Raw genomic sequence first — 54,249 nt, forward strand, 5'->3', positions numbered from 1 at the left:
CATCCGCTGCCTCAAGCGCTACATCATCCGCGAGGTCCACACCGCCCTCCTCGCCGACTACACCGCCCTCACCACCCCTTGACATCCATAGGAGCATCCTCATCCCCGCACCGGGCCGGCCGACGCCGACGGACTGCCCACCCGCGCCTCGTCGACGCCGCCAAGCGAGCAACGCAACCGGCGAGACGGCCGGCCGCGAGACGGCAGCCGCGCAAGGCAGGCCGCGCGAGGACGGCTGCGCGAGGCGGCTGCGCGAGGCGGCAGTGCGCCGGACGCGGCAGGCCGGGTAAGGCGGGTGTGACAGGCCGAGCAGGGCGAGCGGGCGCACAAGCGCGAAATGACGGAGCGGTAGGACAAGTGCCGCTCAGGGCAGCCCACCCAGCGAGATTCACGTCCCGCCACCCGAGAGACGCGTAGATCTTGGTACGAGTTGGCCCCTGGAGGGGCCGTTCGGTACCAAGATCTCTGGTCAGCCCCACCGTCACCAGCGCCGGTCCCACCCCTACGGCCGAGGGCGTCCACGCCTCCCGGCGCCGCGTGCCCGCAACCGCGCCACCCCACCCCACCCCACCGCGCCACCCCACCGCGCCACGCCCCCCGACCGCCCGCCAGGCCAATGACCAAGGAGTTCGCGTCGGAGCCAGCGGGCCTGGCAGACACAAACCCCTTGATCAAGCGATCGGTGTCCGGCAGAGACGAGCGCAGGGCACACCTGCCGGCGGTCGGTGCCGTCGATCATGAGGTTGATGGCATCGATTGTCCGAATTGTCGCGGCCAACTTCATGATCGACGAGGTGGGCGGCCCGGGGTGGGCGGCCCCAGGGGGAGAGGGAGAGAGACACGGCGGCAGGCCCGCGGCCCCGGAGGGGGCGTGGGCCTGCGGCGAACGTGCGGGTCAGTGCTCGGCGGTGCGGCGGGTGCCGGAGTAGTACTCGAACAGGAGCCCGCACGCGGCGAAGACCACCGCCACCAGGCCCAGCCCCAGCAGCCAGAACTGCCAGAACACGAGCCCCAGGCCGGCGATCGCGGCGGCCAGGGCCAGGCCGAACGGCCAGTAGCTGCCCGGGCTGAAGAACCCGATCTCGCCGGCGCCGTCGGCGATCTCGCCGTCCGCCCGGTCTTCCGGACGCAGGTCGATCCGGCGGGAGACGAACCAGAAGAAGCCGCCGCACATCGCGCAGAGCAGGAAGGACAGCAGCAGGGCCACGGTGCCGACCCATTCGATCTTGCCGCCGCTGTCGCCGTGCGTCCACGCGCCGTAGAGGATGGTCGCGCCGAGAAGGAACGCGGCGATGGTCAGAAAGATCTTCCACTCGGTCTTCATGCCGGACCCCTCAGCTTCCCGCGCCGGCCGTCGCGTCGGACGGGTTGAAGTTGGCGGTGTTGCGCCGCGTGTCGAAGGGCTTCGTGGTGGTGGCGTACTCGTCCACGCCGATCGCCTTGAGCGCGTCCTGGGTCGAGCTGCCGCCCTTCTTGGCGGCCAGGAACTGCTCGTACTTCTCCGGCGAGACGACCCGAAGCTCGAAATTCATGAACGCGTGGTAGCTGCCGCACAGCTCGGCGCAGCGGCCGACGAACGCGCCCTCCTGGTCGATGCTGGAGACCTCGAAGGTGTTCCGGATGTTGCCCGGCATGACGTCGCGCTTGAACAGCAGCTCCGGCACCCAGAACGAGTGGATCACGTCGCGGCTCTGCTCCTCGAACCGGATCGACCGGCCGCTCGGCAGCACCAGCACCGGGATGACCTCGCTGGTGCCCAGCACCGAGGCGACGGTGTTGGCGTCGCGGCCCTGGCCGTCGCGGTAGTTGAACTGCCAGTTCCACTTGAAGGCGACGACCTCGACGGTGACGTCGGGGTTCTTCGTCTCCTTGACCACGTCGGTCTGCACGACCGCCGTGTAGTAGAAGAGCACGGAGACCACGAGGATCGGCGCGATGGTGTAGAGGAACTCCATCGGCAGGTTGTAGCGGGTCTGCACCGGCAGCTCGTTGCCGCGCTTGCGGTAACGGATCACGCACCAGAAGATCAGGCCCCAGACGAAGAAGCCGACCGCCAGCGCGGCGATGCAGGACGCGATCCACAGATCGTACATGCGGTGGGACTCGGGCGTGATGCCGCCCTGCGGCCAGCCGAAGCCGGCGAACGTCTTGCCGACGTCACAGCCGGTGAGCGCGACAAGCAGCGCCGCTCCGCCGAGACCGAGCCCGGCGATCCGCCCAGCACCACGCCGACGCCCGCCGGCCCCCGGGGAAGCGCTGTGCCGTACGGCCGACGGCCGTACCTCCGAACTCCTTGCGACCACCTGGTCCTGCCTCCCTAGCGCGCCGCGGCGGTTGTTCCCTGACACCGACGGCAAAGGCGTCACCGACGGTCGCAGATTACTCGACCATGACCGGCCTGACCGTGTTGGGGTCACTGTCCGCCCCCATCGGGGGGATCTTGGGCATACCCGGGCGATAGCGTGGAGCGTCATGAGCGACTCGCCGGTCTACCTGGACGCCGCCACCGCCGTCCCGCTCCATCCGGTCGCGCGGCAGGCGATGCTTGCCGCCCTGGACGACGGCTGGGCGGACCCGGCCCGGCTCTACGCGCCGGCCCGCCGGGCCCGCCAACTCCTCGACGCCGCCCGGGAGGCCGCCGCGCAGACGCTCGGCGTCCGCGCCGACGAGCTGTCCTTCACCCCCAGCGGTACGGCCGCCGCGCACGCCGCCGTGCTGGGTGGCCTGGCCGGGCGACGTCGGGCCGGTACGACGCTCGCGCACTCGGCGATCGAGCACTCGGCGGTGCTGCACGCCGCGCAGCGGCACGTCGCCGGCGGCGGCGCGGCGGTCTCCGTACCCGTGGACCGGTCCGGCCGGCTGGAGCTGGACGCCTGGGCGGCGGCGGTGGCCGCGCCCGGGGTGGCGCTCGCCGCGCTGATCGGGGCCAGTCACGAGGTGGGCACGGTGCAACCGGTGCCGGCCGCGGCGGAGATGTGCGCCGAGGCGGGAGTGCCGCTGTACGTGGACGCGGCGCAGCTCGTCGGCCGGGCTCCGCTGCCGTCGGGCTGGTCGGTGCTCACCGCCAGCGCGCACAAGTGGGGCGGTCCGCCCGGCGTCGGCCTGCTCGTGGTGCGTAAGGGCACCCGGTGGGAGTCGCCGTACCCGGCCGACGAGCGGGAGTCGGGGCGTACCCCGGGGGTGGTGAACCTGCCGGCGGTGGTGGCCGCGGCGGCGAGCCTGCGCGCGGCGGCGGCCGACGCGGCGGCGGAGGCGGCCCGGCTGGCGCCGCTCGTGGACCGGATCCGGGTCCGGGTGGCGGCGGAGGTGCCGGACGTGGAGGTGGTCGGCGACCCGGTGGACCGGCTCCCGCACCTGGTGACGTTCTCCTGCCTGTACGTGGATGGCGAGGCGCTGCTGCACGCGCTGGACCGGCGCGGCTTCGCGGTCTCCTCCGGCTCGTCCTGCACCTCGTCGACGCTGCGCCCGTCGCACGTGCTGGAGGCGATGGGGGTGCTGTCGCACGGCAACGTGCGGGTATCGCTGCACCGGGAGACGACCGAGGCGGACGTGGAGCGGTTCCTGGCCGAGCTGCCCGGGATCGTCGCGGACCTGCGGGCGCAGGCGGGGGTGACGGACCTGTGAGCGCGCGGAGCGAGCCGGACGAGGTGCTCGACTGCCGTGGCCAGCGCTGCCCGCTCCCGGTGATCAATCTCGCCCGCCGGGTGCCGGGGTTGCCGGCCGGCGCGGTGGTCCGGGTGCTCGCCGACGACCCGGCGGCGGCGGTGGACATCCCGGCCTGGTGCCGGCTACGCGGCCACGAGTTTCTCAAGTCCCACCCAACCGCCGGCCCCGCCTACGACGTGCGGGTGCAAGGAGGGGCCCCCACTTAACGCCTCCGGTAGAGGAGGGGGCCCCGGTTAACACGGCGTCGGCGGTCAGCTCAGGTAGGCGAGGATGCCGGGGAGGGGGTCGCTTGCCACGGCGGTGTCCACCACCAGGCGCGGTCCGATCAGCGGCTCGTATTCGGCCCGGCGCACAAGCGTCTGTTCCCAGGTCACGGTCGCGTGCTCGGCGGGCGTGCGGGCCTCGATCCGGCGCCGGTGCTCGGCCTCGTCCCCGCAGTGCACCTCGATCAACCGCAGCGGCACGCCGGCCCGCTCGGCCAGGTCGTGCCAGAGGCCGCGGGCGCTGGCCACCGGGTTCACCGCGTCGACCACCACGCTCAACCCCAGGTCGAGCTGCACCTCGGCGAGCCCGGCGACCGCGCCGTACGCGGCCATCCCGGGCACGTCACCGACCAGGCCGTACCGGGCCAGGGCCCGCTCGACCGGGTCGACCGGCAGGACCGGGGCGCGCAGCGCGGCGCCGACCTGGGCGGCAAGCGTGCTCTTGCCCACACCGGGCAGCCCGGCGAAGGCGACGAGCAGCGGCCCGCCCGCCTCGCTCACGACAGGTGCGGCCGGACGTCCTCAGCGGCCGCGTCCCCGTACGACTCGGCGAGCCGCTTCACGAACAGGTCCCGGCGGACCTCGTACTCCTGGCCGCCGAAGTTCTCCAGCACCAGGGTGGCCAGCAGGCAGCCGACCTGGGCCGCGCGCTCCAGCCCGACCCCCCAGTCGAGCGCGGCGAAGAAACCGGCCCGGAAGCCGTCGCCCACGCCGGTCGGGTCGACCGCCTGGATCTCCCGCGCGATCGGCACCCGGATGACGCCGATCTCCCGGCCGGCGATCTCGACCCCCTGCTTGCCGAGCGTGGTGACCCGCACCTTCACCAGGTCCAGCAGTTGCTCGTCGGTCAGGCCGGCCTTGCTCAGCAGCAGCGACTTCTCGTACTCGTTGGTCATCAGGTATTCCGCGCCGTCGACAAGGCCGAGCACGTCCGCGCCGTCCATCCGGGCGAGCTGCTGCGACGGGTCGGCGACGAACGGGTAGCCCCGGTCCCGGCACTCGCCGGAGTGCCGGATCATCGCGGCCGGGTCGTTGGCGCTCACAAGCACCAGGTCGAGGCCGCCGAGACGCTGCGCCACCGGGCCCAGCTCGATGTTGCGGGCCTCGCTCATCGCCCCGGCGTAGAAGGAGGCGATCTGGCACATGTCGGTGTCGGTGGTGCAGACGAAGCGGGCCGTGTGCGCCACGTCGCTGACGTGCACCGAGTCGCAGTCGACGCCGTGCCGTTCCAGCCAGGAGCGGTAGTCGGCGAAGTCCGCTCCGACGGCGCCGAGCAGCACCGGCCGCAGCCCGAGCTGGGCCATGCCGAACGCGATGTTCGCCGCGGTGCCACCGCGCCGCAGCACCAGCTCGTCGACGAGGAAGGACAGCGACACCTTGTCGAGCTGGTCGGCGATGAGCTGGTCGGCGAAGCGGCCGGGGAAGCTCATGAGGTGGTCGGTCGCGATCGAGCCGGTTACGGCGATCTTCATGTCAACCCTCGTGGTCGGGAGCACGGCGCGGTCAGCCTACCGGTCGTCCCGGCCGGTCGAACGGCGGTCGGTCGCCGGGCGCACAACCGGGCGACACCGCCCGGACACCGACCGGCCATGACAAAACGGCGGGGCCATCCCCGGGAGGATGGCCCCGCCGTCAGGTCGGGCGCCGGCGGTGTCGACTCAGCTGAACGAGTCGCCGCAGGCGCAGGAGCTGCCGGCGTTCGGGTTGTCGATGGTGAAGCCCTGTGCGTCGATCCGGTCGGCGAAGTCGATGGTGGCGCCGGTCAGGTAGGGGGCGCTCATCCGGTCGACGACGACCTCGACACCGCCGAAGTCGGTGACGACGTCACCGTCGAGCGACCGCTCGTCGAAGAAGAGCTGGTACCGCAGGCCGGAGCAGCCACCCGGCTGCACGGCGACCCGGAGCCGCAGGTCGTCGCGGCCCTCCTGCTCGATCAGGGCCTTGACCTTCTGCGCCGCGACGTCGGTGAGGACGACGGTGCTGGGGGCCGGCGTGGCCTCGGTCGACTCGGTCTGCGCTGGCGTGGTCACGTGGAAGTCTCCCTGCGCGGTATGAGGTCCGGACGTACTGGCCAACGCCGCACGTCCGCCAGTATTCCCGGTGGTCCGTCTCCGATCGTACGCCGCTGCCGGCGTGCCCACCCGGCGGCGTGACCAGCGGAACCGGTCAGCGGCTCCACTGGCCGGCCAGGCGGGCGCCGAGCGCCCGCAGCCCCTCGGCGGGCCGCTCCATCGCCGCCGACACTCCCCCGCGCTCCTCGCCGCCGAAGTGCTCGACCAGGCTGTACGCCTCGGTGACGCCGGCCGCGGCGGCCTCCCGCCGGCCGGTGCTCACCCGTCCCGCCAGCACCACGCAGGGCACGCCACGGTCCCGGGCGGACCCGGCCACCCCGGCGACCACCTTGCCGCGCAGCGACTGGTGGTCGAACGAGCCCTCCCCGGTGATCACCAGGTCGGCGGCGTCGAGCGCGGCGTCCAGGCCAACCGCCCGGGTGACAAGCCCGATGCCCGAGGAGCACCGGCCACCGAGCGCCAGCACCGCCGCGCCGAGCCCACCGGCCGCGCCACCGCCGGGCAGCGCGCCGAGCCCCGGTGGGCAGCCCGGCAGCCCGGCCAGGACGGCCGCCCAGCGCTCCAGCGCGGCGTCCAGCAGCAGCACGTCCGCCCGGTCGGCGCCCTTCTGCGGGCCGAAGACGTTGCTCGCGCCGTGCAGGCCGAGCAGCGGGTTGTCCACGTCGGTGGCGGCGACGAGCGCCGCACCGCGCAACCGGGGTACGCCGTCGAGCGCGGCCACCCCGGCCAGCGCCGCCCCGCCGTACGGCAGCGCCCGGCCGGCGGCGTCGAGACCTGTGACGCCGAGCGGGACGAGCATCCCGGCGCCGCCGTCGTTCGTGGCGGAGCCGCCCAGCCCGATCACCACGGTCCGCGCGCCCGCCTCGACCGCGGCGGTGACAAGCAACCCCAGCCCGTACGAGGTGGTCGCCTTCGGGTCGCGTTCCGCGGCGGACAGCAGGTGCAGGCCGCACGCCTGCGCGCTCTCCAGGTAGGCCACGCCGTCGTCGGTGAGGAGGATCTCACCGGCGGCGGGCCGGCCGAGCGGGTCGACCGTGGGCACCGGCAGGCGTCGCCCGCCGAGCGCCCCGGCGAGCACCGCGACGAAGCCGGGACCGCCGTCGGCGAGTGGCCTCAGCAGCAGTTCGTCACCGGGGGCGACGCTGTGCCAGCCCTCGGCGACCGCCGCGGCCACCTCGGGGGCCGGCAGCGTGCCGGCGAACTTGTCCGGGCAGAGCAGCACGCGCATGCCGAGCAGTGTGGCAGGCCACATCGCGGGCGGCTGCGCGGCGGCCGGGCTGTGGGACCATGGGGGCGTGACGTCGACCTGGGTTGAGCCCTCCAACACCGCCACCGCGCTGCTGCTCCTGGGCCGCGGCAGCGACCCCGCCACCGAGCGTGGCGTGGAGTGTCCGGGTGACCTTCCCGCGCCGAGCGACCCCGATCTGGTGGCCCGCGCGGCGGCGGCGAAGGCCGCGCTCGGCACGAGGGTGTTCGTGCTGGGCCACCACTACCAGCGCGACGAGGTGATCCAGTTCGCCGACGTGACAGGCGACTCGTTCAAGCTGGCCCGGGAGGCGGCGGCCCGGCCGGACGCGGAATACATCGTCTTCTGCGGCGTGCACTTCATGGCCGAGAGCGCGGACATCCTCACCACGGACGCGCAGAAGGTGATCCTGCCCGACCTCGCCGCCGGCTGTTCGATGGCCGACATGGCGGTCCTGTCGCAGGTCGAGTCCGCCTGGGACACGTTTACCGACCTGGGGGTCGCGGCGGACACCGTCCCGGTGACCTACATGAACTCCTCCGCCGACATCAAGGGCTTCGTCGGCCGGCACGGCGGGGTGGTCTGCACCTCGTCGAACGCGAAGCGAGCCCTGGACTGGGCGTTCGAGCAGGGCCGCAAGGTGCTGTTCCTGCCCGACCAGCACCTGGGTCGTAACACGGCGGTGCTGGAGATGGGCTTCTCACTCGACGACTGCGTGCTCTACGACCCGCACAAGCCGGGCGGCGGGCTCACCCCGGAGCAGGTGCGCGACGCGAAGATGATCCTGTGGCGTGGGCACTGTTCGGTGCACGGCCGCTTCACGCTCGACAGCGTGCACGACGTGCGGGCGCGGGTGCCAGGCGTCAACGTCCTGGTGCACCCGGAGTGCCGGCACGAGGTCGTCACCGCCGCCGACCTGGTGGGCTCGACCGAGTTCATCATCAAGACCATCGAGGCGGCCCCGGCCGGCTCGGCGTGGGCCGTGGGCACCGAGTTGAACCTGGTCCGCCGGCTCGCGCTGGCCCACCCGGACAAGCAGGTCATGTTCCTCGACCGGGCGGTCTGCTACTGCTCGACCATGAACCGGATCGACCTGCCGCACCTGGTCTGGGCGCTTGAGGAACTGGTCGCCGGCCGGGTGGCCAACCGGATCACGGTGGACCCCGAGACCGCCGGGCACGCCCGGACGGCGCTGGACCAGATGCTCGCCCTGCCGGGTGCTTGATCACCGTTGGTGACCTACCTGGCACGGAAACGCACCGGAAGCCCCGGTTCGTGCCCCCACTGGTGATGTGACCGATTCCATTTTCGTCACGGAGGGCTATGCTGCCGGGGCGACGACACCCGCGGGCCGGGTTTTCGGACGGCCGCGATCCGGGTAGCGAGACCCACTGCAGACCCTCACCTACACGGCAGTACCCAACGCGCTGGAGGTTGCGTTGACCGACGACGTCCTGGTCGTACACGGAGGCACTCCGCTCGAAGGGCGGATCCGCGTGCGCGGCGCGAAGAACCTCGTGTCCAAGGCGATGGTCGCCGCCCTGCTCGGCGACACACCCAGCCGGCTGTTCGACGTGCCGCGGATCCGCGACGTCGAGGTGGTCCGCGGGCTGCTCGGCCTGCACGGGGTGAAGGTGACAGACGGCACGGAGGACGGCGAACTGGTCTTCGACCCGTCGAACGTCGAGAGCGCCAGCACCGACCAGATCAACGTGCACGCCGGGTCCAGCCGGATCCCGATCCTGTTCTGCGGCCCGCTGCTGCACCGCCTCGGCCACGCGTTCATCCCCGACCTGGGCGGCTGCCACATCGGCCCCCGCCCGATCGACTTTCACCTCCAGGCGCTGCGCGAGTTCGGCGCGACTGTCGACAAGACCCCCGAGGGCCTGCACCTGTCCGCGCCGAACGGCCTGCACGGCACCAAGTTCGCGCTGCCGTACCCGAGCGTGGGCGCCACCGAGCAGGTGCTGCTCACCGCCGTGATGGCCGAGGGCGTCACCGAGCTGCGCAACGCGGCGGTCGAGCCGGAGATCATCGACCTGATCTGCATCCTGCAGAAGATGGGCGCGATCATCAAGGTCCACACCGACCGGGTGATCGAGATCCAGGGCGTCAAGAAGCTGCACGGCTACACCCACCGGCCGATCCCGGACCGGATCGAGGCGGCGAGCTGGGCGGCGGCGGCGCTGGCGACCCGCGGCCACGTCGAGGTGCTCGGCGCGCAGCAGGCCGACATGATGACCTTCCTGAACATCTTCCGGTCGGTCGGCGGCGAGTACGAGGTCACCGACGCCCGGCCGCCGAAGCTCGGCGACCCGGGCCAGGAGGGCGGCATCCGGTTCTGGCACCCGGGCGGCGAGCTGAACGCGGTGGCCCTGGAGACCGACGTGCACCCCGGCTTCATGACCGACTGGCAGCAGCCGCTCGTGGTCGCGCTCACCCAGGCCCGGGGCCTGTCGATCGTCCACGAGACGGTCTACGAGCAGCGGCTCGGCTACACCGAGGCGTTGAACACGATGGGCGCCAACATCCAGGTCTACCGGGACTGCCTCGGCGGCACCCCGTGCCGCTTCGGCCGGCGCAACTTCAAGCACTCCGCGGTGATCGCCGGCCCGAGCAAGCTGCACGCGGCCGACCTGATCATCCCGGACCTGCGGGCCGGGTTCAGCCACCTCATCGCGGCCCTGGCCGCCGAGGGCACCTCCCGGGTGTACGGCGTGGACCTGATCAACCGGGGCTACGAGGACTTCGAGGCCAAGCTGGCCGACCTCGGCGCGCACGTCGAGCGCCCCTGACCCGGCGTTTTCCGAGCCCGGCGCACCGCGATGTGCGCCGGGCTCGACCGTTTGGCTACCCTTGCCGACGTGCCGTCGCTGTTTCGCCGCAAGCCCGCCGACCTCGTCGAGGAGTCCGTCACCACGGTGACCACCGACGAGGAGTCCGCCGCCGCCCACCCTCGGGGCTACACGCCCAGCAAGAAGGAGCTCGGGGTGACCACCCCGAAGCGCCCGGCCGCCGGTCGCCGGCCGACCGCCCCGGCCCGCCCGCTGACCAAGGAGGAGGCCCGGGAGCAGCGTCGCACGGCGCGCGCCGAGTCCGCCGCCGAGTTCCGGCGCGAGGGCGGCCCGCGTGACCGGGGCCCGGAGCGCCTGCTGGCCCGCAACGTGGTCGACTCCCGGCGTACGGTCGGCACCTGGTTCTTCGGCGGCGCGCTGATCGTGCTGATCGGGTCCAACCAGGCCATGCCGCCGATCGTGCGGCTGCTGTCCAACGTGCTGTGGGGCGCGCTGGCGCTCGGCGTGCTCGTCGACTCGGTGCTGATCACCCGAAAGATCAAGAAGCTGGTCCGCGAGCGCTTCCCCCGGAGCACCGAGAAGCTGGGCTCGCTCTACTTCTACGCGATCATGCGGTCGATCACGTTCCGCAAGATGCGCGCCCCCGCTCCCCGGGTGAACGTCGGCGACAAGGTCTGAGCGTTGTTAAGCGGGGCCCCTTCCTATACGCCAGGCGTTAACAGGGGCCCCCTCCTTTCACTGCGGTAGAGGCGGGCGACGACCTCCTCGATGTCCGGCTCGACGATCGAGATGTCGCGCAACGTGGTCAGGCCGGCCAGGCCGGCCACCACCTCGGCGACGCTCGCCTGTTCCAGCGCGAAGACCAGCCGCCGCCCGTCCGCCTCCGTCCGCAGCACCGGCGCGCCGGGCAGCACCGGTGGCTCGGGCAACGCGGACTCCAGCTCGGCGACGACCATCCGACGCGAGCCGTACCTGTGGTGCAACTCGGCGATCGAGCCGTCGTGCACCACCCGCCCGTGGTCGATGACCACCAGCCGCCGGCAGAGCCGCTCGATGTCGGCCAGGTCGTGCGTGGTGAGCACGAGCGTGGTGTCACCGGCCCGGCCCAGCTCGGCCAGGAAACCACGCACCGCCTGCTTGCTGACCACGTCCAGCCCGATCGTCGGCTCGTCCAGGAAGAGCACCTCCGGGCCGTGCAGCAGCGCGGCGGTCAGCTCGCCGCGCATCCGCTGGCCGAGGGAGAGCTGCCGGACCGGGATGTCCAGGAACTCGTCCAGGTCGAGCAGGCCCCGGCAGCGGGTGAGCCGGGCGGCGTGCTCGCCGGCCGGCACCCGGTAGACGTGCCGCAGCAGGTCGAACGAGTCCCGCAGCGGCAGGTCCCACCAGAGCTGGGACCGCTGCCCGAAGACCACCCCGATGCGCAGCGCCAGCCGGGTCCGGTCGGCCACCGGCCGCAGCCCGCAGACCTGCGCCCGCCCGGCCGACGGCGTCAGCACGCCGGTGAGCATCTTCAGCGTGGTCGACTTCCCGGCGCCGTTCGGGCCGATGTAGCCGAGCATCTCGCCGCGCTCCACCCGCAGGTCGACCCCGTCGACCGCGGTCACGGTCCGCTTCTCGCGGCGCAGCCGCCCGGCCCGCACCCGGACCGTGAACTCCTTGCGCAGCCCGTCCATCTCGATGACGCTCATGACCCCGTACTCCGGTAGTGACGGATCCCGACCCACCAGGCCAGGGCGGCGACCGCCGCCGCGACCAACGCGACGCCCGGCGAGGCCCAACCCACCCAGGGCGGCAGGCCGAGCGGGTCGGCGCGGCCCAGCAGCGCCAGCGCCGGGTGGTAGCTGACGAACGCGAACCCCATCCCGTACGCGAACAGCGCGCGGAACCAGCCGCCGTAGACGGTGATGGGGTACGAGGTGAAGTCACGCCCGCCGTAGGTCACCGAGTTCGCCAGCTCGCCGGAGTCGACCCAGTAGAACGACACCGTGGCGGTGGTGACGAAGACCGAGGCGAAGAAGACCACCGCGGCCGACGGAGCCAGGACGGCCAACGCGACCCGGCCCGGCGTCCAGTCGATCCCCGCCGACGCGAACGCGACCAGCAGCACGGCCAGCCCGAACACGGCCCGGGACGCCTTCCGCAGCGGCAGGTCCATCAGCAGCAACTGCGGCAGCGCGGCGAGCGGGCGGACAAGCACCGCGTCGAAGAGGCCGGTGCGGACGTAGCGGGGCAGCCGTTCGATGTTGCCGACAAGCAGGTCGGCGGCGGCGAACCCGCACGACGACAGCCCGACCACGACGAGCGTCTCGCGCAGCGTGAAGCCGCCCAGCTCACGGGTCACCCCGAAGAGGACGAGGACGGTGACCACGTCGAACACGGTCGCGCCCACGTTACCGACCAGGTCGACCACGAACGACGTCCGGTACGCCGCCTGCGAACGCGCCTGCGCGGCGAGCAACGCCCGGTACGCCCGCAGCACCCCCACGTGCTCAGCCGCTCCGGCGTACTCAGCCACCCTGGACCACCAGGCGGCGCTCGGCGCGGCGCTGGACCAGCCGGCAGAGCGCCAGCAGCAGCACCGCCCAGCCGAGCTGCAACCCGACCAGGCCGAGGCCAGTCGACAGCGGCTCCCGCTCGACGAGCACGTCCAGCGGGACCTGGAGGAGGCTGGGGAACGGGGTGGCGTACCGCAGCGTCGCCTCCAGCCAGCCGGGCAGGAAACCGAGCGGGAAGTAGAGGCCGGCCAGCGCGCCCGAAGCCAGCGTCCAGAGGATCATCGGACCCCGGACGTCCTGCAACCAGTAGGCGGTGGCGTTGACCAGGTAACGGCAGCCGAAGCAGACCACCACCGCGAGCAGGGCGGAGAGCAGGAACAGCGGCACCGTCGCCAGGTGCCGGGGCACGTGGACCGCGAAGAAGAGCGGCCCGATCACCAGCGGGGGCACCAGCCGGGCGAGCGAGGCGAACCCGGCCCGGCCCAGGTCGATGGCGAGGTAGCTGGTGACCGGGTGCACCGGCCGCAACAGGTCGGCGGCCACCTCGCCGGAGCGGATCCGGTCGGCCAGCTCGGTCCAGCCCCAGATGGCGATGACCGCCAGCAGCCCCTGACCGGCCCAGACAAACGTGCCGAGCTGGGCCCGGTCGTAGCCGGCCACGGTGCCGGCCGCGCCGGTGGCGGCGAGGAAGATGTAGCAGCGCAGGAAGCCGAACACGGTGTTGGTCACGAGGCCGGCCAAGGCCACCTGACGGTAGGTGGCGTGCCGGCGGAAACCAGCCGCCACTATCGCGCCGAATGTCCGAAACCATGGGGTAACGTGTGCGTCCGGAGGAGCTGTCACAGTGGCGGTGACCGAGCCCACGCCGTTACCCTCCTTCCGCAGCCAGGACATGCCGGACCGGGCGACTCTACCGGCACGTCCGCCGCCCGAGCGCGACAATTTCCAACGAGGTGACACCGCCGTGAGCGAGCGACGCGAGCCGGTTCCGGGGCCGCGCCGCGCGAGCCGCGGGAGGGGCTGCCGATGAGTGGCTGGGGCAGCTGGCGCGAGCCGGCGGAACCGGCCTGGGCGCTCGAGCCCACCCACGAGTGGGAGCCGCAGTTTCCCGGGCAGCGCTACCCGGGCGACATCGGCCTCGAACACCTGACGCCCCCACCGCGCCGCCGGGCCGTGGTCGGACGTGCCGAGGTACGCCCGGTCAGCCCCGCTCCCGACGACGCGTACCCGGTCAGCCCGGCGGGCCCGCACCCGGTCAGCCCGGCGTCGGACGCCGGCGTGTACCCGGTCAGCCCCGCGGGCCCGTACGGCACGTACCCGGTCAGCCCGGCGAGCCCACGCGGCACGTACCCGGTCAGCCCGGCCGGTCCGGAGACGTACCCGATCAGCCCCGCCGGCCCGGACGGACCGCGCGGGCAGCGGCCGGGCGAGTGGCGCGGACATCCGGACGTCGCGGACGGCCGGCGCCCCCGGTCCGAGGACCGGCAGCGGCCGGCCGCCGAGGGGCGGCCCGAACGTCACGACCAGCGCTGGACCCGCCCCGGGGCGGCGTCGCGCCGGCCGGTTCCGACCGAGCCGGGCTGGGCGCCGGAACCGAACGAGACCCCGCACGGCGCACCGGGTTGGTCCGAGCGCCGGTCGGCGGACGGGCGGCGCACGCCGGTGGACGGACGCGATGCCTCCTCCACCGTCAGGTGGAGCCCGGCGCCCGACACCCGGCGGCCCGCCTCCCCCGACGGACGGCCCGGGTCCTCGCCGGACGGGCGACGTGAGCTGTCGCCGGAGTGGCGGCGTGAGCCGTCCCCCGACGGACGGCGTGCGCCGTCGCACGGCGGATGGCGGGACGCGGACCCCGACCACCGCCCGACGCGGCGTTCCGACCGGCGCGACCAGGCCGGATCTTCGCCGGAGCAGGGCGCGGCCGGGCGCGGTGAGTCGACCCGTGACGGTTGGCGTGATCCGGTTCCGCGTCCCCCGGCCGACCGGCGCGAGCCGGCCGGTGACCGGTGGCAGGACAGGGCGCCGCGCCGGGACGCCGCCGCCCACACCGAGACCCACCGTCCGCCGCCCGAACACGGCCGCGCCCCGCAGCGCCCCGCCGACACCGACCGGCGCGGTGCCCCACGTCCCGCTGAGACCGACCGGCCGGGCACCCCGCGTCCCGGCGCCGACCAGCGGTGGAACGGTCAGCGCCCACCCGGCGACCGGACCTACGCTCCGCAGGGCGAGTGGCCGGTCGTCGAGCGGCGGCCACGCACCGAGCCGACCGCCTACCGGCCCGACGAGCGACGCCGCCCGGACGGATACCCGGTCCACCCGACCGACGGCCGCCGCCCGGACCGGGACGGCGCCGGCAGGTTCGCCCTGGATCCCCGGGACAGCGGGCCGCCCGCCACCCGCCCCGACCACGCCGGGCGGCCTCCGGAGCCGAAGGACACCCGGCCGCCCACGACCGGGGGCCGTCCCGAATCCGGCCGGGTCCAACCCGAACAGGTCGGGCGACGGCCGGACTCCGCCACGCCCCCCGAGTACCGGCCCCGGCCGGAGCAGTGGCCCGCCCGACCCGACGAGCACCCACCGGCGCGCGGCGAGGCCCCACCCCGGTCCGTACCGCCGGCCCGCCCGGACGAGCCGCGACGGTCCGCGCCCCCGGGACCGGGCCCGGCCGCTCCGGCTCGCCCGGCGCCGCCGCCCGCCTACCCCGGCCCCGCGCCGACACGCACACCCGGCGGCGGACCGACCCAGCCCGGCCGGACCGGTCCCACGGAGGGCCGGCCGCGCCACGCCACTCCGGCCGAGACCGGCCGCCCGGAAACGCGGGACCCGGCCGCGACCCGATCGGCACCGGCACCGGCACCGGCACCGGAGGAACGTGGGCCCACCTTCCCGCGCCCGGCCCCGACCGACCGACCGGAGCGCGCCGTGGACGGCCGGTCGGCGGAGGAGGCCCCGACGCCACGGGCGACGGCCTCCGGCCCGGAGCCCTGGTTCCGACCGGGCCAGGCGGAGGCGGCCCACGAGCCGGACACCGCTGGACCGGCTGCTGGTGGCGGCGCGGCCGACGTCGGGCACCCGCCGGCGCGGCCTGCGCCCTCGGCCGGCACGGACCGCCTCGACGCCCGCCCGCCGATCGCGGTCGACGCCACACCAAGCGACGCGGACCGCCCCGCGAAGCCGACCGGTCCGGGGGCGTCCCCCACCTCGACCACGTCCATCGATCCGACCGCCGCGGCCGGCCCGGCGACCGCCGCCGACCCGGTCGCCCCGACCGGCCCGGTCGCCCCGACAGCCTCCGTCGCCCCGACAGCCTCCGTCGCCCCAACAGCCTCCGTCGCCCCGGCGGGCCCCGTCTCCCCGGTCGCTCCCGCCGAGCGCGTCGGTCCCCCGGCACCGGCCGCACCCGACGACCAGGTCGGTGCGCCCGCCGGCCCGACGACTGCCGGCGGCAGCCGCGACGAACTTGACGGCGGCGGTCGCGACGAAGCTGACGGCGCGGACCGGTCCGCCGGCGCAACCGCCGGCCGCGCCATCCGGACGAATCCGGCCGGCGCTCCCGGCCTGCCCGATCCCGCCCGCCGACCGGACGGCGACGCGGCGGGTCCAGGTGCCGGCGACCGGGGCCCCGCGACGCCCGTCGCCGCCGCGCCCACGGCCACGGGGCGGACCGGCAACAGCACGGATGCGCTTCCATCCCGCCGGGACGTCGACTCGCCGGCCTCCGCCGCCGCGACCGCAACGGCGTCGGCCGGAGCCTCGATCCCGAACGCGCGCCCGCCGGCCGAGCCGCGCCCGCCCGCCGAGCCGCGCCCGCCGGCCGCTCCACCCGAGGTTCCGCCCCGGGAGGTGTCGTCCACAAGCACGCCGGGGGCGCCGGCGCCCACCGGCGGCACGTCACGGCCGGTCGAAACCGGGCGGAGCGCCGGCCCGGGCGGAGCGCCGACGGGGACCACTCGTCTGGGGGCTGCCCCGCCGCGCCCCACGCCAACCGACGACGGCCCGACCGGTCCGACCGGCACGACCGGCACGACGACGACCGGCACGGCACTCACCGAACCGGCTCCGGCCGGCACCGCGCCCACCGCACCGGATCCGGCCGACGCGAACAGGAGCGCGCCCGGCCCGGCCGGCACGAACCCGCCCGACGCGAACCCGGCCGGCAGGCACCCGGCCGAACCGGATCCGGCCGGCGCCGCCCCGACCGAAGCAGCTCCGAACAGCGCCGCCCCGACGGAACCAGACCCGGTCAGCGCGATGGCGGTCGAACTGGATCCGGCCGACGCGACACGAACCGAATCAGGTCCGGCCAGCGGCCCGGCGGACGAAGAAGATTCGGTCGATGCGGTTCGGGTGGACCGGGAGGCGCACGAGGCGGTCGATGAGGCGCCGGGGGCGAGCGCCGAGGCGTCGGGCGGTGCGGACCCGACCGGCGGGACCGAGGGGGCGGCGAGCCCGCCTGCCTCCGATTCGGGGACGGCGGCCGGAGACACCACCGCGGCTGGCGAACCGGACGGACCAGACGAATCAGCCGCACCGAACGGGTCGGAAGGACCAGACAGCTCGGGCGACCCGGCTGCCGAACGGATACCGGCGCGTCCGGTGGATCCGGAGCAGGCACTGGCCGCCGTCGACTGGCGGCTGCATCCGGAGACGCTGCGCGAGGAGGCGCCCGATCCGGCGGCGCTGAGCCAGATCCGGGACGGCCTCACCGGCAAGCTCGGCACCGCGCTCGACAACCGCAGCCGGGCCCGGCTGCTGAGCCTGCGCTCGGTGGCGTCCCGGATCCTCGGCGACCACGACGACGCGGTCGCCGACGCGCGGCTGGCACTGACGTACGCGGAGGCCACCGGCGAGTTGCGGCGGACCTCGCTGGCCCGCGCGCGCCTCGCCGAGGTGCTGCGCTGGCGGGGCGAGCACGCGGAGGCCGACCGGCTCTTCGCCGAGGCGAACTCGCCGGAACTGCCCGACCGGTTGCGCGCGTTGCTGCACGAGCACGCCGGGCGTTCCTGCTGTGACCAGGGCCGGCTGACCGAGGCGTGCCTGCACTTCGAACGGGCGCTGGACCTGCGCCAGGGTGAGGACACGGCGTTGAACGCGCGGACCGAGGTGGCGCTTGACGCGGTCGCGGCGCGGGCCGCCCGCGACGGCTTCGGTCCGGCGCCGCGGGACCGGGCGGAGGTGCTCGGCACGCCGCGGTACCCGGTGGCGACGTTCGACGACTCCGAACAGCTCTGGGGGTACGCGGACGCCGACGGCGAGATGGTGATCCGGCACCGGTACGCCGAGGTGCAGCCGTTCCACGATGGGCTGGCCTGGGTGCGTCGCCCCGAGGCGTCCCGCTGGGCGTTGATCGACACCACCGGGGCGGCGCTGATCGAGGCGAACAACGGCTACCGGGCGGTGGGCGGCTTCACCGAGGGGCTGTCGTGGGTGTCCATGGACGGCAAGGGCCGGTGGATGGCCGTCGACCAGATGAACATCGTCAAGATCCCGCCCGGGTACGAGGAGGTCCGGCCGTTCCGCAACGGCCTGGCCGCGGTGCGGCGCAACGGCGGCTGGGGCGCGGTCAACCGGGACGGCGAGCTCGTGGTGCCGACCCGCTACCACGGCCTCGGCACGCCGCTTGCCGACGGCCGGCACCTGGACGGCTTCACCGCCGACGGACTGGCCGTGGTCGAGCTGTCCGGCCGCCGGGGCGTGGTGGACCGCGCCGGCCGGATGCTTGTGGCGCCCGCGTACCCGACGCTTGTGGTGCACCCGGTGGCGTTCCTGGTCACCGCCGACTCGGGCCGCTGGGGCGCGCTGGACCGGCGTGGCGAGCCGCTGATCGACCCGGTGCACCCGGGCCGCGCCGCGGTGGCCGCGGAGATCGACCGACTGCTCGCCGACACCAGCCCGGTGCTCTGAGCCGGTTTCGACCCCGACGGCGGCGGCGCCCGGCTGCCCGGCTGCCCGGCTGCCCGGCTGCCCGGCTGCCCGGCTGAGCGCCGCACGGCACCGGCGTCGGCGCGGGGCTAGGGTCGAGTAATGGAATTCCGACACCTTGGTCGCTCCGGCCTGATGGTCAGCGAGATCTCGTACGGCAACTGGATCACCCACGGCTCGCAGGTCGAGGAGGAGGCGGCGGTCGCCTGCGTGCGGGCCGCCCTCGACAGCGGCATCACCACCTTCGACACCGCGGACGTCTACGCCGGCACCCGGGCCGAGTCGGTGCTCGGCCGCGCGCTTGCCGGCGAGCGCCGCGAGGGGCTGGAGATCTTCACCAAGGTCTACTGGCCGACCGGCCCGGGCCGCAACGACCGCGGCCTGTCCCGCAAGCACATCATGGAGTCGATCGACGGCTCGCTGCGCCGCCTCCAGACCGATCACGTCGACCTCTACCAGGCCCACCGCTACGACTTCAGCACCCCGCTCGAGGAGACGATGGAGGCGTTCGCCGACGTCGTGCGCGCCGGCAAGGCGCACTACATCGGCGTCTCCGAGTGGACCGCGTCGCAGCTGCGCGAGGCGCACGCGCTCGCCCGCGAGCTGCGCATCCCGCTGATCTCCAACCAGCCCCAGTATTCGATGCTGTGGCGGGTCATCGAGACCGAGGTCGTCCCGGCCAGCGAGGAACTGGGCGTCGGCCAGATCGTCTGGTCGCCGATGGCCCAGGGCGTGCTCTCCGGAAAGTACCTGCCCGGGCAGCCGCCGCCGGCCGGCTCCCGCGCCACCGACGAGAAGTCCGGCGCGGACTTCATCGCCAGGTGGCTCTCCGACGAGGTGCTCACCCGGGTGCAGCAGCTCAAGCCGATCGCCGAGCAGGCCGGGCTGACCATGCCGCAGCTCGCCGTCGCCTGGGTGCTCCAGAACCCGAACGTCGCCTCGGCGATCATCGGCGCGTCCCGGCCCGAGCAGGTGCACGACAACGTGAAGGCGGCGGGCGTGAAGCTCGACGCCGGCCTGCTCAAGGCGATCGACGAGATCGTCGAGCCGGTCACCGAGCGGGACCCGGCGAAGACCGAGAGCCCGGCGCGGCGTCCGTGACGCAGGCGTCCCCGGGCCGGCGCGACGCCGGCCCGGGGACGGCCACGGTCAGCCCTGCCAGAAGCGGATCAGGTAGAACCCGATCTGATAGAAGTCACGCGGCAGGCCGAGCGCGTCGCCGACCGCGAAGACCCCGCTGAAGAACGCGCCGCCGATCCGCGGACTCCAGAGCAGCGCGAAGAGCAGGATGAATCCGTACGGGGCGAACAGGTCGTACATCCGCCGGTAGGCGGGACTGAGCCAGGGCTGGATCATGTTGCCGCCGTCCAGGCCCGGCACCGGCAGCAGGTTGAGCACGCTCGCCATGAGCTGGAGGAACGCGAGCAGCCCGACGCCGGCCCAGAACTCCAGCGGCCCGCCCAGCGACGACGCCCAGTTCACGGTCGAGATCAACAGCAGCGCGAACAGCACGTTCGTGGCCGGCCCGGCCAGGCTGACCAGGGTGTGCCGCAGCCGGCCGGGAATGGCGTGCCGGTCCACCCAGACCGCGCCGCCGGGCAGGCCGATGCCGCCGAGCAGCAGCACCACCACCGGCAGCACGATCGACAGCAGCGGGCTTGTGTATTTCAGCGGGTTGAGCGTCAGGTAGCCCCGGTGGGCGATGTCCCGGTCGCCGAACCGGTACGCGATCACGGCGTGCGCGTACTCGTGCAGGCAGAGCGAGACCAGCCAGCCGGAGACCACGAAGAGGAAGATGTCGAACCGGACGTTGCCGTACCGGTTCCAGGTCATCACCGCGCCCGCGACGAAGAGCGCGACCAGGGCCAGGAAGATCGGGCTCGGCCGGAACGCCGCCCGGGGCACGCCGAGGACCAACGGGTCGCCCGGGCGGTCGTAGCCGGTCATTCGGCCGGGGGCTGCAGGCTCATCCGGTATTCCACCCGGTCGTCCTCGACCAGGGCGACGGAGGTGACGCCGGACGTCGCGAGCTCCCGCCAGGTCTGACCGATCCACGACTCGGCGTCCGCCTGACTCGTGAACGACTCACCCGGCCCGTCGACCGTGTCGCCGTTCGTGCCCTCGTACCGCCAGCTCCACGCCATGCCGCGTCTCCCCTCGCCGCCGTCGTCCCGTGGGACGCCAAACCCCCGCAAGCCTAGTCGGCCGCCCGCGCGACGGCCCGCCGCCCATATCGACAGGGCCGGTACGGTGGCGCGGTGCTGACTTCAGGAGTGGTGCTCAGCGACCGCTACCGACTGGACGAACGCATCGCCACCGGCGGCATGGGGACCGTGTGGAAGTGCACGGACACGCTGCTGGGCCGCGACGTCGCGGTGAAGGTGATGCTGCCGTCGCTGCTCGCCGACCCGGAGTTCAGCACCCGTTTCCACGCCGAGGCCCGGATGCTCGCCGCGCTGCACCACCCCGGCATCGTGCAGGTGCACGACTTCGGCTCCGCCACGCTCGCCGACGACAACCGGGTCAGCTACCTGGTGATGGAGTACGTGGACGGGCGCCCGCTGACGAGCTGGGTGCGGCAGGCCGGCCGGCTCGACCCGGCGTCCACCATGTCGGTGGTCGAACAGGCCGCGCAGGCGCTGCACGCCGCCCATCTCGCCGGCATCGTGCACCGCGACGTGAAGCCGGGGAACCTGCTGGTCAAGCGGGACGGCACGGTGGTGCTCGTCGACTTCGGCCTGGCCCGGGCCCACACCATGGCCGGCCTCACCGCCGCCCACATGGTGCTCGGCACCGCCTCGTACATGTCCCCGGAGCAGGCGTCCGGCCAACCCGTCTCGCCGGCCACCGACGTCTACGCGCTCGGCGCGGTGGCGTACTTCTGCCTGGCCGGCCGGCCACCCTTCGACGGTGACCACCCGATCCAGGTGGCGATGCGGCACGTGCAGGACGAGCCGGCGCCGCTGCCACCGGCCACGCCCCCGGCGGTGGTCGAGGTGATCGCGCGGGCGTTGGCGAAGAGCCCGCGGGACCGCTTCCCGACCACGGCGGCCCTGGCCGAGGACGCGCGGGACGCCCGGGACGCCACGCTGGCGAGCGTGCCGGTCCCGCCGCGCCCACCGTGGGCGGTGAGCGGCCCGGCCACGCCGGGACCGTCGGCGTCCGCGCCGCCCGGCGGCCCGTCAGCGGGTACGGATCCCCCGGGCGGCCCGCCCGCGACGCCGAGCCCGCCGACACCCGGCTCCCCCACCGGCGGCCCGCCGCTCCCACCGCCCGGGCCGACGGCCGAAACGGATGGTGGGCCGGACGCGCGGGAGGCGCCGGCGCGACGCGGGCGGCGGCCGATGGCGATGGCCGGAGCGGCCGGCCTGGTGCTGGTCGCGGTATCGACGGCCGTGGTCGTGGCGGTGCTCCGCTCCCCCGACGACACGTCCCCCGGGGCGGAGCCGACCGCGCTCGCGGGTGAGTCCGCGATCCCCTCCTCCGTGGCGCCGGTGTCCCCGAACGGCACCGGAACGGCGACGCCTGGGGCGAGCCGCACCGGGCGGCCCAGCCGGTCGCCGTCGGCCACCCCGAACCGTTCCGCGCCGCCGGCCGGCGAACCGGACGGAGGCGAGCCGAGCACCGGCGCGCCCACGCCGACCGAGGGTTCGACGGCGGCGCCGCAGCCGAACCCGTACACCGCCGTCCAGGTGTGCGGCGACGGCTACCGGGTGATCGACTCGGCCACGCTGACCGCGGGCCGGGTCCGGCAGGGCCGGGTCTACCTGCTCTACAGCACCGCGGCCGGGGCCAACTGCGTGGTGACGCTGAAGGACGCCGACGTCGGGCAGGTCACCACAGTCACCACGTTCCTACAGGTCAAGGGCGAGGGCCGGCAGAGCGAGAGCGGCGGCTACCGCTACTACGCCGGCCCGGTCCGCGCGACCGCCGCAGGCGTCTGCGTGAAGTGGGGCGGCTCGGCCGGCGGCGCGTCCTACGGCAGCGGCTTCGAACACTGCGCCTGACCGCCCGCCGAACGATCGCGGTCGCATGGCCCTCGGACGCACCAGTCGCGAGCCCCCGGGGCGAGGTGCCCGGACCCGGAGCGGGAGAACTAAGGTACGGGCATGTCCGTTGACGGGTGGCACACCCTCCTGGTGCTCGGCGGTATCCGCTCCGGCAAGTCCGGGTTCGCCGAATCCCTGGTCGCCGACGCGCCCATGGTCCGCTACGTGGCCACCGCCCCCGCCGGGGAGCCGGAGGACACCGAGTGGGCGGCCCGCCTCGCGGCGCACCGGGCCCGACGGCCGGGGAGCTGGACCACCGAGGAGACCGCGGCGGACCCGGGCCGGCTGGTCGAGGTGATCGCCGCCGCCGGCCCGAACGACACGCTGCTCGTGGACGACCTGGGCGGCTGGGTGACAGTGCTGCTCGACCCGGCGCACCAGCCGGCCGACGACACCGCCACCATCGCCGAGCTGGCCGCCGCGGTGCGGGCGAGCGAGGCGCGGCTGGTGCTGGTCAGCCCCGAGGTGGGCCTGTCCCTGGTGCCCACCACCCCGCTGGGCCGGGCGTTCACCGACGCGCTCGGCGCGACCAACCGCGCGGTGGCCGACGCCTGCGACGCGGTCGCGCTCGTGGTGGCCGGGCAGACCGCCTGGCTCAAGCCCGCCGCCGCCCCGGCGCAGGCCACCCCGCCGACCCAGACCACCCCGGCGGACCAGCCAGCCGGCCCGGCTCCGGTCGGGGCGCACGCCGCCTCGACCGCCACGCAACCGACGGCCGCCGCGACGCCGGCCCGTCACCGCGTCGACGACGCGGCGCTGCCGGAGGTCCTCACCCCGGCGGCGACGCCGCTGCCGGCCGCGTCGAGCGCCGGCACGGTGGGCTCCGGCGACTGGGCGGCGCCCACCATGGCGCTGCCGATGATCGCCACCGGCCTGGTCATCCAGCCCGGCATGGAACTGCCGATGCCCGACGACTACACCGGCCCGCAGGCGGTCGACCGGCTGGCCACCCTGGACCTGCCCGGCGCCGGTCTCGGCGTGCTGGAGCAGGTGGTCGGCTTCGCCGCCGCCACCCAGGGCACCTCGACCCCGCGCCCCTGGGACACCGTGCGGGTGCTGCTGCTGCACGGCGACCACTCCGGTGGGGCGTCGGCCGGCACGGTGGCCGGCGAGTCGGCCCGCCGCGCCCGGCAGGCCCGCTCCGGCCGGGGCGCGCTGGCCCGGCTGGCCGCCGAGAACGGCGCCAGTCTCCAGGTCGTCGAGGCGCCCACGTCGGCGCCGTTCGAGGACGGGCCGGCGCTTCCCGAGGACCAGGTCGAGGCGGCGCTGCGCTACGGCTGGCGGCTGGCCGAGCAGGCCGCCGACGCGGGCGTACAACTGTTGGTGCTGGCGGCCTGCGGGGCCGGCGCCGAGGCAGCCGCCGCGGCGGTGCTGGCGGCCACCGCCGGCGCGGAGCCGCCTGCGGTGCTCGGCCGCGTGGTGACCGAGCAGGGCGAGATCGACGACAACGCCTGGATGGTCCGCTGCGCGGCCGTCCGGGACGCGCTGCACCGCACCCGGCGCTCCCCCCGGGAGGCCAAGGACGTCCTGGCCGAGCTGGGCGGCGGCGACATCGCGATGGCCACCGGCGTGCTGCTCGGCGCGACCGCCCGGCGGGTTCCGGTGCTGGTGGACGGTCCGGTCGGCACCGCCGCCGGCATGGTCAGCCGCGACCTGGCCGGGCAGGCGCGGCACTGGTGCCTGCTGCCCGACCACGGCGGCCGTCCCGGCGTGCGGCTCGCCGCCGACGTGCTCGGCCTGACGCCGCTGCTGGACCTGCGCCTCGACCTGGGCGAGGGGGCGAGCGCGCTGGCCGCCCTGCCGCTGCTGCGCTCGGCGCTCACGCTCGCCGCCACCCTGCCGGTGCACCCATCGCTCGGTGGCGTGGAGGACGAGAGCGCCGCCGAGCCCGAGCCGGCCGCCCTGGCAGACGAGCCGGAGTTCGTCGAGCCGGAGTTCGTCGACCCGGCGTCCGGCGAGCCCGAGTTCGCCGAGCCGGAGCCCGCCGAGCCGGCGTTTGGCGAGCCGGCGCCGGCCGGGCCGGGTCCGACCACGGTCGGGTCCGACGAGCCGGTCACGCCCCCCCGACGTGCCGACTGAGCCCCGGCTCGCCGACGGCATCCGGTTGGCGCTCACCACGTTCACCACCGCGCCGGTCCGCGCCGGCCGGGTCGACCGGAACACGGCCGGCACCGCGATGGCGCTGGCCCCGGCCGTCGGCGCGCTGCTCGGCGCGGCGCTCGGCGGGGCACTGCTGCTGGCCGGGGCGCTGGCCCCGCCCCTGGTCGCCGCCGGGGTCACCGTCGGGTTGGGCGCGCTGCTCACCCGGGGCCTGCACCTGGACGGGCTGGCCGACACCGTGGACGCGCTCGGGTCCTACCGGCGGGGGCCGGCCGCGCTGGCGATCATGAAGCAGCCGGACGTCGGGCCGTTCGGGGTGGTCGCGCTCGTCGTCGTACTCCTGCTCCAGACAGCCGTGCTGGCGGAGCTGGTCGGACGGGACGCCCCGGCGGCGCTCGCCGGGGTGGTCGCGGCCACGTCGGCCGGGCGGCTGGCCGCCGGCCTGGCCTGCCGCCGTGGGGTGCCGGCGGCCCGACCGGACGGGCTGGGCGCGCTTGTGGCCGGCACGGTCGGGTGGGGCGCCCTGGCGGTCGGCGCGCTCGCCGTGACGCTGCTGGCCGCGCCCGCGGTGCCGGGCCGCCCGTGGCAGGGCCCGCTCGCCGTGCTCGGCGCGCTCGCCGTCGCGGCCGGGCTCCTGCGGCACCTGGTACGCCGCTTCGGCGGCATCACCGGCGACGTCCTCGGCGCCCTGGTGGAGGTCGTCACCACGCTGTCCTACCTGGGACTGGTGCTGACCGCCTGAATCGTGCCCGGTCGGGCGGGTAGCGTTCGGGTGAGTGCACCGGCGTGGTCGAGGGAGACGGCATGCTCATCACGGACGACTTCCTGCCCGTACCGGTGCCGGAGTCGCTCGACGCGACCTACCTGGTGCCGATCGACGGGCTGCCCCGGGTGAGCCCGAAAACCGCGGTGGAGGGGCTGGCCGGCCGGCTCGCCGCCCCGGTGTTCGGGCTGGCCCGGCAGATGCTCGACAGCCCCCTGATGAGCGTGGACACGCGCACGGTCGACGAGTTCCCCGAGCTGCCACCGGACCTGCTCGCCGCGTTCGGGGCCACCGAGGAGCAGCTCGCCCGGCTGGCCGCCGCCACCCACCTGGTGGTGGTGCAGGCCGAATACCGGCCGGGCTGGCCGCCGGCGCACGAGTGGGCGGCCCGGGCGGTCGCCGCGGCGGTCGCCGAGACGGTCGGCGGGGACGTGGTGGACGTGTTCGGGCTCCAGTTCCTCGACCCGGCGACCGCGCTGCGCTCGCTCCCGGACGAGCACGGCCGGATCCGGCTCGTCGACTGGGTGCTGGTGCCCTACTCCTCCGACGCCGACGGGCTCTGGTTCACCACCAAGGGGCTGCGCCGATTCGGGCTGCTGGAGTTGCAGGCCCAGGGCGTGCCGGACCACCTCACCCGGGCCTGGGGCGCGGTGATGACCGGGGCGGCCCGACGGCTGCTGCGGGACTGGACCGACGGGCTGTCCGGCGAGGAGGTGCCGGCGTTCGTGCAGCTCCCGGTGCTGGCCACGGTGACCGGGCACGACATCGCGGTCGCGTACGGCAATCCGGAGCAGCACGGCGCGACGGCGCCGGTGCTGCTGCGCCTGGAGCTGGACCCGGCCACCGACCCGGACGCCGACTCGTTCCTCAGCCTCAACCCGCCGCCCGGGCATCCCGGGCCGCCGGGCCGCTACTTCGCCGCCGCCTGCGCGACGCTGTTCGACGGCATCCAGCCCGACGTCAGGTACGCCCGCACGGGTGACGCGATGAGCCGGGCGGTCGCGACCGCCCAGGCCGCGCTCGGTGACATCCGGGCCCGTTTCCTCGCCGGCGGGCTGCCGCAGGAGAGTCAGCTCGTGGTCAAGTACGGCCTGCCCGGCGACGACGGCCCGGAGTACGTCTGGGCCGGCGTCACCTCGTGGGACGCCCCGGAACGGATCGTCGGCGCGAGCGCCACCGACGCCAACAGCGACCCGAGCGTGCGGATCGGCTCGCCGGTCGTGGTCGAGGCGACCGACGTTGTCGACTGGGCCGTGCTGGACGGCACCGGCGTGCTGGAGGGTGGCTGGACCCAGGCCGTCCTGGACGCCGGCGAACGCCTGCGCGAGGACTGACCCAGGCGCCTCAGCGGACCGAGGGCTTGACGAACGGCGGCCTGGTCAGGCGCATCCGGGCGCGGCGACCGCGGATGTCCACCGCCAGCTCCTCGCCGTCGGGCAGCTTCGGGTCGGTGTCGACCAGGGCGAGCGCGATGCCGTGCTTCAGCGTCGGGCTGAACGTGCCGCTGGTGACCACGCCGACCTTCCGGTCACCGGCGTACACGGCCATGCCGGGGCGCGGGATGGCCCGGTCCACCGCGGCGAGGCCACGCAGCGTACGTGCCGGACCGGCGGCCTTCGCAGCGCGCAGCACGTCCCGGCCCCAGAAGGCAGGCTTGTCCCAGCCCACCGCCCAGCCGGAGCGGCCCTGCACCGGGGTGATCTCCGGGGAGAGGTCCTGCCCGTGCAGCGGGTATCCCATCTCGGTGCGCAGCGTGTCCCGCGCGGCCAGGCCGCAGGCGCGCACGTCGGGCCCGGCGGCGAAGAGCGCGTCCCAGACCGCGACCGCGTGTTCGGCGGGCACGACCAGCTCGTAGCCCAGCTCGCCGGTGTAGCCGGTGCGGCAGACAGTCAGCTCGACGCCGGCGAGCGTGGCGGTGGAGAAGCTCATGTAGTCGTGCCCGGTGGGCAGGCCGAGCGCGGTGAGCAGGTCCGCCGAGGCCGGTCCCTGGACGGCGAGCACCGCGTACGCCTCGTGCTCGTCGGTGACGGTCACGCCGGCCGGCGCGGCGGCGCGCAACCGGCGGGCCACCTCGGCGGTGTTCGCCGCGTTCGGCACCAGGAAGACGTGGTCGTCGGCGTGCAGGTAGGCGATGATGTCGTCCACCACGCCGCCGGTGGCCTCGTCGCAGCAGAGCGTGTACTGCGCCTGGCCGGGCGCGATCCGGCCGAGGTCGTTGGTCAGGCAGGCGTTGACGAAGTCCGCCGCGCCGGGCCCGGCGATCCGGATCTTGCCCAGGTGCGAGACGTCGAAGACGCCCACCCCGGTACGCACGGCCGTGTGCTCCTTGAGCACGCCGCCACCGGCGTACTCGAGGGGCATCTGCCAGCCGCCGAAGGGGGCGAGTTTCGCGCCGAGCGCGGTGTGTCGCTCGTGCAGCGGGGAGCGGCGCAGCCGGGTCTCGGCAGCGGCGGAGGTCACCTCGGTCATGGGTGGCAACTTACCGGCCGGGCCGCTGGTGGTTAGCATCGGCGGGATCCCGTCGGAGCGCATCGGCGGGACAGCCACGCCTCCGGCGGGTAGGTTGCCGCCGGAGAGACCTTCATCGCCGGTACGCGACGACGCGGCCGGCCCGGCCCGCCCGGAGTAGCTTTCGTGACATCGCCCCGCACCACCCTCAGCCTGGTCGACACCGACCCCGCCGAACTCGCCGTCGACGCGATCGTGATCGGCGTGCACAGCCAGATCACCGAACCGGGCGCCGGCGCACCCGCCGCCGCCCTGCTGCTGGCCAGCGGCGCGGAGAGCATCGCCGCCGCGTTCGACGGAAAGCTGACCGAGACGCTGGCCCTGCTCGGCGCGACAGGTGGCCCGGGCGAGGTGATCAAGCTGGCCACGCTCGGCACGGTGACCGCCCCGGTGGTCGTCGCCGTCGGGCTCGGCCCGGAGCCCTCCGGCGCCGCGCCCGCCCCCGAGTCCCTGCGCCGGGCCGCCGGCGGGGCGGTGCGGGCGCTGGCCGGCGCGCCGCGGGTCGCCCTCGCCCTGCCGCTGCCCGACGACGCCGACGCCCCGGCCGCGTTGCGCGCGGTCGCGGAGGGCGCGCTGCTCGGCGGCTACCGGTTCGCCGGTTACAAGACCAAGCCGCAGCCGACCCGCCGGGAGCCGGTGGCCGAGGTGCTGATCGCGGTGCCGGACGCCGCCGACGCGACCGCCCACGCCGAGGTGGCCCGGGCACAGGCGGTGTCCGGCGCGGTGCGGACCAGCCGGGACTGGGTCAACACCGCCCCGAACGAGTTGCGCCCGCCGGCGTTCGCCGACGCGGTGGCGACCGCCGCCCGGGAGGCCGGGCTCGAGGTCGAGGTGCTCGACGAGGCGGCGCTGGCCGCCGGTGGCTACGGCGGCATCATCGCCGTCGGCCAGGGCTCGGAGGCACCGCCGCGGTTGGTGAAGCTCACGTACACGCCGGCCGGTGGTGGCAACGGCAAGCGGGTCGCGCTCGTCGGCAAGGGCATCACGTTCGACACCGGCGGCATCTCGATCAAGCCGGCGCAGGGCATGTGGGAGATGAAGTCGGACATGGCCGGCGCGGCGGCGGTCGGCGCGGCCATGCTTGCGGTGGCGGCGCTCAAGCCGTCCGTGACGGTCACCGGCTACCTCCCGATGGCGGAGAACATGCCGTCGGGCACCAGCTACCGGCCGGGCGATGTGATCACCATGTACAACGGCAAGAAGGTCGAGGTGCTCAACACCGACGCCGAGGGCCGGATGATCCTCGCCGACGCGATGGCCCGGGCCTGCTCCGACGGCGCCGACTACCTGTTCGAGACGTCGACGCTCACCGGCGGCCAGGTGATCTCGCTGGGTAAGCGGATCGCCGGCGTGATGGGCAGCCCGGAGCTGTGCGAGCGGGTGCGGGTGGCCGGCGACGCGACGGGCGAGCCGGCCTGGCCGATGCCGCTGCCGGACGACGTGCGCAAGGGCATGGAGTCCGACGTGGCCGACATCTCCCAGGTCAACGCCGGCATGGACCGGGCCGGGCACATGCTCCAGGGCGGGGTCTTCCTGCGCGAGTTCGTGACCGACGAGGTGGCCTGGGCGCACATCGACATCGCCGGCCCGGGTTACCACTCGGGCGAGCCCACCGGCTACCTGACGAAGGGCGGCACCGGCGTGCCGGTGCGCACCCTGCTCGCGCTGGTGGACGACGTGGCCGCCAACGGCTGAGGGGTAAGGAGGGGCCCCCGCTTAACGCATTCTGCATAGGCGGGGGCCCCTTTTAACACCTGGCGCCGTGCGGCGCTCAGAACAGCTCGGGGCGGCGCTTGCGGCGCTCGTTGTAGTCGCGCATCCGCTGGGGGTAGCCCATCAGGCGGACGTCGTAGATCGGGATGGCGGTCTTGTGCGCCCAGCGACGGGCGTCCTCGGGGCTGCCGACCCGCCGCCGGGTCCACTCGCCGTCGTCGGCGATCAATATGACAGTGGTCTCGGTGACAGTGGTCCGCGGCTCCAGGAAGGCTTCGACGCCCCGCCGGGTGCGGACAAAGTTCTCAAGGTGGTCCAGATCGGCGCGTTCGGCAGCGCGGTCACGGCTCACCGCGGCCACCCGCTTGCGTCGTCGGAACAGCGCCACCGGACCCACTCCTCCCCCGGACGTCATCGAAGACGGTGCCAAGCGTACGTGTCGCCGACGTGTCGTTGGGCACCTCGGTACGCGCTCGGCCGCCGGTGGTGACAAGATGACCGAGGTGGGGTGTGCCTGTTACCCCGCCGTAACCCCCGATGCAGCGACGCGACCTGGGAGTTGGATGTGAGCGAGCCGAACGACACGACCTTCGACATCGTCATCCTCGGAGGTGGTAGCGGCGGCTACGCGGCGGCGCTGCGTGCCGCCCAACTGGATCTCTCCGTCGCGCTCATCGAGAAGGGCAAGCTCGGCGGCACCTGCCTGCACAACGGCTGCATCCCCACCAAGGCGCTGCTGCACGCCGCCGAGATCGCCGACCAGACCCGCGAGTCCGAGCAGTTCGGCGTGAAGGCCGAGCTGGTGGGCATCGACATGGCGGCGGTCAACTCGTACAAGGACGGCGTGGTCTCCCGCCTCTACAAGGGCCTCCAGGGGATGCTCAAGAGCAACAAGGCGATCACCATTGTCGAGGGCGCCGGCAAGCTGGTCGGCAAGAACGTCGTCGAGGTCGACGGCAAGCGCTACACCGGCCGCAACATCGTGCTGGCCTCCGGCTCGTACGCGAAGAGCCTGCCCGGCCTGGAGGTCGACGGCGAGCGGATCATCACGAGCGACCACGCGCTGACCCTGGACCGGGTCCCGTCGTCGGCGATCGTGCTCGGCGGTGGCGTGATCGGCGTCGAGTTCGCGAGCGTATGGAAGTCCTTCGGTGTCGACGTGACGATCGTCGAGGCGCTGCCCCGCCTGGTCGCGGCCGAGGACGAGGAGTCGTCGAAGGCGCTGGAGCGGGCGTTCCGCAAGCGGAAGATCAACTTCAAGGTCGGCAAGCCGTTCGAGAAGGTCGAGAAGACCGACAAGGGCGTCAAACTGACCATCTCCGGTGGCGACGCGGTCGAGGCCGAACTGCTGCTGGTCGCCGTCGGGCGCGGCCCGAACACCGCCGACCTCGGCTACGAGGAGCAGGGCGTCAAGATGGACCGCGGCTATGTGCTCACCGACGAGCGGCTGCGCACAAGCGTGCCGAACGTCTACGCGGTAGGCGACATCGTGCCCGGCCTCCAGCTCGCGCACCGCGGTTTCCAGCAGGGCATCTTCGTCGCCGAGGAGATCGCCGGGAAGACCCCCGCCGTGATCGACGAGGCAGGCATCCCGCGCGTCACCTACTGCGACCCGGAGCTGGCGTCGGTCGGCCTGACCGAGGCGAAGGCCAAGGAGCAGTACGGCGCCGACAAGGTCAAGACCTACAACTACAACCTGGGCGGCAACGGCAAGAGCCAGATCCTCAAGACCGCCGGCCACGTGAAGCTGGTCCGGGTGGACGACGGCCCGGTGGTCGGTGTGCACATGGTCGGCGCCCGGGTCGGTGAGCTGATCGGCGAGGCCCAGCTCATCTACAACTGGGAGGCGTACCCGGCTGAGGTGGCGCAGCTCGTGCACGCCCACCCGACCCAGAACGAGGCCCTGGGCGAGGCGCACCTGGCCCTGGCCGGCAAGCCGCTGCACGCGCACGCCTGACACGACAACCGCGGCGTCCGGCGACGGGCGATGATCCCACCAGGGGAATGAAGGAGTCTGGAGAACATGCCGGTATCGGTCACCATGCCCCGGCTCGGCGAGAGCGTCACCGAGGGCACCGTCACGCGCTGGCTCAAGCAGGAGGGCGACACCGTCGAGGTCGACGAGCCCCTGCTGGAGGTGTCGACCGACAAGGTCGACACCGAGATCCCGTCCCCCGCGGCGGGCGTGCTGAGCCGGATCGTGGTCGGCGAGGACGAGACCGCCGAGGTCGGCAGCGAACTGGCGGTCATCGCCGGCGAGGGCGAGGACGCGGGCAGCGCCCCGACGGAGGAGGCCGAGCCGGCCACCGAGCCGACGGCCGCCGCCGAGGGCACCGGCCCCGAGCCGGAGCAGTCCGCGCAGGCCGCCGCGGAGCCCGGGGCCGAGGCGGAGCAGCCGGCCGTCGAGGAGCCGGCCCAGCCCGCCGCGTCGTCGGGTGAGGGCACGCCGGTGACCATGCCGGCGCTTGGCGAGAGCGTCACCGAGGGTACGGTCACCCGCTGGCTCAAGCAGGTCGGCGAGACCGTCGAGGTGGACGAGCCGCTGCTGGAGGTCTCCACCGACAAGGTGGACACCGAGATCCCGTCGCCGGTCGCCGGCACCGTGCTGGAGATCAAGGTCGCCGAGGACGAGACCGCCGAGGTCGGCGGCGTGCTGGCGATCGTCGGTGCGGCAGGCGCCGCGCCCGCCGAGGCGAAGCCCGAGCCGAAGCCCGAGCCCAAGGCCGAGGCGAAGCCCGAGCCGAAGGTCGAGGAGCCGACCCCGGGCATGTCCTACAACGAGCCGTCCGCCGAGGCGGAGCAGGCCGCCGAGCCGGCCAAGGCCGAGCAGGCGGCCCAGCCGTCCGCACCGGCCGCCACGCCGCAGCGTCCGACCGCCCCGGCCCAGGGTGGCGGCGAGGAGGCCGCCGGTTACGTGACCCCGCTGGTCCGCAAGCTCGCCGCCGAGCACGGCGTGAACCTGGGCTCGGTAAACGGCACCGGCGTGGGTGGGCGGATCCGCAAGCAGGACGTGCTGGAGGCGGCCGAGAAGGCGAAGGCCGCCAAGGCCGAGCCGGCCGCCCCCGCGCCCGCCGCCCCGGCCCAGGCACCCGCCCAGCCGGCCGCCAAGCCGCAGCCGAGCAGCAAGCGGGGCACCACGGAGAAGCTGCCGCGGATCCGGGCGACCATCGCCAAGCGGATGCAGCAGTCGCTGCACGAGACCGCGCAGCTGACCACTGTCGTCGAGGTGGACGTCACCAAGGTCGCCAAGCTGCGCGCCCGGGCCAAGGACTCGTTCCAGGCCAAGCACGGCGTGAAGCTGTCCTTCCTGCCGTTCTTCGCGCTCGCCGCCATCGAGGCGCTCCAGACCCACCCGATCATCCAGGCGAGCATGGACCTGGACGGCGGAACGATCACCTACCCGGCCGCCGAGCACCTCGGCATCGCGGTGGACACCGAGCGCGGGCTGCTCGTGCCGGTCATCCACAACGCCGGTGACCTCAACATGGGCGGCATCGCCAAGCGGATCGCCGACCTGGCCGAACGCACCCGGTCCAACAAGATCACCCCGGACGAGATGGCCGGCGCGACCTTCACGCTCACCAACACCGGCAGCCGGGGCGCGCTCTTCGACACCCCGATCGTGCCGTCGCCGCAGTCGGCGATGCTCGGCACGGGCGCCGTGGTGAAGCGGCCGGTCGTGGTCAACGACCCGGATCTGGGCGAGGTCATCGCGGTCCGGTCGATGGTCTACCTGGCCATGTCGTACGACCACCGGCTGATCGACGGCGCCGACGCCGCCCGCTTCCTGACCGCGGTCAAGGAGCGGCTGGAGGGCGGCAACTTCGAGGCCGAACTCGGCCTCTGACGCACGAGACGCAACGGGGGTACGCGGCCGACGCCGCGTACCCCCTTTGTTGTTTCCGGCCCGCCGCCGGCCGCACGCTGACAGACTCGGCCGGTGGGCGGGTACGGGTGGCGGGGGCGCCTCGGGCCGGCGGTGCCGGTCGCCCCGGGCGCCCGGGTGGACCGGTTCGAGATCTTCTTCGACCTGGTCTTCGTCTTCTCGTTCTTCATCATCACCCGGGCCACCGCGCTCCAGGTGAGCGGCGGCGCCCTCCTGCACGCCCTGCTGGTCCTCGCCGTGCTCTGGTGGTCGTGGGTGGTGCACAGCGTGGTCGCCACCCGGATCCGGCTCGGCGAGGGTTTCGTCCCGGTGCTCATGACGGTCGGCATGGCGGCGTTGTTCACGTTCGCGCTGTCGCTGCCGAACGCGTTCCGCGACCCGCGCGGCAACGCCGCCGGACCGGTCGTCGCGGCGATCAGCTACACCGTGCTGCGACTGGTGCACCTGCTGCTCTACCGGCACGCGGTGCGGGACAACCCGGACGAGCGCCGGCAGTTGATCCGGTTCGCCCCGGAGGTGGCCGGCAGCACCCTGCTGCTGCTGGTCGCCGCGCTGATACCGCCGAGGATCGACGGTCTCGCGTCGGCGGCCGTGGTCCGCGACGGGTTGTGGGTGACTGTCGTCCTGCTCCAGTACGGCACCGGCATGCTCGCCGGCACCTTGGGCTGGGGCGTCGCCTCGGCCGAACACTGGACGGAGCGGTACGACCTCATCCTGATCATCGCGCTGGGTGAGTCGGTCATCTCGGTGGGTGTCGGCAGCAACCTGCTCGGGCAGCCACCCACCTGGCCGGCCGTGGTGGCGGCGGTGCTCGGCATCTTCTTCACCGCCGCGCTCTGGTGGGCGCACTACGACATGATCGGGCCGGCCGCCCGGATCGCGTTGCACGCCGCCCGCGACGGGCCACGGGTGGCGATGGCCCGGGACGCGTACGCGTACCTGTATCTGCCGATGATCGCGGGCATCATCCTGTTCGCGCTCGGCGCCGAGATGATCGTGCACGACATCGCCAGTCCCGGCGTGCCACCGGGCGAGTCCGCGCACGGGCCGGCCGTACCGCTGCTCTTCGGTGGGGTGGCCTGCTACATCTGCGGCAACATGCTGTTCCAGGCCCGGACCCTGCGCACGCTGAGCTGGACCCGGGTGGTGGCGGTGCTGCTGCTCGGCGCGACGGTCCCCGTCGCGCAGCGGGTGCCGGGCCTGGTCGCGATGGGGCTGCTGACAGTCATCACGGTGGGTATGGTGGCGGCCGAGGTGATCGTCTTCGATGAGGGCCGACGTGCGCTGCGCGAGCTGGTCTTCGAGGAGCGGTCCAGCCACGAGGCACACGAGGCGGCCTGGCGGGCCCGCTGGCACGAGCAGCCCGACGACCGCGATGAAGGCGAGTGACCGCCGCGGCGTTGAACCGGCTGCCCGGGTGCCGCGTGTCACCTCCCGGCCCCACCGTGGGGCCGTCGAGAGAAACGGGGACCCACCACATGACCACCGACACCGTTTTCGCCGGCACGGCCGGCACCTGGCAGCTCGGCGACCGGACCGTCAACCGGATGGGCCTCGGCGCGATGCGGCTGACCGCGAACGCCGACGGCAGCCCGAGCGACCGGGACCGGGCCGTCGCGGTGCTACGCCGCGCGGTTGAGCTGGGCGTCAACCACATCGACACGGCCGCGTTCTACTTCTCGTCGCTGCGCTCGGCAAACGAGCTGATCAACCGGGCGCTTTCGCCGTACCCGGAGGATCTGGTCATCGTCACCAAGGTCGGGCCGGGCAAGGACCCGTCCGGCGAGTGGCTGCCGATGGCGCGGCCGGAGCAGCTACGCGGCCAGGTCGAGGAGAACCTGCGCCAGCTCGGCCGGGACCATCTCGACGTGGTGAACCTCCGGGTGTACGGGCCGGAGCCGCTGGCCGAGCACTTCGGCGCGCTCGCCGAGCTGGTCGACGCCGGGCTGATCCGGCACCTCGGCGTCTCGGCGGTACGCGCGCACCAGGTCGCCGAGGCGCGGACCATCGCCCCGGTGGTGTGCGTGCAGAACTCGTACGGTCTCGGCTACCGCCGGAGCCACGACGAGCTGATCCGGGACTGCGCCGCGCACGGCACCGCGTTCGTGCCGTTCTTCTCCATCGTCACCAGCGGACGGGAGGCCGGTGCGGCGGGCGAGGAGCACCCGGAGGTGCTCGCAGTGGCGCGGGAGCACGGCGTCAGCGCGGCCCAGGTCCGGCTGGCCTGGGTGCTGAGCCGCGGCCCGAACGTGCTTGCCATCCCCGGCACCGGCGACCCGGCGCACCTGGAGCAGAACATCGCGGCCGGCGCGCTCCGCCTCTCCCCTGAGGCCCTGGCGCGCCTCGACGCGGTCTGACGTTGTTAAGCGGGGGCCCCGCCTATGCAGAATGCGTTAAGCGGGGGCCCCGCCTTACCCTTCGGCCCTCGGCAGAAGGGGTGGGTGGTGAGCGGCGGCGGGCCGGAGACTGGGCCAATGGCGATCTTCTCCGTGCAGGCCCGGCCCACCGACGCGACGAGCTGGGCCGGGCTGGCCCGCACCGTCGAGGCGGCCGGCTTCGACGCGCTGCTGGCCGCCGACCATCCCGGTTTCGGCCCGTCCCCGTTCGTCGCGCTGGCCGCCGCCGCGTCCGTGACCGGCACGCTGGGCCTCGGCTCGTACGTGTCGAACGCCGGCGTTCGGGAGCCGATCCTCCTCGCCGCCGACGTGGCCACGCTTGACGTGGTCTCCGGCGGTCGGGCGCGGCTCGGCCTCGGCGCCGGCCACACCCCCGGCGAGTGGCGGGCCGTCGGGCGGGAACGCCCGGACGTCGCCGGCCGGGTCCGCCGCTGCGTGGCGGTGGCCGAGGCGGTACGGGCGCTGCTGGCCGGCGACGAGGTCACAGTGGACACCGGTGAGCTGGCCGCGCACGCCGCCCGCCTCGACGGGCCCCGGCCGGTCCAGGACCGGATCCCGCTCACCGTGGGCACGGCCAACTCGACGCTGCTGCGCTGGGCCGGCGCGCACGCCGACGTGGTCGGCCTGACCGGCTTCGGGCGCACCATGGCCGACGGGCACCGGCACGAGGTCCGGTGGCGGGCGGACCAGCTCGACGCGCAGCTCGCCCAGGTGGCGGCCGGCGCGGCCGGCAGGTCCGCGCCGCCGGCCCTGGAGGCGCTGGTCCAGCACGTCGCCGTCACCGACGACGCCGAGGCGGTCGCCGCCCGGACGGCCGCCGAGACCGGACTCACCCCGGCGGAGGTGCTGGCCACCCCGTTCGTGCTGATCGGCACCGCCGACGAGATCGCCGCGGCGGTGGCCGGGCACCGGCGCCGCTGGGGCGTCACCCGCTTCGTGGTACGCGTCGACGCCGTCGACGCGCTCGCGCCGCTGCTGTCCCGGCTGGCCGGAAACGACTGGACTTAGAGCGCACTCGAGATAGGACAATGGGATCATGACGACGACACGACGGTTGGGCCGCAGCGGCATCGAGGTCAGCGCCATCGGCATGGGCTGCTGGGCGATCGGCGGCCCGCTCTGGGCCGGCGAGCAGCCGCTCGGCTGGGGCGAGGTGGACGACGACGAGTCGGTCCGCACCGTTCACCGGGCGCTCGACCTGGGCGCGACTCTCTTCGACACCTCAAGCAACTACGGCGCGGGGCACAGCGAGCGGGTGCTCGGCCGCGCGCTCGCCGGTCGCCGGGAGCAGGCGGTGATCGCCACCAAGTTCGGCTACCCCACGGATGAGGCGACCCGGCAGGCCGCCGGCGAGGACGGCACTCCCGACTACGCGCGTCGCAGCCTGGAAGGTTCGCTGCGCCGGCTCGGCACCGACCACGTCGACCTCTACCAGTTGCACCTGGGCGGCCTGCCGGTGCCGCAGGCGCTGGACCTGGTGGAGACGCTTGAGGGCCTGGTCGCCGAGGGCAAGATCCGGGCGTACGGCTGGAGCACCGACGACCCGGCGTCGGCGCGGGCGTTCGCGGAGGCGGCTCCGCACTGCGCGGCGATCCAGCACGACCAGTCGGTGCTGCGGGACAACGCGGCGATGCTCGCGGTCTGCGAGGAGTTCGACCTGGCCAGCCTCAACCGGGGGCCGCTGGCGATGGGCCTGCTCACCGCCAAGTACCAGGACGCGCCGGCCGCGCGGGGCGGCGACGACGTGCGCGGGGTGGCGCCCGAGTGGCTTACCTGGTTCGCCGGTGGGGTGCCGCGCGCCGAGTGGGCCGACCGGGTGGCCCGGGTCCGCGAGGCGCTCACCGCCGACGGCCGCACCCTCGCCCAGGGCGCGCTGGGCTGGCTCCTCGCCCGCAGCCCGCAGACCCTGCCCATCCCCGGCTGCCGCACCGTCGGCCAGTCCGAGGAGAACCTGGGCGCGCTTGCGTACGGGCCCCTGCCGCAGGCGGCGTTCGCCGAGGTGGAGCGCCTTCTCGCGGACCTGCGCACCGCTCCTGCGAACGCGTGAGTGCCGCGCCGGAGGTGTCCGACCGGCGCTTCGCGCTGCCACCCACCGCCGACGAGCGGACTCTGCTCGACGCGTTCCTCGACTTCCAGCGGGATGCCCTGGTGCGCAAGTGCGAAGGGCTGTCCGACGGGCAGCTACGGTCGCGGCCGGTGCCGTCGTCCGCGTTGTCGCTGCTCGGCCTGGTCCGGCACCTCGCGACTGTCGAACGCTGGTATTTCCAGGGGGTGACCACTGACGCGCCCTGGCCCGGTGACCTGTTCGACCTGACCGACGACGCCGACGCGCCGTTCCACGATGTCGCCGACGCCACCGGTCCGGAAACGTTCGCGCTGTGGCGTGAGGAGGTGGCCGCGTCCCGGCGGATCGCGGCCACCCGCTCGCTGGACACGGTCGGCCGCACTCCGGGCACCGGCGCCGAACGATCGCTGCGGTGGGTGCTCACCCACATGATCGACGAGTACGCCCGGCACCTGGGCCAGGCCGACATCCTGCGCGAGGCCATCGACGGCCGCACCGGGGAGTGAGGGCGACCGGCCTCGCGTACGCCTACTGGCCGAAGGTGTAGCGGAGGTCGGCGTTGACCAGCCGGTTGAGCCGCTTGCGCAGGTGGCCGAGGAGCGAGGCGTCGGGCAGCGGTTCGGCGACCAGCAGCCGCCAGCGCAGCAGGGTGCCGGCACCGCCGTCGGGCGCCAGCTCGAACCGCACCCGGGCGTCCGGCCGGCGGGGCCAGAGCGACGACCAGACGACCAACTCCGGGTACGCGGCCTCCAGCACCCGGGGCCGCTGCTCGTCGTCGAGTAGCACCAGCCAGGGGCGGGCGGGATCCCGGTCGGGGTCGGTGAGCGCCTCGAACACGATCGCGGGCGGCGGCGGTTGTGTGCGTGCGCGGCTGCCGACCTCGTGCAGCGCGGGATCAGATCGGATGTTCACACGGCGCAGCACGTAGCACACCGTAGCACTTTTCGCTACGCTGACGACATGCCTGAGCATGCCCATCGGGAGATCACTCAACGTGAGCTGCGAAACGACTCCGGCGCCATCATGCGAGGAGTCGAGCGCGGCGAGTCCTTCACGATCACCCGCAACGGAACGCCGATCGGGCGGCTGATCCCGATCCGACGGCGCACCTTCGTGCCTCGCGCCGAAGTGCTTGCGGCCTTCGCCGGCGCCCCCCGGCTCGACGAGGCTCGTCTCCGCGCTGATCTCGATGCCACGTTCGACCAGGATCTGTTGAATCGTGACTGGTGACAGCTTCCAGCGCGGCTTGATCGACACGAACATCGTCATCCATCTGAGCAGGTTGGGCGCGGCGGAGCTACCCGACGAAATGGTGATCACGGCAGTCACCTTGGCGGAACTCTCAGCCGGCCCGCATCACACTGACGATCCCCGCGAACGGGCACGCCGCATGAGCGTGTTGCAGCACGTGGAGTCGACGTTCGAGCCGCTTCCGTTCGACGCGGAGGCGGCACGGGCCTTCGGCCTGGTCTCCGCCGCCGTGCGGGCTGCCGGACGGGGCACCCGCCGCCGGGTCGCTGACCTCATGATTGCCTCCGTCGCGCACACCACTGCCCTACCCCTCTACACCACCAACCCGGCCGACTTCGTCGGGCTCGACGACCTGATCACCGTTCGCCCGGTCGACAGACCGATCGACTGACCTCCCGCCGGCGGGAGAAAGCCGTGCGTGCGTGACGAGTGAGTGATTTCGCTGCACGCATCCGGATCGCGCCGCGTACCCGAAGATGTGAGCATGCGGATCCTCATGGCCGGCGTGTCCGGCTTCCTCGGCACCCGACTGGTCGACCGGCTCACCGCGGACGGCCATCAGGTCACCCGTCTGGTCCGCCGCGCGCCGCGCACCCCGGACGAGCGGCGGTGGAATCCGTCCGCCGCGCAGCTCGACCCGCAGGTGGTCGCGGACGCGGACGCGGTGGTGAACCTGGCCGGCGCGGGGGTGGGCGACAAGCGCTGGAACGACGGCTACCGGAAGCTGATCCGGACCAGCCGGGTGGACAGCACCACCACGCTCGCCATCACGATCGCCGGCCTGCCGGCCGCGAATCGGCCGGCGGCGCTGCTGAACTCGTCCGCGGTCGGCTGGTACGGCAACACCGGTGACCGGATCGTGGAGGAGGACGCGCCGGCTGGTGAGGGGTTCCTGGCCGACGTCTGCCGGGTCTGGGAGGCCGCGACCCGGCCGGCCGAGGACGCCGGGGTACGTGTGGTGCGGCTGCGCACCGGGCTGCCGCTGCACCGCGACGGCGGCCTGCTCAAGCCGCAGTTGCTGCCGTTCCGGCTGGGTGTCGGCGGCAAGCTGGGCAACGGCCGGCAGTGGCTGCCGTGGATCTCGATGCCGGACTGGCTGGACGCGGCGGCGTTCCTGCTGGCCCGCGACGATGTGGCCGGCCCGGTCAACGTGGTCGGGCCGGCGCCCGTCACGAACGCCGAGTTCACCCGCGAGCTGGCCCGCCTGCTGCACCGGCCGGCGATCATGCCGATCCCGGCGCTGGCGTTGAAGGTGGCGCTCGGCGGGTTCGCGCACGAGGCGCTCACCAGCACCCGGGTGCTGCCCGGGGTGCTCGGCAAGGCCGGTTTCACCTGGACGCACCCGGATCTGCCGGACGCGCTGCGCGCCGCCCTCGCCGGCTGAGCCGGTGGGTGTTAAGCGGGGCCCCCGCCTAGGCAGAATGCGTTAAGCGGGGGCCCCTCCTTTCATGCGTCAGCAGTTGATGACCCAGTAGTTGGGGGCGGTCTGCTTCAGGGTGGTGGTGTAGAAGGTGTTGTAGAGGCCCATCCGCTGGCCGCTCCCAAGCGCGTAGGCGTACCCGCCGGACTGGTAGGCCCGCCCGGCCGCGACGTGCGCGTAGTTGCTGGCGGTGACGCAGACCGGCGCGGTGGTCGGTGACGCGGTGGGCGACGCCGTCGGGGTGGCGGAGGCGGTCGGGCTCGGCGTGACGCCGCCGCCGAGACCGAAGAAGAGCGCGTCCCGGTACGTCGAGCAGATGGTGTCCAGGAAGTACGCCCCGGCGGTGCCGCACTGGTCGGCGGCGGAGCCCGGGTCGACCGGGGTGCCGTGGCCCATGCCGGCGACCCGGTAGAGGCGGATCCGGTCGTCGCCGTAGACCTCCAGGCTGGTGCCGCCCGGCAGCGAGGACGTGCTTGTCGGGGTCTGCGACACGCCCAGCACGTTCGTCCACTGGTCCCGTGACTCGGTCGCGTTCGCCGTCGCCACCGTGTAGTCGCTGGTGCCGTGCCAGATGGCCACCCGGGGGCGCGCGCCGGAATATCCCGCGTACGCGCCGCGGACCAGGTCCCCCCACTGGGCCGGGGTCTTGTCCACCCCCGGGCTCATGCAGGTGAACGCGTTGACCATGCTGGTGGCGCAGCGGTACGGGATGCCGGCGATGATCGAGCCGGCGGCGAACACGTCGGGGTAGGTGGCGAGCATGACGGCGCTCATCGCGCCGCCGGCGGAGAGGCCGCTGACGTAGACCCGGCCGGCGTCGGTGCCGTAGTTCGACTTCGCGTAGTCGACCATCTGCTTGATCGACAGCGCCTCGCCCTGGCCCCGGGCGGTGTCCCCGGTCTCGAAGAAGTTGAAGCAGGAGTTGGTGTTGTTGCCTGCTGGTTGCTGCGCCACGATCAGCGCGAACTTCCACTGGTCGGCGTACTTCTGCCAGCCGGAGTTGGCGAAGTAGGTGAAGGCGTTCTGGGTGCAGCCGTGCAGCAGCACCACGGCCGGCGCGTTGCCGGGCAGGCCGTCGGGACGGTAGGCGTACATGGTCAGGTTGCCGGGGTTGGAGCCGAATCCGCCGACCTGGGTGAGCGCGGCGGCCTGCGCGGGCAGCGCGGCGACCAGAACGCCCGCGGCGGCCAGTACGACCCCGGCCGCCGCCCCGGCGAGGCGGGTGATGAGGGATGAGGAGCGGGACACGGGGACCTCCCGATCATGGAATGTGAACTGAATCACTCTCCGAGTTGCCGCGACGTTACGTGCGTGTTTCATCGACCGGAATGGCTCTCGGTCACACATTCACCGTCCGGGCGGTGTGCCCGGGTCCGGTTGGTAACGTCCGCTGCGTGCCGTCCTCCCCGTCCCCGGTCACCGGCCCGCCGCCCGCCACCACCGCCCGCGACCGGCGCGCCGACCTGCTGGTGACGCTCGCGGCGCTGGCGCTGGCGCTCTGGGTGACGAGCGGGATGTGGCGGGACCCGAACACCCGCACGATCACGGTCAACTCCAGCGACCAGGCGTTGTTCGAGTGGCTGCTCGCGTTCGGCGGGCACGCGCTCACCCACGGCGAGAACCCGTTCTTCACCCACCTGATCAACGTCCCGGACGGGGTGAACCTCGCGGTCAACACCTCGATCACCGTGTACGCGGCGGTCTTCGCGCCGCTGACGTACCTGATCGGACCGCCCGCGACGTTCCTGGTGATCCTCACGCTCAACCTGGCCGCCACGGCGGTGGCCTGGTACTGGCTGCTCAGCCGGCACCTGGTCGGCAGTCGGCTGGCCGCCGGAGTGGGCGCGTTGTTCATCGCCTACTGCCCGGCCATGGTGTCGCACGCCAACGCACACCTGAACTGGACCGCCGGCTGGCTGGTGCCGCTGCTCGTCTGGGGCGTGTTCCGGCTGCGCCGGCCCGGCCGCGCGGTCACCGGCGGGATCGTGCTCGGCCTGCTGGTGGCGGTCGCCTTCTCGATCGCCGCCGAGGGGTTGTTCTTCACCGCCCTCGCGGTCGCCCTGTTCCTGCTGGTCCGGGCGGCGCACCCGGCCCGGTGGGCGGAGGCGCGGGCCGTGCTGCCGCGCATGCTGGCCGGGCTCGGGGTCACCGCGCTCGTGGCCGGCGTGCTGCTGGCGTACCCGCTCTGGCTGCACTTCGCCGGGCCGCAACGGTTCCACGGCACCGGCTTCGACCCGCTGATCCACTCCGAGGATGTCGCCGCGTACCTGTCGTACCCGCGCCGGTCGCTCGCCGGCTGGGCCGGGTTCGGCACCTCGCTGGCGCCCAACCCGACCGAGGAGAACTCGTTCTTCGGGATCCCGCTGCTGCTGCTCGCGGTCGCCTGCTTCGTCCTGCTGTGGCGGCGCGCCGACCGGGCGTTCCGGGCCACCCTGCTCGCGCTCGGCGTGACCGCGGTGGTCTTCGCGGTGCTCTCCTGGGGGCCGACGGTCAAGTGGAACGGCCGGCGCACCGACCAGTTGCTGCCGTTCGGGGTGCTTGACAACCTGCCGGTGGTCAACGCGGCGTTGCCGTCCCGGCTGGCCCTGGTCGTCGCGCCGGTGATCGGCCTGCTGCTGGCGTACGCGATCGACGCGCTGCGTGCCCGACCGGGACGGCCGGACGAGCGCACCCGGCCGCCCCGGCGCCGGGTGACCGGAGCGGCCTGGACGGTCGGCTTCGCCGTCGCGCTGCTGCCGCTGCTGCCCACGCCGCTGCTCACGAGCGTCCGCGAGCCGATTCCGGCGTTCATCACCGGCGGCGCCTGGAAGCGCTACGTCCCGCCCGACGGGGTGCTCACCCCGCTGCCGCTGACCGTCGACGTCTATCCGGACGGGCAGCGCTGGCAGGCGTACGCGCTGGCCCACCGGCAGGGTGAGTTCCGCATCCCGGCCGGCTTCTTCCTCGGCCCGGGCGGGCCGGACGGCCGGGGCCGGATCGGTCCGGTGCCGCGCACCTTCGACTCGCTGATGGACCAGGCCGGGAGCACCGGGCTGGTGCCGATCATCACCGCGGGCAGCATCGAGGAGTCGCGGGCCGACCTGCGCTACTGGGGGGTGCGGGCGGTGGTGCTGGCCGACCGCGTGCACGGCGCCAAGTACGCCGTCGACGAGGAGGCGTTGCGCCGCACCGCCACCGCCCTGCTCGGCCCGCCAGAGCGGGTCGAGGACGTCTGGTTGTGGCGGGTGCCGGCGGCGTGACGCCTGCCGGCGGCGGGACCTCTGCCGCGGTGTCGGCGGCCGGCGGGACCTCGGCCGCGGTGTCGGCGGCGGGCGGGACGCGACGAGCGTCACGGGTCGGTGGGCCGGCCGGCGGGACTAGGCTGGACCGGTGAGCGTGACGACTTCCGGGTTGACCACCGTCCGCGCCGGCCGGCTCGACTACCAGGCCGCCTGGGACGAGCAGCGTCGGCTACACGAGGCCGTGGTGGCCGGCGAGCGGGGCGACACGGTGCTGCTGTTGGAGCACCCGAGCGTCTACACCGCCGGCAAGCGGACCGAGCCGTGGGACCGGCCGGTGGACGGCACCCCGGTGGTGGACGTGGACCGCGGCGGCAAGATCACCTGGCACGGTCCGGGGCAGCTCGTCGGCTACCCGATCGTGCGCCTGCCCGACCCGGTCGACGTGGTGGCGTACGTGCGACGCACCGAGCACCTGCTGATCGACGTCTGCGCCGAGTTCGGGCTGACCGCCGGCCGGGTCGAGGGGCGCAGCGGCGTGTGGGTGCCGGAGGACGACCGGGGGCCGGCGCGCAAGGTGGCCGCCATCGGCATCCGGGTCGCCCGCGGTGTCACGCTGCACGGCTTCTCCATCAACTGCGACTGCGACCTGGGCTTGTTCGATCGCATCGTGCCCTGCGGCATCCGCGACGCCGGGGTCACCTCGCTCACCGCCGAGCTGGGCCGGCCGGTCACCGTCGCCGACGTGCTGCCGGTCGTCGAGCGGCACCTGCCCACCCTGACCCAGATCTGACCCGCCTGACCTGCGTGAACTTCACCTGATCCGACCGCACCGCACCGGCCCGGGACGCGCGCGTCCCGGGCCGGACCGCGTCAGGGCGTGAGACGGTGCCTGTCGCGGGGGAAGGCGGTCACCTCCCGGACGTTCGCCGCGCCGGTCAAGCGGGCCACGAACCGCTCCAGGCCGATCGCGAACCCGCCGTGCGGCGGCATGCCGTGCCGGAACGCCTCCACGTACGCGGCGTACGGCTCCACCGCCTCGCCCCGCGCCGCCAGGGCGGCCAGGTAGTCGGCGTGCCGGTGCAGCCGCTGCCCGCCGGTGACCAGCTCCATCCCCCGGAACAGCAGGTCGAAGCCGTTGGAGTACGCCGGGCGGGCCGGGTCCGGGTGGGTGTAGAAGGGCCGCTTCGCCATCGGGTACCCGGTGACGAACAGGAAGTCGCTGCCGTGCTCGGCCCGGGCCCACTCCCCCAGCGCCCGCTCGTGCGCGGGTGCCAGGTCGGGCTCGTCGGCAGGCGCGCCGGCGATCGTCAGCGCGTCGGCGAAGTGCACCGCCGGGATGTCGGCGGGCACCTCCGGCACTGTCACGCCGAGCGTGTCGAGCGCGTCGCCGGCCCGGTCCGCGACGCTCCCGAGCATCCCGGCCAGGGTGTCCCGCAGCACCGCCATCACGTCCCGGTGGTCGGTCACGAAGCCCAGCTCGACGTCGAGCGAGGTGTACTGGGCCAGGTGCCGGACCGTGTCGTGCGGCTCGGCGCGGAACACCGGCCCCACCTCGTACACCCGCTCGAAGACACCCACCATGAGCTGCTTGTAGAACTGCGGCGACTGGGCCAGGAAGGCCGGGCGGCCGAACCAGTCCAACGCGAAGACGTTCGCGCCGCTCTCGGTGGAGGAGCCGACCACCTTCGGCGTGTGCACCTCGACGAAACGCTGCCGGTCGAGCGTGGCGCGGAACCCGGCCACCGCCGCCGCCGAGATCCGCAGCGGGGCGGCACGGCTCGGGTGGCGCAACGCGGTCGACGCGTGGTCGAGCTGGGTGGGCAGGCTCGCGGCGAGCACCGGCCGGTACAGGTCGAACGGCGACGGTACGGCGGGCGGGCCGAGCGGTCGTACCGTCGGCTCGACGACCTCGACCCCGGCGGGCGCGGCGGGGTTCGCGACCACCGTGCCGACCACCTCGACGACTGTCTCCTCGGTGAGCGCCTCGACCTGCGCGCGCAGGTCGGGCGCGGCGACCACCACCTGGGCGAGCCCGGCGGCGTCCCGGACGATCAGGAACGCCACCGACTTGAGCAGTCGGCGGCGGTGGACCCAGCCGGCGAGCCGGACGGTCGCGCCGACGTGGGCGGGGAGCTGGTGGGACAGGATGCGTTGCACGGCGGGTTACCTCCTCGATCAATCGCAACGCGATCCCCGGGAGGTGTGGGCGAGCGGGAGCCTCGCGGTGCCACCACACCTTCGCCCCCGCCGGAGCGGGAGCCTCGTTCGTCGCCTTTTCACCGGGGCCAGCCGGGCGGGTTCTACTTGGCGCGGGTGTTAAGCGGGGGCCCCGCCTCTACCGGAGGCGTTAACAAGGGGCCCCGCCTTACACATCGTGCTGTTCCTCCCGCAGCTCGGGAGGGTCTTCGCGGGCCGGCGCCAGGCCGCCTTTCCAGCATCGGCGGCTCTCTGGGCTGGCGGGTCGGTCCGCTACTCGGCTCCGTCGCAGCTCTGCCGGGCACGCTAGCACCACGACCGCCGCACTGTGACGACGATTTTTGGCCGCTCGTGTCCGGTGTCACAACCTTTCCGGCGTGACGGCGGTCGCCCGACGTTCATCGACCGCCGCCGACCGGCGTAGGCTCGATTTTGTGACGATCGAGCATTCCGCGCCGACGGCTCAGCAGCCAGCGCCCACCGCGACTGTCGCTCCGGAGGGGCGGCGCATGCTGCGGATCGAGGCGCGCAACGCCGAGACGCCGATCGAGCGCAAACCGCCGTGGATCAAGGTCAAGGCCAAGATGGGCCCGGAATACACCGAGTTGCGGGGGCTCGTCTCGCGCGAGGGCCTGCACACCGTGTGCCAGGAGGCCGGCTGCCCCAACATCTACGAGTGCTGGGAGGACCGCGAGGCCACCTTCCTCATCGGCGGCGACCAGTGCACCAGGCGCTGCGACTTCTGCCAGATCGACACCGGCAAGCCGGCCGAGTTCGACGCCGACGAGCCGCGCCGGGTCGCCGAGTCGGTGGCCGCGATGGGCCTGCGCTACGCGACCATCACCGGCGTGGCCCGCGACGACCTGCCCGACGGCGGCGCCTGGCTCTACGCCGAGACGGTCCGGCAGATCCACGCCCTGCGGTCCGGCTGCGGCGTCGAGCTGCTGATCCCCGACTTCAACGCGGTGCCCGAGCAGCTCGCCGAGGTCTTCGGCTCCCGCCCGGAGGTGCTGGCGCACAACGTGGAGACCGTGCCGCGCATCTTCAAGCGGATCCGCCCGGCGTTCCGCTACGAGCGGTCCCTCGACGTGATCCGCCAGGCCCGCGCCGACGGCCTGGTCACCAAGAGCAACCTCATCCTCGGCATGGGCGAGGAGCGCGCCGAGGTCTCCCAGGCGCTGCGCGACCTGCACGACGCCGGCTGCGAGCTGATCACCATCACGCAGTACCTGCGCCCCTCCCCCCGGCACCACCCGGTCACCCGCTGGGTCAAGCCGGAGGAGTTCGTCGAGCTGCGCGAGGAGGCCGAGGAGATCGGTTTCGCCGGCGTGATGAGCGGCCCGCTGGTCCGCTCGTCCTACCGCGCCGGCCGCCTCTACCAGCAGGCGCTCACCGACCGCGAGCAGGTCGCCGTCGCCGGCTGAGCCGGCCACCGACCGCGTCGCCCACCGCCGGCCACCCGCCGGATGCCATGATCCCAGGCATGACCGCCGGGGTACGCGAGGAGCCACGCGAGGCCGACCGCCCGCGTACGCTCCGGCGTCCCCGGCTGCCGACGCTGCTGGCCCTGCTCGTCGGGTCCGCCGGGATCGCCTACCGGCTGGCGCTGCTGCTCGCCGACGCGCCGCCCACCAACAGCGACGAGGCGACCATGGGGCTGGCCGCCCTGCACATCGCCCGCGGTGACGCCTTCCCGGTCTGGTTCTACGGTCAGGCGTACATGGGCACGCTCGAGGCGTACCTGGCCGCGCCGCTGATCGCGGTCACCGGACCGTCCGTGCTCGCGCTGCGGCTGCCCACCCTGGCCCTGTACGCGCTCTTCCTGCTCCTGTCGTGGCGGCTCGCCCGCCGGCTCGGCGGCGACCGCTGGTATGCGCTGCTCGTCGTCGCCGTCCTCGCGCTGGGCGCGGACCGGGTGGTGAAGAACCAGCTCATCGCCGGCGGCGGCTATCCCGAGCTGAACCCGGCCGGGGCGGCGCTGGCGCTGCTCACGGTCGGGCTGTGCACCGGCGGACCGGGCGCGCGGCTGCCCCGCTGGGCGGCCTGGGGGCTGGTCGCCGGCGTGCTGCTCTGGGTGGATCCGCTGATCCTGCCGTACGTGCTGACGCTCGGCCCGCTGCTGCTGGCGTGGCGGCGGCGGGAGCTGGCCGGCCGGGCCGGGGCCGTGCTGGCCGGCGCGCTACTCCTGGGCGCCGCCCCGATGGTGCTCGACAATCTCCGCCACGGCCGCGACCCGCTCACCGCGGTGCTCGCGGCAAGCGGTTCGGGCGCGGCGGCGGGCTGGGCCGAGCGGCTGCACGGCGGTCTGGTGATCGGCCCGCCGCTGGCCACGGGCTTCTGCTCGCCGGGGCACTGCGCCCCGTGGCAACTCTGGTGGGCGCTCGCCTTCCCCGTCCTGCTGCTGCTCGCCGCGCTTGCCGCGTGGCGGGTTCTGCGCCGGGCCGGTCCGCCTGCCGGCCGGGTGTCGGCGGGGGTGCGGTTGGCGCTGCTCGCCGGCGCGGCGGCGGTGCTTGCGGCGTACGCGTCGAGCAACGCCGCCGGGCGCACGCCGACCGAGAGCGGTCGCTACCTGTCCTGCCTCGCGGTAGCCGTCCCCGCCCTGCTCTGGCCGCTGTGGCAGGCCGCCCGCCGCTTGGCCGCCCGCCTCGGTCCGCGGCCCGGCGGGCGACGCCAGCTCGGCGAGGTGGCGGTATCGGACCGGCCAGGACACCGCGATCTCACCGACCTGGAGTCGATCAACTCCGGGACGGCCGGTGCGGGTGAGGCACGGACGGCCGGGACAGGGGGCGCGGCCGTGCTGGCGGTCCTGGTGCTCGCCGGGATGCTCGGCACCGGAGCGAGCGCCACGGTGGACGCGATCCGGGCGGCGCCGGCCGTGCACGCCGAGGCCGACCGGCACCGGGCGCTCGTCGACACGCTCGGCGCGCTCGGCGTCCAGCACGCGCGCGGCGGCTACTGGACCTGCAACCGGCTCACGTTCGCCACCGGCGAGGACGTGGTCTGCGCGGTGGTGGACGACCAGTTGCGCCCCGGCTTCGACCGGCTGCCGGAATATCGGCGGGAGGTGGCCGCCGACCCGGACGCCGCCTGGGTGGCCCCGGACGACTCGCCGCTCGCCGCCCGGCTTGACCGGCGGCTCGGCCCCGAACCGGGCGCGCTCGACCTGGTCACGGTGGCCGGCTGGCGGATCTACCTGCCCCGCCGCTGAGCCGGGGCGGACGGCGGGTCGAGCAGGCCCAGGCGGTGGGCAAGCGCGGCGGCCTCCACCCGGTTCGTCACATCCAGCTTGGCGATGATCCGGGAGACGTGCACGCTTGCCGTCTTCGGGGAGATGAAGAGCTGGTCGGCGATCCGACTGTTGCTGTGCCCCTCGGCGACCAGCCGCAGCACCTCCTGCTCCCGGTTGGTCAGCAGGTCCGGCCCGGGACGCCCGGTGTTGCGCAGCCCGACCCGGCGGGCCAGGGTGGTGGCCTGCCCGCCGAGCGTGGTGGCGCCCAGCCGGGCGGCCAGCTCGACCACTTCCCGCACGGCGGCGGCCACCTCGTCCCGCTCGCCCGCCGCCGCGGCCACCTCGGCCAGCCCGAGCAGCGCCCGCCCCAGGGGGTGCGGCGGCCCGGCCGCCCGCCACGCCGTCACCGCCGCCCGCCACCCGTCCAACGCCCCGTCCGGCACTGGCCGCGCCTCGACCTTCCGCCCGGAACCGGCCGCCGCCGGCCGCGCCCCGACCGCCCGCCCGGAACCCGCCGGCCCTGTCTCCACCGCATGCCCGCAGCCGCCAGCCGCGTCGACGGGGCCGAGACCGATCAGGAGCGCGGTGACCTGGGCGGCGTGGGCCCGCTCGGCCGGATGGCGGGCCGGCAGCACGGCGGCCACCGTGGACACCTCGGCGGCCAGCGCCGGGTCACCGGCAAGCACGGCGGCCCGGGCCACCGCGCTGAGCACCGGCCAGCCCTCGCGGGGCAGGTCGGCCAGGTGCGGGTCGGCCAGGGCGGCGCGGGCCGCGCGTACCGCCTCCACCCTGTCGTCGGCGGCCAGGGCGGCCTCGACGCGCAGCTCGTGCAGCGGAAGCCGGTGGTTGGGCCAGAGGTAGGGCCGGGCCAGGAACGCCAGCGCCCGCCCGACGAGTTCGCCGGCACGGGGATGGGCCCGGGCCAGCCGCAACCCGGCGCGCAGTTGGAGCCAGTGCAGCCCGGAGACGCCAGGCGGATCGATCCGGGCCGCCTCGGCGCATGTCGCGTCGGCCTCGTCCCACCGGCCCAGCGCGATCAGCGCCTCGGCCCGGTTGGACAGCAGGTAGGCCCCGATCGACCGGCTGATCCCGGCTCGGCGTGCCTCGCTCACCCCGGCCGCCGCGGCCTCCTCCGACTCGGCGTACCGGCCCAGTTCGTAGAGCACGTCGGAGAGGAAGACAAGCGCGCTGACCAGGGCCCACGAGTCACCGGCGGCCCGGGCCCGCTCCTGCACCCGGCGCAGCTCGGCCAGCCCGAGATCCGGGGTGTCGTCGATGCGGTGCAGCAGGACGATCCGGGTGGGCAGCAGCACCAGGTCGGTGCCGATCTCGGACGCGCCGGCCATCGCCTCGGCGGCGACCGAGGCGGCCTCCCGGGGATCGACCTTCATCAGGTGCGCCGCGATGTCGGCAAGCACCCCGAACCGTTCCGCGCCGCCGGGCGCGCCGGCCGCCAACCGGTACGCCTCGCGCAACTCGACCGCGCCGTCGCTCTTGCCGAGCAGGGCGAGCAGCCGGCCACGGTGGTCGAGCAGGGCGGCGGCGCGCAGCGGCTCGGCCGCCGGGTCGACCTCGGCCAGCGCGGCCCGGGTGAGGGTGAGCGCCCGACCGAGGTCGCCGGCGGTGACCGCCGCGGTGAGCGTCTCCTCCAGCACGCGCAGGTGGTCCATGCCGAGGCGGTCGGCGGCGTCGGGCACCAGCTCCCACAGTTCGAGGACGCGCTCCAGCAGCCGGCTCTGCTCGGCGTACGCGCAGCGCTCCGCCGCGGCGGCTGCGGCGGCCCGGGCGGTGGTGAGGGCGCGCGGGTGGTCGTGTGCCGCGTACCAGTGGTGGGCGATCTCGGCCGGGGCGCGGCCGGCGGCCACCAGGTGCGGCTGCGCCTCGATCGCCGCGGCGTATCGCGCGTGCAGCCGGGCGTGCTCGCCGGGGAGCAGGTCGTCGTGCACCGCCTCGCGGACCAGCGCGTGCCGGAACTCGTAGTCGCCCTCCGGGTCGACGACCACGAGCTGCCCGGCGACGGCGGCGCGCAGCGCGTCCTCCAGCTCGGCCTCCGGCAGCCCGGCCACCTCGGCGACGAGCTGGTGGGAGAAGCGGGTGCCCCCGGCGGCGGCGATCCGCAGCACCCGCTGGGCCGGCTCGGGCAGCCGGTCCACCCGGGCGAGCAGCAGGTCGCGCAGCGTCTCCGGGAGGACGGCGCAGCCGACCGGGTCACCGGCCGCGGCCAGTTCCTCGATGAAGAACGGGTTGCCCTGGGTGCGCTCGTGCACGTCGCCGACGGCGCGGGCGGACGGCTCGACGCCGAGCAGGTCGGCGAGGACGGCGGCGGTGCCGTCGCGGTCGAGCCGGCCCAGCTCGATCCGGTCCACCCCGCGGACCCGGTCCAGCTCGGCGAGGAAGGGCCGCAGCGGGTGGCCCCGGTGCAGCTCGTCGGTGCGGTAGGTGCAGACGACGAGCAGGCGGGTGGCGCGTGCGGCCCGCACCAGGAAGCCGATCAGATCCCGGGTGGACCGGTCGGCCCAGTGCAGATCCTCGATCACCAGCACCAGCGGGCGTTCCTCGGCGATCCGCCGGAACAGGTCGGCGACCAGGTCGAACAGGTAGCCGCGCGGGGTGTCGGAGAGGGCCGGCCCGGCGGGTGCGGCGGCGCTGGCGGGCATCCGGGCCAGCTCGGGCAGCAGCCGGGCGAACTCGGTCTCGTAGCCGGCGAAGGCGGCCGGGCCGTCGTGCCGCAGCACGTCGCGCAGCGCGGCGGCGAACGGGGCGAACGGCAGGCCGGCCTCGCCCAGCTCGAGGCACTGGCCGACGAGCACCCGTGCCCCGCCCGCGGCGACGTGCCCGCCGAACTCCTCCAGCAGGCGGGTCTTGCCGACGCCGGCCTCGCCGCCGACAAGCACGGTGGTCGGGTCACCACCCCGGGCCCGGGCCAGCGCCTCGCCCAGCGCGGCCAGTTCGGGCTGCCGGCCGACGAGGACGGTGCTGGCGGCGCGTGCGGTCACGCCGTCGAGCATGCCACGGCGGTCCGACGGCCCGGCCGGGCCGAACGCACCGGCCGTGACCGCCGGTCCGGCCGCCCCCGTGGCGGCCGGACCGACACCAACCGCACCGACACCAACCGCACCGGCAGCGGCCGGGCCGGTGACCGGCGGGGCGGTCACCGGCGGGCGTCGCTGGTACGGGCGGTGTGGCGGCGCCGGCTCAGCCAGCCGTGCGGGTGCCGGCGGGACAGCGACCGGGCGAGCCGGTCGTGGGCCGCGTCGGCCTGCATCTCGGCGGCGTGGCTGCGGTGGATGCTGAGCAGGAACTCTGCGTCGTTGCCGAACATCTCGGATCTCCCCTGTCGTACGGTGTCGTGCTCGCTGTCGAGGTCGACTTTCCGCGTGCAGGAGCCCTCGGCGCATGGGTACGCCGCCTGATCTTTCCCCCGCGTCGCCTCCTTACCCGGCGGCCGGGCGGGCCGGCGCGGCCGTAAGGTACTCAGCCCGCGGCGGAACGGGTGGCCACGGATCAACGGGTTGAACGCCGACCACTAGACTCTGCGGCATGGCAAAGCCCCAGGAGAAGGTCTCGTTCGGCCAGCGGCTGAAGCAGATCGGGATGGTGTTCAAGTTCACCGCCAAGCAGGACAAGTGGTTCGCGCCGCTGGCCGCGGCGGCGGTGCTGATCCCGCTCGCGCTCACGGTGGTCGCGGTGATCGCCTGGGGCTGGATCTGGCTGCCGATCGGCATCCTGCTCGCGCTGCTCGCCCTGCTGGTGGTGCTCAACCTGCGGTCCAACAAGGCGATGATGAACGCCGCCGAGGGGCAACCCGGCGCGGCGGCGCAGATCATGGAGAGCATGCGCGGCGACTGGCGGGTCACCCCGGCGGTCAGCTCCACCACCCAGATGGACATGATCCACCTGGTGCTGGGCCGCCCCGGCGTGATCCTGCTGGCCGAGGGGAACCCGCAGCGGGTGCGGGGCCTGCTCGGGCAGGAGAAGCGCCGGCTGGCCAAGGTGATCGGCACGGCCCCGCTGCACGACTACGTGATCGGTCAGGGCGAGGGCGAGCTGCCGGTCCGCAAGCTGCGGATGACGCTGATGCGGCTGCCCCGCACGCTCTCCCCCAAGGACGTCAACGCCCTCGACAAGCGGCTAAAGGCGCTTACCGCGCGACCGCAGATGCCCAAGGGCGCGGTGCCGAAGAACATGCGTCCGCCGCGTGGCGCGTTCCGGCAGACCCGGGGGCGCTGACTCCCGACGTACGCGGAGAAAGGAGCCGGTCCCCCGCGGGGCCGGCTCCTTTCCCTCGGGTGGGTCAGCTTTGCCGTCGGGTGGGTCAGCGGCGGGGCGCGTCGGTGACGACCGCGCCGGTGAGCCGGTCGTGCAGGCCGCGCCGGTGCTGGTCCATGATCAGGGCGGGCACGACGAGGGCGAGCAGGAGTCCGCGCAGCAGTGCCCGGGCCAGCCCGATCCGGCCCCCGTCGGCCCAGGCCACGCAGCGCAGCCGGGTCAGGTACATGCCGGGGGTCTGGGCGAAGAGGCCGAGGAAGAAGCCGTACTCCAGGATCAGCACCAGGACCGGCGGCCAGCCGTCGCGGACCGGGTCGGCGAAGGACCGGGCGAGCAGCAGGCAGAGCACCCAGTCGATGACGAGCGCGCCGAAGCGGCGGCCGAGGCCCGGGGGCGTGAAGGCGGGGTCGGTGGCGGGCGGCACCGGTGCGGCGGCGGTATCGGTCACAGCGGCCAGGGTAACGCCGCCTCGACACGCACCGAGAAATCCGACAAGATGCCCAAAAACCAACATATGGTACGGGCACTGACGCTCCGCGAGCGACGTAACACGGCGGAAACAGAGGAGACACCGCCGGGCAACCGGCCGGCCATAGCGTCGCCAAAAGTCAGCCACCGGAGTGGACCTGCCAGGAGGACGTGTGTTCGCCAATCCCGAGGAACTCCTGCGATACCTCAAGAACGAGGACGTGAAGTTCGTCGACGTACGTTTCTGTGACCTGCC

At 74.1% G+C, this 54,249-nt stretch carries 46 protein-coding genes; 27 read left to right on the forward strand and 19 right to left on the reverse strand.

Annotated features, from left to right (window positions below; translation table 11 throughout):
* Positions 1-895 precede the first annotated feature (895 nt).
* A complete protein-coding gene (locus tag SM450_RS29475; protein WP_474623049.1) occupies positions 896-1,324 on the reverse strand; it encodes a cytochrome c oxidase subunit 4 in 429 nt (142 codons plus the stop codon).
* 10 nt (positions 1,325-1,334) lie between these two features.
* Positions 1,335-2,303, reverse strand: a complete 969-nt coding sequence (gene ctaC, locus SM450_RS29480) for an aa3-type cytochrome oxidase subunit II (RefSeq protein ID WP_474623050.1) — start codon at positions 2,301-2,303, stop codon at positions 1,335-1,337.
* A gap of 169 nt (positions 2,304-2,472) precedes the next feature.
* Between ctaC and SM450_RS29485 the strand changes: the two genes are divergently transcribed.
* The gene (locus tag SM450_RS29485) at positions 2,473-3,624 is read left to right on the forward strand and encodes a cysteine desulfurase family protein (RefSeq protein WP_474623051.1); all 1,152 of its coding nucleotides are present in this window, start codon (positions 2,473-2,475) and stop codon (positions 3,622-3,624) included.
* On the forward strand, positions 3,621-3,872 hold the full coding sequence (locus SM450_RS29490) for a sulfurtransferase TusA family protein (protein WP_474623052.1): 252 nt from the start codon (positions 3,621-3,623) through the stop codon (positions 3,870-3,872). The genes SM450_RS29485 and SM450_RS29490 overlap by 4 nt, the downstream gene beginning before the upstream one ends.
* A gap of 45 nt (positions 3,873-3,917) precedes the next feature.
* Here SM450_RS29490 and SM450_RS29495 read toward each other — a convergent pair whose 3' ends face one another.
* The 4 genes from SM450_RS29495 to SM450_RS29510 form a co-directional block, all read right to left on the reverse strand.
* Entirely contained in the window at positions 3,918-4,430 is a 513-nt protein-coding gene (locus SM450_RS29495; RefSeq protein ID WP_474623053.1) for a P-loop nucleotide/nucleoside kinase family protein, read from the reverse strand.
* Positions 4,427-5,401: a carbohydrate kinase family protein gene (locus SM450_RS29500; RefSeq protein WP_474623054.1), complete on the reverse strand. Its 975-nt coding sequence runs from the start codon at positions 5,399-5,401 to the stop codon at positions 4,427-4,429. The genes SM450_RS29495 and SM450_RS29500 overlap by 4 nt, the downstream gene beginning before the upstream one ends.
* 186 nt (positions 5,402-5,587) lie before the next feature.
* Positions 5,588-5,959: an iron-sulfur cluster insertion protein ErpA gene (gene erpA, locus SM450_RS29505; RefSeq protein WP_474623055.1), complete on the reverse strand. Its 372-nt coding sequence runs from the start codon at positions 5,957-5,959 to the stop codon at positions 5,588-5,590.
* A gap of 136 nt (positions 5,960-6,095) precedes the next feature.
* Positions 6,096-7,253 carry a glycerate kinase family protein gene (locus tag SM450_RS29510; RefSeq protein WP_474623056.1) on the reverse strand — a complete coding sequence of 386 codons (1,158 nt, stop codon included), beginning with the start codon at positions 7,251-7,253 and terminating at the stop codon, positions 6,096-6,098.
* Between the two features lie 43 nt (positions 7,254-7,296).
* Between SM450_RS29510 and nadA the strand changes: the two genes are divergently transcribed.
* The 3 genes from nadA to SM450_RS29525 all read left to right on the forward strand — a co-directional run bounded on the left by nadA (position 7,297) and on the right by SM450_RS29525 (position 10,720).
* A complete protein-coding gene (nadA, locus tag SM450_RS29515) occupies positions 7,297-8,472 on the forward strand; it encodes a quinolinate synthase NadA (RefSeq protein WP_474623057.1) in 1,176 nt (391 codons plus the stop codon).
* A 214-nt stretch (positions 8,473-8,686) separates the two neighbouring features.
* Positions 8,687-10,042 carry a UDP-N-acetylglucosamine 1-carboxyvinyltransferase gene (murA, locus tag SM450_RS29520; RefSeq protein ID WP_474623058.1) on the forward strand — a complete coding sequence of 452 codons (1,356 nt, stop codon included), beginning with the start codon at positions 8,687-8,689 and terminating at the stop codon, positions 10,040-10,042.
* A gap of 30 nt (positions 10,043-10,072) precedes the next feature.
* On the forward strand, positions 10,073-10,720 hold the full coding sequence (locus SM450_RS29525; RefSeq protein ID WP_474623059.1) for a DUF3043 domain-containing protein: 648 nt from the start codon (positions 10,073-10,075) through the stop codon (positions 10,718-10,720).
* 23 nt (positions 10,721-10,743) lie between these two features.
* On the opposite strand, the gene SM450_RS29530 is transcribed toward SM450_RS29525, so the two are convergent.
* From SM450_RS29530 to SM450_RS29540, 3 genes are read right to left on the reverse strand one after another with little or no spacing between them, the layout of a single operon-like run.
* Complete coding sequence (locus tag SM450_RS29530; RefSeq protein WP_474623060.1) at positions 10,744-11,730, reverse strand: ABC transporter ATP-binding protein; 987 nt, start codon at positions 11,728-11,730, stop codon at positions 10,744-10,746.
* Positions 11,727-12,527, reverse strand: a complete 801-nt coding sequence (locus SM450_RS29535) for an ABC transporter permease (RefSeq protein WP_474623092.1) — start codon at positions 12,525-12,527, stop codon at positions 11,727-11,729. Before SM450_RS29535 ends, SM450_RS29530 begins: the two co-directional genes overlap by 4 nt.
* 22 nt (positions 12,528-12,549) lie before the next feature.
* On the reverse strand, positions 12,550-13,401 hold the full coding sequence (locus SM450_RS29540) for an ABC transporter permease (protein ID WP_474623093.1): 852 nt from the start codon (positions 13,399-13,401) through the stop codon (positions 12,550-12,552).
* 162 nt (positions 13,402-13,563) lie between these two features.
* Between SM450_RS29540 and SM450_RS29545 the strand changes: the two genes are divergently transcribed.
* Positions 13,564-18,441, forward strand: coding sequence for a WG repeat-containing protein (locus SM450_RS29545; protein ID WP_474623061.1), 4,878 nt, complete (start codon positions 13,564-13,566; stop codon positions 18,439-18,441).
* Between the two features lie 120 nt (positions 18,442-18,561).
* Positions 18,562-19,560, forward strand: a complete 999-nt coding sequence (locus SM450_RS29550) for an aldo/keto reductase family protein (RefSeq protein WP_474623062.1) — start codon at positions 18,562-18,564, stop codon at positions 19,558-19,560.
* A gap of 48 nt (positions 19,561-19,608) precedes the next feature.
* Here the strand turns inward: SM450_RS29550 and SM450_RS29555 are convergent, their stop codons facing one another.
* Positions 19,609-20,406, reverse strand: a complete 798-nt coding sequence (locus SM450_RS29555) for a site-2 protease family protein (protein WP_474623063.1) — start codon at positions 20,404-20,406, stop codon at positions 19,609-19,611.
* Positions 20,403-20,603 (reverse strand): hypothetical protein, encoded by a 201-nt coding sequence (locus tag SM450_RS29560; protein ID WP_474623064.1) that lies wholly within the window; start codon positions 20,601-20,603, stop codon positions 20,403-20,405. Before SM450_RS29560 ends, SM450_RS29555 begins: the two co-directional genes overlap by 4 nt.
* Before the next feature lie 114 nt (positions 20,604-20,717).
* Here SM450_RS29560 and SM450_RS29565 point away from each other — a divergent pair, with 114 nt between their 5' ends.
* The 4 genes from SM450_RS29565 (at position 20,718) to SM450_RS29580 (ending at position 26,705) form a co-directional block, all read left to right on the forward strand.
* On the forward strand, positions 20,718-22,466 hold the full coding sequence (locus SM450_RS29565) for a serine/threonine-protein kinase (protein ID WP_474623065.1): 1,749 nt from the start codon (positions 20,718-20,720) through the stop codon (positions 22,464-22,466).
* Positions 22,467-22,568: 102 nt separating this feature from the next.
* Positions 22,569-24,587: a bifunctional adenosylcobinamide kinase/adenosylcobinamide-phosphate guanylyltransferase gene (locus SM450_RS29570; protein ID WP_474623066.1), complete on the forward strand. Its 2,019-nt coding sequence runs from the start codon at positions 22,569-22,571 to the stop codon at positions 24,585-24,587.
* Positions 24,577-25,350: an adenosylcobinamide-GDP ribazoletransferase gene (locus SM450_RS29575; protein ID WP_474623067.1), complete on the forward strand. Its 774-nt coding sequence runs from the start codon at positions 24,577-24,579 to the stop codon at positions 25,348-25,350. Before SM450_RS29570 ends, SM450_RS29575 begins: the two co-directional genes overlap by 11 nt.
* 62 nt (positions 25,351-25,412) lie before the next feature.
* The gene (locus SM450_RS29580) at positions 25,413-26,705 is read left to right on the forward strand and encodes a DUF2314 domain-containing protein (RefSeq protein WP_474623068.1); all 1,293 of its coding nucleotides are present in this window, start codon (positions 25,413-25,415) and stop codon (positions 26,703-26,705) included.
* A 10-nt stretch (positions 26,706-26,715) separates the two neighbouring features.
* Here the strand turns inward: SM450_RS29580 and gcvT are convergent, their stop codons facing one another.
* Positions 26,716-27,840, reverse strand: coding sequence for a glycine cleavage system aminomethyltransferase GcvT (gene gcvT / locus SM450_RS29585; RefSeq protein ID WP_474623069.1), 1,125 nt, complete (start codon positions 27,838-27,840; stop codon positions 26,716-26,718).
* Positions 27,841-28,005: 165 nt separating this feature from the next.
* On the opposite strand from gcvT, the gene SM450_RS29590 reads away from it, so the two are divergent.
* Positions 28,006-29,574, forward strand: a complete 1,569-nt coding sequence (locus SM450_RS29590) for a leucyl aminopeptidase (RefSeq protein WP_474623070.1) — start codon at positions 28,006-28,008, stop codon at positions 29,572-29,574.
* Between the two features lie 76 nt (positions 29,575-29,650).
* Here the strand turns inward: SM450_RS29590 and SM450_RS29595 are convergent, their stop codons facing one another.
* Positions 29,651-29,980, reverse strand: coding sequence for a hypothetical protein (locus SM450_RS29595; RefSeq protein WP_281587351.1), 330 nt, complete (start codon positions 29,978-29,980; stop codon positions 29,651-29,653).
* Between the two features lie 177 nt (positions 29,981-30,157).
* Here SM450_RS29595 and lpdA point away from each other — a divergent pair, with 177 nt between their 5' ends.
* The 7 genes from lpdA (at position 30,158) to SM450_RS29630 (ending at position 38,445) form a co-directional block, all read left to right on the forward strand.
* On the forward strand, positions 30,158-31,549 hold the full coding sequence (gene lpdA / locus SM450_RS29600; RefSeq protein WP_474623071.1) for a dihydrolipoyl dehydrogenase: 1,392 nt from the start codon (positions 30,158-30,160) through the stop codon (positions 31,547-31,549).
* A 66-nt stretch (positions 31,550-31,615) separates the two neighbouring features.
* Positions 31,616-33,439 (forward strand): 2-oxoglutarate dehydrogenase, E2 component, dihydrolipoamide succinyltransferase, encoded by a 1,824-nt coding sequence (sucB, locus tag SM450_RS29605; protein WP_474623072.1) that lies wholly within the window; start codon positions 31,616-31,618, stop codon positions 33,437-33,439.
* A 93-nt stretch (positions 33,440-33,532) separates the two neighbouring features.
* Positions 33,533-34,867: a low temperature requirement protein A gene (locus SM450_RS29610; RefSeq protein WP_474623073.1), complete on the forward strand. Its 1,335-nt coding sequence runs from the start codon at positions 33,533-33,535 to the stop codon at positions 34,865-34,867.
* Between the two features lie 89 nt (positions 34,868-34,956).
* Entirely contained in the window at positions 34,957-35,835 is an 879-nt protein-coding gene (locus SM450_RS29615; protein ID WP_474623074.1) for an oxidoreductase, read from the forward strand.
* 117 nt (positions 35,836-35,952) lie between these two features.
* Complete coding sequence (locus tag SM450_RS29620; protein WP_474623075.1) at positions 35,953-36,882, forward strand: LLM class flavin-dependent oxidoreductase; 930 nt, start codon at positions 35,953-35,955, stop codon at positions 36,880-36,882.
* A 28-nt stretch (positions 36,883-36,910) separates the two neighbouring features.
* A complete protein-coding gene (locus tag SM450_RS29625) occupies positions 36,911-37,921 on the forward strand; it encodes an aldo/keto reductase (protein ID WP_474623076.1) in 1,011 nt (336 codons plus the stop codon).
* Positions 37,918-38,445 (forward strand): DinB family protein, encoded by a 528-nt coding sequence (locus tag SM450_RS29630; protein WP_474623077.1) that lies wholly within the window; start codon positions 37,918-37,920, stop codon positions 38,443-38,445. The genes SM450_RS29625 and SM450_RS29630 overlap by 4 nt, the downstream gene beginning before the upstream one ends.
* A gap of 22 nt (positions 38,446-38,467) precedes the next feature.
* Here SM450_RS29630 and SM450_RS29635 read toward each other — a convergent pair whose 3' ends face one another.
* Positions 38,468-38,863, reverse strand: a complete 396-nt coding sequence (locus tag SM450_RS29635; protein ID WP_474623078.1) for an SRPBCC family protein — start codon at positions 38,861-38,863, stop codon at positions 38,468-38,470.
* 36 nt (positions 38,864-38,899) lie between these two features.
* Here SM450_RS29635 and SM450_RS29640 point away from each other — a divergent pair, with 36 nt between their 5' ends.
* From SM450_RS29640 to SM450_RS29650, 3 genes are all read left to right on the forward strand, one after another.
* A complete protein-coding gene (locus tag SM450_RS29640) occupies positions 38,900-39,169 on the forward strand; it encodes a type II toxin-antitoxin system Phd/YefM family antitoxin (protein ID WP_474623079.1) in 270 nt (89 codons plus the stop codon).
* A complete protein-coding gene (locus tag SM450_RS29645; RefSeq protein ID WP_474623080.1) occupies positions 39,159-39,581 on the forward strand; it encodes a PIN domain-containing protein in 423 nt (140 codons plus the stop codon). Before SM450_RS29640 ends, SM450_RS29645 begins: the two co-directional genes overlap by 11 nt.
* A 93-nt stretch (positions 39,582-39,674) precedes the next feature.
* Positions 39,675-40,574, forward strand: a complete 900-nt coding sequence (locus SM450_RS29650) for a TIGR01777 family oxidoreductase (protein WP_474623081.1) — start codon at positions 39,675-39,677, stop codon at positions 40,572-40,574.
* Between the two features lie 69 nt (positions 40,575-40,643).
* Here SM450_RS29650 and SM450_RS29655 read toward each other — a convergent pair whose 3' ends face one another.
* Positions 40,644-41,858, reverse strand: coding sequence for an extracellular catalytic domain type 1 short-chain-length polyhydroxyalkanoate depolymerase (locus SM450_RS29655; protein ID WP_474623082.1), 1,215 nt, complete (start codon positions 41,856-41,858; stop codon positions 40,644-40,646).
* 146 nt (positions 41,859-42,004) lie between these two features.
* Here SM450_RS29655 and SM450_RS29660 point away from each other — a divergent pair, with 146 nt between their 5' ends.
* Complete coding sequence (locus tag SM450_RS29660; protein WP_474623083.1) at positions 42,005-43,849, forward strand: DUF6311 domain-containing protein; 1,845 nt, start codon at positions 42,005-42,007, stop codon at positions 43,847-43,849.
* Positions 43,850-43,979: 130 nt separating this feature from the next.
* Complete coding sequence (gene lipB / locus SM450_RS29665; RefSeq protein WP_474623084.1) at positions 43,980-44,621, forward strand: lipoyl(octanoyl) transferase LipB; 642 nt, start codon at positions 43,980-43,982, stop codon at positions 44,619-44,621.
* 80 nt (positions 44,622-44,701) lie between these two features.
* On the opposite strand, the gene aspS is transcribed toward lipB, so the two are convergent.
* Positions 44,702-45,988 carry an aspartate--tRNA(Asn) ligase gene (gene aspS / locus SM450_RS29670; protein WP_474623085.1) on the reverse strand — a complete coding sequence of 429 codons (1,287 nt, stop codon included), beginning with the start codon at positions 45,986-45,988 and terminating at the stop codon, positions 44,702-44,704.
* Positions 45,989-46,404: 416 nt separating this feature from the next.
* Here aspS and lipA point away from each other — a divergent pair, with 416 nt between their 5' ends.
* Positions 46,405-47,451 (forward strand): lipoyl synthase, encoded by a 1,047-nt coding sequence (gene lipA / locus SM450_RS29675; protein ID WP_474623086.1) that lies wholly within the window; start codon positions 46,405-46,407, stop codon positions 47,449-47,451.
* A gap of 59 nt (positions 47,452-47,510) precedes the next feature.
* The gene (locus SM450_RS29680) at positions 47,511-49,235 is read left to right on the forward strand and encodes a DUF423 domain-containing protein (RefSeq protein ID WP_474623087.1); all 1,725 of its coding nucleotides are present in this window, start codon (positions 47,511-47,513) and stop codon (positions 49,233-49,235) included.
* Here SM450_RS29680 and SM450_RS29685 read toward each other — a convergent pair.
* Together SM450_RS29685 and SM450_RS29690 are read right to left on the reverse strand one after the other, a co-directional pair.
* A complete protein-coding gene (locus SM450_RS29685) occupies positions 49,217-52,252 on the reverse strand; it encodes a helix-turn-helix transcriptional regulator (protein WP_474623088.1) in 3,036 nt (1,011 codons plus the stop codon). The genes SM450_RS29680 and SM450_RS29685 overlap by 19 nt on opposite strands.
* Before the next feature lie 155 nt (positions 52,253-52,407).
* A complete protein-coding gene (locus tag SM450_RS29690) occupies positions 52,408-52,578 on the reverse strand; it encodes a hypothetical protein (protein ID WP_474623089.1) in 171 nt (56 codons plus the stop codon).
* A gap of 218 nt (positions 52,579-52,796) precedes the next feature.
* Between SM450_RS29690 and SM450_RS29695 the strand changes: the two genes are divergently transcribed.
* Positions 52,797-53,486, forward strand: coding sequence for a DUF4191 domain-containing protein (locus SM450_RS29695; RefSeq protein ID WP_474623090.1), 690 nt, complete (start codon positions 52,797-52,799; stop codon positions 53,484-53,486).
* Positions 53,487-53,571: 85 nt separating this feature from the next.
* Here the strand turns inward: SM450_RS29695 and SM450_RS29700 are convergent, their stop codons facing one another.
* Positions 53,572-54,039 carry an RDD family protein gene (locus SM450_RS29700; RefSeq protein ID WP_474623091.1) on the reverse strand — a complete coding sequence of 156 codons (468 nt, stop codon included), beginning with the start codon at positions 54,037-54,039 and terminating at the stop codon, positions 53,572-53,574.
* Positions 54,040-54,249: the final 210 nt, after the last annotated feature.

This window comes from Micromonospora marincola (assembly GCF_056150385.1).

Coding starts and splice junctions, on each gene's coding strand:
- SM450_RS29695 (WP_474623090.1), top strand. CDS start 52,797: ATGGCAAAGCCCCAGGAGAAGGTCTCGTTCGGCCAGCGGCTGAAGCAG.
- SM450_RS29650 (WP_474623081.1), top strand. CDS start 39,675: ATGCGGATCCTCATGGCCGGCGTGTCCGGCTTCCTCGGCACCCGACTG.
- SM450_RS29500 (WP_474623054.1), bottom strand. CDS start 5,401: ATGAAGATCGCCGTAACCGGCTCGATCGCGACCGACCACCTCATGAGC.
- SM450_RS29525 (WP_474623059.1), top strand. CDS start 10,073: ATGTGCGCCGGGCTCGACCGTTTGGCTACCCTTGCCGACGTGCCGTCG.
- SM450_RS29570 (WP_474623066.1), top strand. CDS start 22,569: ATGTCCGTTGACGGGTGGCACACCCTCCTGGTGCTCGGCGGTATCCGC.
- SM450_RS29620 (WP_474623075.1), top strand. CDS start 35,953: ATGGCGATCTTCTCCGTGCAGGCCCGGCCCACCGACGCGACGAGCTGG.
- SM450_RS29485 (WP_474623051.1), top strand. CDS start 2,473: ATGAGCGACTCGCCGGTCTACCTGGACGCCGCCACCGCCGTCCCGCTC.
- SM450_RS29615 (WP_474623074.1), top strand. CDS start 34,957: ATGACCACCGACACCGTTTTCGCCGGCACGGCCGGCACCTGGCAGCTC.
- sucB (WP_474623072.1), top strand. CDS start 31,616: ATGCCGGTATCGGTCACCATGCCCCGGCTCGGCGAGAGCGTCACCGAG.
- SM450_RS29625 (WP_474623076.1), top strand. CDS start 36,911: ATGACGACGACACGACGGTTGGGCCGCAGCGGCATCGAGGTCAGCGCC.
- SM450_RS29680 (WP_474623087.1), top strand. CDS start 47,511: ATGACCGCCGGGGTACGCGAGGAGCCACGCGAGGCCGACCGCCCGCGT.
- gcvT (WP_474623069.1), bottom strand. CDS start 27,840: ATGACCGAGGTGACCTCCGCCGCTGCCGAGACCCGGCTGCGCCGCTCC.
- SM450_RS29510 (WP_474623056.1), bottom strand. CDS start 7,253: ATGTGGCCTGCCACACTGCTCGGCATGCGCGTGCTGCTCTGCCCGGAC.
- SM450_RS29545 (WP_474623061.1), top strand. CDS start 13,564: ATGAGTGGCTGGGGCAGCTGGCGCGAGCCGGCGGAACCGGCCTGGGCG.
- SM450_RS29580 (WP_474623068.1), top strand. CDS start 25,413: ATGCTCATCACGGACGACTTCCTGCCCGTACCGGTGCCGGAGTCGCTC.
- SM450_RS29640 (WP_474623079.1), top strand. CDS start 38,900: ATGCCTGAGCATGCCCATCGGGAGATCACTCAACGTGAGCTGCGAAAC.
- SM450_RS29560 (WP_474623064.1), bottom strand. CDS start 20,603: ATGGCGTGGAGCTGGCGGTACGAGGGCACGAACGGCGACACGGTCGAC.
- SM450_RS29700 (WP_474623091.1), bottom strand. CDS start 54,039: ATGTTGGTTTTTGGGCATCTTGTCGGATTTCTCGGTGCGTGTCGAGGC.
- SM450_RS29550 (WP_474623062.1), top strand. CDS start 18,562: ATGGAATTCCGACACCTTGGTCGCTCCGGCCTGATGGTCAGCGAGATC.
- SM450_RS29530 (WP_474623060.1), bottom strand. CDS start 11,730: ATGAGCGTCATCGAGATGGACGGGCTGCGCAAGGAGTTCACGGTCCGG.
- SM450_RS29475 (WP_474623049.1), bottom strand. CDS start 1,324: ATGAAGACCGAGTGGAAGATCTTTCTGACCATCGCCGCGTTCCTTCTC.
- SM450_RS29555 (WP_474623063.1), bottom strand. CDS start 20,406: ATGACCGGCTACGACCGCCCGGGCGACCCGTTGGTCCTCGGCGTGCCC.
- SM450_RS29690 (WP_474623089.1), bottom strand. CDS start 52,578: ATGTTCGGCAACGACGCAGAGTTCCTGCTCAGCATCCACCGCAGCCAC.